At 76.2% G+C, this 55,300-nt stretch carries 58 protein-coding genes (2 of these 58 running past the window's edge); 36 read left to right on the top strand and 22 right to left on the bottom strand.

Features of this window, described 5'->3' with window-relative positions; genetic code table 11:
* Positions 1 to 542, top strand: the 3' portion of a protein-coding gene (locus KG103_RS17755; RefSeq protein ID WP_249670656.1) for an HdeD family acid-resistance protein. The gene continues 100 nt to the left of window position 1, outside the view; 542 of the gene's 642 nt are visible here — the last part of the coding sequence; its start codon lies off the left edge, out of view; it ends in the stop codon at positions 540 to 542.
* A gap of 52 nt (positions 543 to 594) precedes the next feature.
* On the opposite strand, the gene KG103_RS17750 is transcribed toward KG103_RS17755, so the two are convergent.
* On the bottom strand, positions 595 to 1,461 hold the full coding sequence (locus KG103_RS17750) for a CPBP family intramembrane glutamic endopeptidase (RefSeq protein ID WP_207339793.1): 867 nt from the start codon (positions 1,459 to 1,461) through the stop codon (positions 595 to 597).
* 135 nt (positions 1,462 to 1,596) lie between these two features.
* Between KG103_RS17750 and KG103_RS17745 the strand changes: the two genes are divergently transcribed.
* The 4 genes from KG103_RS17745 to KG103_RS17730 are packed head-to-tail and all read left to right on the top strand — an operon-like array spanning position 1,597 to position 4,332.
* Positions 1,597 to 2,262 carry a hypothetical protein gene (locus tag KG103_RS17745; protein WP_207339792.1) on the top strand — a complete coding sequence of 222 codons (666 nt, stop codon included), beginning with the start codon at positions 1,597 to 1,599 and terminating at the stop codon, positions 2,260 to 2,262.
* A complete protein-coding gene (locus tag KG103_RS17740; protein ID WP_207339791.1) occupies positions 2,259 to 2,564 on the top strand; it encodes a transcriptional regulator in 306 nt (101 codons plus the stop codon). The genes KG103_RS17745 and KG103_RS17740 overlap by 4 nt, the downstream gene beginning before the upstream one ends.
* Complete coding sequence (locus KG103_RS17735) at positions 2,561 to 3,541, top strand: ABC transporter ATP-binding protein (protein ID WP_207339790.1); 981 nt, start codon at positions 2,561 to 2,563, stop codon at positions 3,539 to 3,541. The genes KG103_RS17740 and KG103_RS17735 overlap by 4 nt, the downstream gene beginning before the upstream one ends.
* Complete coding sequence (locus KG103_RS17730) at positions 3,538 to 4,332, top strand: ABC transporter permease (protein WP_207339789.1); 795 nt, start codon at positions 3,538 to 3,540, stop codon at positions 4,330 to 4,332. The genes KG103_RS17735 and KG103_RS17730 overlap by 4 nt, the downstream gene beginning before the upstream one ends.
* Before the next feature lie 44 nt (positions 4,333 to 4,376).
* Here the strand turns inward: KG103_RS17730 and KG103_RS17725 are convergent, their stop codons facing one another.
* The 5 genes from KG103_RS17725 to KG103_RS17705 form a co-directional block, all read right to left on the bottom strand.
* The gene (locus KG103_RS17725; RefSeq protein WP_207800104.1) at positions 4,377 to 4,706 is read right to left on the bottom strand and encodes a hypothetical protein; all 330 of its coding nucleotides are present in this window, start codon (positions 4,704 to 4,706) and stop codon (positions 4,377 to 4,379) included.
* The gene (locus KG103_RS17720) at positions 4,703 to 5,662 is read right to left on the bottom strand and encodes an SPFH domain-containing protein (protein ID WP_207339788.1); all 960 of its coding nucleotides are present in this window, start codon (positions 5,660 to 5,662) and stop codon (positions 4,703 to 4,705) included. Before KG103_RS17720 ends, KG103_RS17725 begins: the two co-directional genes overlap by 4 nt.
* A 95-nt stretch (positions 5,663 to 5,757) precedes the next feature.
* Positions 5,758 to 8,289, bottom strand: a complete 2,532-nt coding sequence (locus KG103_RS17715) for a heavy metal translocating P-type ATPase (protein ID WP_256439595.1) — start codon at positions 8,287 to 8,289, stop codon at positions 5,758 to 5,760.
* Positions 8,286 to 8,516, bottom strand: coding sequence for a heavy-metal-associated domain-containing protein (locus KG103_RS17710; protein ID WP_207339787.1), 231 nt, complete (start codon positions 8,514 to 8,516; stop codon positions 8,286 to 8,288). Before KG103_RS17710 ends, KG103_RS17715 begins: the two co-directional genes overlap by 4 nt.
* 124 nt (positions 8,517 to 8,640) lie before the next feature.
* A complete protein-coding gene (locus tag KG103_RS17705; RefSeq protein ID WP_372434861.1) occupies positions 8,641 to 9,021 on the bottom strand; it encodes a metal-sensitive transcriptional regulator in 381 nt (126 codons plus the stop codon).
* Positions 9,022 to 9,158: 137 nt separating this feature from the next.
* Here KG103_RS17705 and KG103_RS17700 point away from each other — a divergent pair, with 137 nt between their 5' ends.
* The gene (locus KG103_RS17700) at positions 9,159 to 9,617 is read left to right on the top strand and encodes an RrF2 family transcriptional regulator (RefSeq protein ID WP_207339786.1); all 459 of its coding nucleotides are present in this window, start codon (positions 9,159 to 9,161) and stop codon (positions 9,615 to 9,617) included.
* 179 nt (positions 9,618 to 9,796) lie between these two features.
* The gene (locus tag KG103_RS17695; RefSeq protein ID WP_207339785.1) at positions 9,797 to 10,786 is read left to right on the top strand and encodes a sulfite exporter TauE/SafE family protein; all 990 of its coding nucleotides are present in this window, start codon (positions 9,797 to 9,799) and stop codon (positions 10,784 to 10,786) included.
* 144 nt (positions 10,787 to 10,930) lie between these two features.
* On the opposite strand, the gene hemL is transcribed toward KG103_RS17695, so the two are convergent.
* From hemL to hemE, 6 genes are all read right to left on the bottom strand, one after another.
* On the bottom strand, positions 10,931 to 12,310 hold the full coding sequence (gene hemL / locus KG103_RS17690; RefSeq protein WP_207339784.1) for a glutamate-1-semialdehyde 2,1-aminomutase: 1,380 nt from the start codon (positions 12,308 to 12,310) through the stop codon (positions 10,931 to 10,933).
* A complete protein-coding gene (gene hemB / locus KG103_RS17685) occupies positions 12,310 to 13,302 on the bottom strand; it encodes a porphobilinogen synthase (protein WP_207339783.1) in 993 nt (330 codons plus the stop codon). The genes hemL and hemB overlap by 1 nt, the downstream gene beginning before the upstream one ends.
* Positions 13,299 to 14,303, bottom strand: a complete 1,005-nt coding sequence (locus KG103_RS17680) for a uroporphyrinogen-III synthase (RefSeq protein WP_207339782.1) — start codon at positions 14,301 to 14,303, stop codon at positions 13,299 to 13,301. Before KG103_RS17680 ends, hemB begins: the two co-directional genes overlap by 4 nt.
* Complete coding sequence (hemC, locus tag KG103_RS17675; protein WP_207339781.1) at positions 14,300 to 15,328, bottom strand: hydroxymethylbilane synthase; 1,029 nt, start codon at positions 15,326 to 15,328, stop codon at positions 14,300 to 14,302. Before hemC ends, KG103_RS17680 begins: the two co-directional genes overlap by 4 nt.
* A gap of 179 nt (positions 15,329 to 15,507) precedes the next feature.
* Positions 15,508 to 17,139: a protoporphyrinogen/coproporphyrinogen oxidase gene (locus KG103_RS17670; protein WP_207339780.1), complete on the bottom strand. Its 1,632-nt coding sequence runs from the start codon at positions 17,137 to 17,139 to the stop codon at positions 15,508 to 15,510.
* Positions 17,136 to 18,221: a uroporphyrinogen decarboxylase gene (gene hemE / locus KG103_RS17665; protein WP_207339779.1), complete on the bottom strand. Its 1,086-nt coding sequence runs from the start codon at positions 18,219 to 18,221 to the stop codon at positions 17,136 to 17,138. The genes KG103_RS17670 and hemE overlap by 4 nt, the downstream gene beginning before the upstream one ends.
* An 8-nt stretch (positions 18,222 to 18,229) precedes the next feature.
* Between hemE and KG103_RS17660 the strand changes: the two genes are divergently transcribed.
* On the top strand, positions 18,230 to 19,519 hold the full coding sequence (locus KG103_RS17660; RefSeq protein ID WP_207799999.1) for a glutamyl-tRNA reductase: 1,290 nt from the start codon (positions 18,230 to 18,232) through the stop codon (positions 19,517 to 19,519).
* Positions 19,520 to 19,636: 117 nt separating this feature from the next.
* The gene (locus KG103_RS17655; RefSeq protein WP_207339778.1) at positions 19,637 to 20,176 is read left to right on the top strand and encodes an SRPBCC family protein; all 540 of its coding nucleotides are present in this window, start codon (positions 19,637 to 19,639) and stop codon (positions 20,174 to 20,176) included.
* Between the two features lie 111 nt (positions 20,177 to 20,287).
* On the opposite strand, the gene KG103_RS17650 is transcribed toward KG103_RS17655, so the two are convergent.
* From KG103_RS17650 to purB, 5 genes are all read right to left on the bottom strand, one after another.
* Entirely contained in the window at positions 20,288 to 20,629 is a 342-nt protein-coding gene (locus tag KG103_RS17650; protein WP_207339777.1) for a transcriptional regulator, read from the bottom strand.
* On the bottom strand, positions 20,619 to 21,074 hold the full coding sequence (locus KG103_RS17645; protein ID WP_207339776.1) for a hypothetical protein: 456 nt from the start codon (positions 21,072 to 21,074) through the stop codon (positions 20,619 to 20,621). The genes KG103_RS17650 and KG103_RS17645 overlap by 11 nt, the downstream gene beginning before the upstream one ends.
* Positions 21,075 to 21,152: 78 nt before the next feature.
* Positions 21,153 to 23,201 (bottom strand): thioredoxin domain-containing protein, encoded by a 2,049-nt coding sequence (locus KG103_RS17640; protein WP_207339775.1) that lies wholly within the window; start codon positions 23,199 to 23,201, stop codon positions 21,153 to 21,155.
* Positions 23,202 to 23,428: 227 nt separating this feature from the next.
* Positions 23,429 to 24,283 carry a hypothetical protein gene (locus KG103_RS17635; protein ID WP_207800081.1) on the bottom strand — a complete coding sequence of 285 codons (855 nt, stop codon included), beginning with the start codon at positions 24,281 to 24,283 and terminating at the stop codon, positions 23,429 to 23,431.
* Between the two features lie 207 nt (positions 24,284 to 24,490).
* Positions 24,491 to 25,939 (bottom strand): adenylosuccinate lyase, encoded by a 1,449-nt coding sequence (gene purB, locus KG103_RS17630; protein ID WP_207339773.1) that lies wholly within the window; start codon positions 25,937 to 25,939, stop codon positions 24,491 to 24,493.
* A gap of 295 nt (positions 25,940 to 26,234) precedes the next feature.
* On the opposite strand from purB, the gene KG103_RS17625 reads away from it, so the two are divergent.
* Positions 26,235 to 27,014 carry a hypothetical protein gene (locus KG103_RS17625; RefSeq protein ID WP_207339772.1) on the top strand — a complete coding sequence of 260 codons (780 nt, stop codon included), beginning with the start codon at positions 26,235 to 26,237 and terminating at the stop codon, positions 27,012 to 27,014.
* 166 nt (positions 27,015 to 27,180) lie between these two features.
* On the opposite strand, the gene KG103_RS17620 is transcribed toward KG103_RS17625, so the two are convergent.
* On the bottom strand, positions 27,181 to 28,317 hold the full coding sequence (locus KG103_RS17620; RefSeq protein WP_207339927.1) for a class I SAM-dependent methyltransferase: 1,137 nt from the start codon (positions 28,315 to 28,317) through the stop codon (positions 27,181 to 27,183).
* A gap of 186 nt (positions 28,318 to 28,503) precedes the next feature.
* On the opposite strand from KG103_RS17620, the gene KG103_RS17615 reads away from it, so the two are divergent.
* From KG103_RS17615 to KG103_RS17580, 8 genes are all read left to right on the top strand, one after another.
* Positions 28,504 to 29,535 carry a DUF2804 domain-containing protein gene (locus tag KG103_RS17615; protein ID WP_207339771.1) on the top strand — a complete coding sequence of 344 codons (1,032 nt, stop codon included), beginning with the start codon at positions 28,504 to 28,506 and terminating at the stop codon, positions 29,533 to 29,535.
* A gap of 107 nt (positions 29,536 to 29,642) precedes the next feature.
* Positions 29,643 to 30,413, top strand: coding sequence for a DUF4129 domain-containing protein (locus tag KG103_RS17610; RefSeq protein WP_207339770.1), 771 nt, complete (start codon positions 29,643 to 29,645; stop codon positions 30,411 to 30,413).
* Complete coding sequence (locus KG103_RS17605; RefSeq protein WP_207339769.1) at positions 30,410 to 30,976, top strand: hypothetical protein; 567 nt, start codon at positions 30,410 to 30,412, stop codon at positions 30,974 to 30,976. Before KG103_RS17610 ends, KG103_RS17605 begins: the two co-directional genes overlap by 4 nt.
* Positions 30,973 to 31,953, top strand: a complete 981-nt coding sequence (locus KG103_RS17600; protein ID WP_207339768.1) for an AAA family ATPase — start codon at positions 30,973 to 30,975, stop codon at positions 31,951 to 31,953. The genes KG103_RS17605 and KG103_RS17600 overlap by 4 nt, the downstream gene beginning before the upstream one ends.
* Before the next feature lie 92 nt (positions 31,954 to 32,045).
* On the top strand, positions 32,046 to 33,329 hold the full coding sequence (locus KG103_RS17595) for a DUF58 domain-containing protein (RefSeq protein ID WP_249670655.1): 1,284 nt from the start codon (positions 32,046 to 32,048) through the stop codon (positions 33,327 to 33,329).
* Positions 33,326 to 33,964 carry a hypothetical protein gene (locus tag KG103_RS17590; protein ID WP_207339766.1) on the top strand — a complete coding sequence of 213 codons (639 nt, stop codon included), beginning with the start codon at positions 33,326 to 33,328 and terminating at the stop codon, positions 33,962 to 33,964. The genes KG103_RS17595 and KG103_RS17590 overlap by 4 nt, the downstream gene beginning before the upstream one ends.
* 139 nt (positions 33,965 to 34,103) lie before the next feature.
* Entirely contained in the window at positions 34,104 to 34,391 is a 288-nt protein-coding gene (locus KG103_RS17585; protein WP_207339765.1) for a hypothetical protein, read from the top strand.
* Positions 34,382 to 36,031 (top strand): serine/threonine-protein kinase, encoded by a 1,650-nt coding sequence (locus tag KG103_RS17580; RefSeq protein ID WP_207339764.1) that lies wholly within the window; start codon positions 34,382 to 34,384, stop codon positions 36,029 to 36,031. The genes KG103_RS17585 and KG103_RS17580 overlap by 10 nt, the downstream gene beginning before the upstream one ends.
* Here the strand turns inward: KG103_RS17580 and KG103_RS17575 are convergent.
* Positions 35,988 to 36,368 (bottom strand): phage holin family protein, encoded by a 381-nt coding sequence (locus KG103_RS17575; protein ID WP_207339763.1) that lies wholly within the window; start codon positions 36,366 to 36,368, stop codon positions 35,988 to 35,990. The genes KG103_RS17580 and KG103_RS17575 overlap by 44 nt on opposite strands.
* Positions 36,369 to 36,535: 167 nt before the next feature.
* Here KG103_RS17575 and hisC point away from each other — a divergent pair, with 167 nt between their 5' ends.
* Positions 36,536 to 37,615: a histidinol-phosphate transaminase gene (gene hisC / locus KG103_RS17570; protein ID WP_207339762.1), complete on the top strand. Its 1,080-nt coding sequence runs from the start codon at positions 36,536 to 36,538 to the stop codon at positions 37,613 to 37,615.
* A 55-nt stretch (positions 37,616 to 37,670) separates the two neighbouring features.
* Positions 37,671 to 37,985 (top strand): DUF805 domain-containing protein, encoded by a 315-nt coding sequence (locus tag KG103_RS17565; protein WP_207339761.1) that lies wholly within the window; start codon positions 37,671 to 37,673, stop codon positions 37,983 to 37,985.
* Here the strand turns inward: KG103_RS17565 and KG103_RS17560 are convergent.
* Together KG103_RS17560 and KG103_RS17555 are read right to left on the bottom strand one after the other, a co-directional pair.
* A complete protein-coding gene (locus tag KG103_RS17560; protein WP_207339760.1) occupies positions 37,921 to 38,868 on the bottom strand; it encodes a cytochrome c oxidase assembly protein in 948 nt (315 codons plus the stop codon). The genes KG103_RS17565 and KG103_RS17560 overlap by 65 nt on opposite strands.
* On the bottom strand, positions 38,865 to 39,389 hold the full coding sequence (locus KG103_RS17555; protein ID WP_249670654.1) for a DUF2243 domain-containing protein: 525 nt from the start codon (positions 39,387 to 39,389) through the stop codon (positions 38,865 to 38,867). Before KG103_RS17555 ends, KG103_RS17560 begins: the two co-directional genes overlap by 4 nt.
* 243 nt (positions 39,390 to 39,632) lie before the next feature.
* On the opposite strand from KG103_RS17555, the gene pdhA reads away from it, so the two are divergent.
* The 6 genes from pdhA (at position 39,633) to KG103_RS17525 (ending at position 47,203) form a co-directional block, all read left to right on the top strand.
* A complete protein-coding gene (pdhA, locus tag KG103_RS17550) occupies positions 39,633 to 40,796 on the top strand; it encodes a pyruvate dehydrogenase (acetyl-transferring) E1 component subunit alpha (RefSeq protein WP_207339759.1) in 1,164 nt (387 codons plus the stop codon).
* On the top strand, positions 40,793 to 41,866 hold the full coding sequence (locus KG103_RS17545; protein ID WP_372434860.1) for an alpha-ketoacid dehydrogenase subunit beta: 1,074 nt from the start codon (positions 40,793 to 40,795) through the stop codon (positions 41,864 to 41,866). Before pdhA ends, KG103_RS17545 begins: the two co-directional genes overlap by 4 nt.
* A gap of 17 nt (positions 41,867 to 41,883) precedes the next feature.
* A complete protein-coding gene (locus KG103_RS17540) occupies positions 41,884 to 43,386 on the top strand; it encodes a dihydrolipoamide acetyltransferase family protein (RefSeq protein ID WP_207339758.1) in 1,503 nt (500 codons plus the stop codon).
* A 136-nt stretch (positions 43,387 to 43,522) separates the two neighbouring features.
* Complete coding sequence (locus tag KG103_RS17535; RefSeq protein ID WP_207339757.1) at positions 43,523 to 44,326, top strand: hypothetical protein; 804 nt, start codon at positions 43,523 to 43,525, stop codon at positions 44,324 to 44,326.
* Positions 44,327 to 44,403: 77 nt separating this feature from the next.
* Positions 44,404 to 45,102 carry a copper resistance CopC family protein gene (locus tag KG103_RS17530; protein WP_207339756.1) on the top strand — a complete coding sequence of 233 codons (699 nt, stop codon included), beginning with the start codon at positions 44,404 to 44,406 and terminating at the stop codon, positions 45,100 to 45,102.
* A gap of 67 nt (positions 45,103 to 45,169) precedes the next feature.
* The gene (locus KG103_RS17525) at positions 45,170 to 47,203 is read left to right on the top strand and encodes a cytochrome c oxidase assembly protein (protein ID WP_207339755.1); all 2,034 of its coding nucleotides are present in this window, start codon (positions 45,170 to 45,172) and stop codon (positions 47,201 to 47,203) included.
* A gap of 58 nt (positions 47,204 to 47,261) precedes the next feature.
* On the opposite strand, the gene KG103_RS17520 is transcribed toward KG103_RS17525, so the two are convergent.
* Positions 47,262 to 48,098: an FHA domain-containing protein gene (locus KG103_RS17520; RefSeq protein WP_207339754.1), complete on the bottom strand. Its 837-nt coding sequence runs from the start codon at positions 48,096 to 48,098 to the stop codon at positions 47,262 to 47,264.
* A 280-nt stretch (positions 48,099 to 48,378) separates the two neighbouring features.
* On the opposite strand from KG103_RS17520, the gene KG103_RS17515 reads away from it, so the two are divergent.
* The 10 genes from KG103_RS17515 to KG103_RS17470 all read left to right on the top strand — a co-directional run.
* Positions 48,379 to 49,083 carry an SAF domain-containing protein gene (locus KG103_RS17515; protein WP_207339753.1) on the top strand — a complete coding sequence of 235 codons (705 nt, stop codon included), beginning with the start codon at positions 48,379 to 48,381 and terminating at the stop codon, positions 49,081 to 49,083.
* Entirely contained in the window at positions 49,083 to 49,868 is a 786-nt protein-coding gene (locus tag KG103_RS17510) for a P-loop NTPase family protein (protein ID WP_207339752.1), read from the top strand. Before KG103_RS17515 ends, KG103_RS17510 begins: the two co-directional genes overlap by 1 nt.
* Positions 49,869 to 49,887: 19 nt before the next feature.
* Positions 49,888 to 51,204, top strand: coding sequence for a CpaF family protein (locus KG103_RS17505; RefSeq protein WP_207339751.1), 1,317 nt, complete (start codon positions 49,888 to 49,890; stop codon positions 51,202 to 51,204).
* Positions 51,201 to 52,118 carry a type II secretion system F family protein gene (locus tag KG103_RS17500; RefSeq protein WP_207339750.1) on the top strand — a complete coding sequence of 306 codons (918 nt, stop codon included), beginning with the start codon at positions 51,201 to 51,203 and terminating at the stop codon, positions 52,116 to 52,118. The genes KG103_RS17505 and KG103_RS17500 overlap by 4 nt, the downstream gene beginning before the upstream one ends.
* The gene (locus KG103_RS17495) at positions 52,115 to 53,035 is read left to right on the top strand and encodes a type II secretion system F family protein (protein ID WP_207339749.1); all 921 of its coding nucleotides are present in this window, start codon (positions 52,115 to 52,117) and stop codon (positions 53,033 to 53,035) included. Before KG103_RS17500 ends, KG103_RS17495 begins: the two co-directional genes overlap by 4 nt.
* A 94-nt stretch (positions 53,036 to 53,129) precedes the next feature.
* On the top strand, positions 53,130 to 53,384 hold the full coding sequence (locus tag KG103_RS17490) for a hypothetical protein (RefSeq protein ID WP_242635188.1): 255 nt from the start codon (positions 53,130 to 53,132) through the stop codon (positions 53,382 to 53,384).
* Positions 53,381 to 53,785, top strand: coding sequence for a TadE/TadG family type IV pilus assembly protein (locus KG103_RS17485; protein ID WP_249670653.1), 405 nt, complete (start codon positions 53,381 to 53,383; stop codon positions 53,783 to 53,785). Before KG103_RS17490 ends, KG103_RS17485 begins: the two co-directional genes overlap by 4 nt.
* Positions 53,786 to 53,861: 76 nt before the next feature.
* Complete coding sequence (locus KG103_RS17480) at positions 53,862 to 54,302, top strand: TadE/TadG family type IV pilus assembly protein (protein ID WP_207339748.1); 441 nt, start codon at positions 53,862 to 53,864, stop codon at positions 54,300 to 54,302.
* A 2-nt stretch (positions 54,303 to 54,304) separates the two neighbouring features.
* Positions 54,305 to 54,790, top strand: coding sequence for a pilus assembly protein TadG-related protein (locus KG103_RS17475; protein ID WP_207339747.1), 486 nt, complete (start codon positions 54,305 to 54,307; stop codon positions 54,788 to 54,790).
* Positions 54,787 to 55,300 carry the beginning of a bacterial transcriptional activator domain-containing protein gene (locus KG103_RS17470; protein ID WP_207339746.1) on the top strand. Its footprint extends 2,318 nt past the window's final position, so the window shows 514 of its 2,832 coding nt (coding positions 1-514); the start codon lies at positions 54,787 to 54,789; its stop codon lies off the right edge, out of view. Before KG103_RS17475 ends, KG103_RS17470 begins: the two co-directional genes overlap by 4 nt.

The raw sequence follows: 55,300 nt of genomic DNA, 5'->3' as shown, positions 1-55,300 counted from the left end.
AGGTGTGGTGGCTGCCGGTCGTGCGCGGCGTGCTGCTGCTGGTGCTCGGGCTGCTGCTCATGGCCCAGCCCGCCGCGTCGCTCGAGGCGATCGTCTGGCTCTTCGGGATCTTCGCCATCGTCGACGGCGTGCTGCTGGTCGTGCAGGGACTGCTCGACCGCGGCGTCCCGGGCTGGACGTGGTGGGTGGTCGAGGGTCTCGCCGGCGTCGCCGTCGGCGCGGTCGTGGTGCTGTGGCCCGGCCCCACCGTGCGCGTGCTGTTCTTCCTGCTCGCCGCCTGGCTGCTCGTGCTCGGCATCGTCTCGATCATCGGAGCGGTGGCGCTGTCCCGCTACCGCGACCCCGGCTGGCACTGGCCGCTTGCGTTCGGGCTGGTCAGCACGCTGTTTGCGGTGCTGCTCATCGCCCGGCCGCAGGGCTCGCTCGCGGTGTTCGGCGTCCTGCTGGGCCTGTTCGCGTTCGTCGGCGGCGCCATGAACCTGGTCAGCGGGTTCGCGGTGCGGCAGATGGTCAAGGACCTCGGCCGTCCCGCGGTGCCGTGAGCCCCGCAGTGCCGTGACCCCCGCTGTGCCGTGAGCCCCGCGGTGCGGGGCGTCAGGTGACGCCGATGGCCTCGAGCCACTCCTCGGGCAGCAGCGCGTAGCCCACGAACGCGACGACGTCGAGCGCCGTGTGCGCGACGACCAGGGGCATGACGCGTCGTCGGCGCCGGTAGTACTCGGCGAAGACGACGCCCATGACCACGTTGCCGACGAACGGCCCCCACCCCTGGTACAGGTGGTACGAGCCGCGCAGCAGCGCGCTGGCGGCGATGATCGCCGGCGTCCGCCACCGCAGGTCGCGCAGGCGCTCCATGAGGTAGCCGACCGCGACGACCTCCTCGAGCAGGGCGTTCTGCAGCGCCGAGAGGATGAGCACGGGCACGGTCCACCAGGCCGCGTTGAGCGCCGCGGCCTGCACCTCGACCGTGATGCCGAGCGCGCGACCGGCCACGTAGAGGCCGAGGCCGGGGATGCCGATGAGCGCCGCGAGCCCCACGCCGATGCCCAGGTCCCGCCACGGTCGCGTGCGGTCGAGCCCGATGCGCCGCACCGCGGAGCGACCGTTGGCCGACAGCAGGTACAGCGCGAGCGCGACGGGCAGCAGCGCGAACCCGATGGACAGCAGCTGGTAGGTCAGGTCGAGGTAGGGGCGCGGCGACCGGCTGGCGTTGAGCGTGGTGGTCTGGCTCGCCAGGGGAGGGCCCGCGGTGAGCTTGGCGATGAGCGAGACGACGGCGTAGACCGCCGACTTCCCGAGCGACAGGCCCAGCACGATCCAGATCTCGGCCGTGAACCGCCGGGCGACGGCGCGCTCTCCGGGGGGTGGCGCGGCGTCGGGCAGCCCGTCGACGGCTCCGGCGGCGCTGCCGCGCCCGTCGTCCTCGCGCGCGCCCCCGCGCCCCCCGACCGCACGTCCCATGCCCGCAGGCTACGTGCCGTGCGCCCGGCCGGCCCGGCCGGCCCCGGGGTGTGTCCCGGCCCGGCCGTCCCGGCCACGCACCCGCACGAGAGCGGGTCTTGACCGCAGAGCGCCCGCAGGTGCAAAGTGGTTTGCATGACAAACTCGAACGACGACGCGCGGAGGTCCGCCGCGCCGGACGCACCCGACGACGACACCCCGCCCGACCCCCGCGAGGGGCTCGCGATCGTCGCCGCCCAGCAGCGCCGCGTGCGCGACTCCGACGTCGACGACCGCGTGCTCTTCGGCGTCTGGGGCGTCGCCTGGCTCCTGGGCTACGGCGCGCAGTGGTGGACCGCCACCACGTCGCCCACCCGCACGGCCACCGGAGTCGGCGGCCTCGTGTTCGGCGTGCTGGCGATCGCCGGGCTCGTGGTCACGCTCGTCCACGTCACGCGGGCCACCCACGGGCTCGCCGGCACCAGCCGCCAGGTCGGTGCGATGTACGGCTGGGCCTGGATGCTGGGGTTCGTCGGCCAGGGCCTGCTCGTCGCGGGCGTCGTGCGCGCCGACGCGAGCCCGGTGGTCGTCACCGTCGTCGCCAACGGGGTCGCCTGCCTGGTCGTCGGCCTGCTCTACATGGCCGGGGGCGCATTGTGGCGCGAGGTGTCGATGTACGTCCTCGGCGGCTGGATGATCGTCACCGCGGCGGCCGCCGGCCTGGTCGCCATGCCCGCCGGCTACCTCGTCATGTCGGTGGCCGGCGGCGGCGGGATGCTCGTCGGCGCGGGCCTGGCCGCGGTGCGACGGCGGCGCGCATGAGCGAGGTCGATCTCGACCCCGTCATCCACTCGGCGTCCCGGCTGCGGGTCGTCGCCACCCTCGCCGCCCTCGACCGCGGCGACCGGGTCTCCTTCCCCCGGCTGCAGAAGCTGCTCGACATGACCGCCGGGAACCTGTCCACGCACCTGCGGCGCCTCGAGGACGCCGGGTACGTCACCCAGACCAAGACGCACGTCGGCCGGACCCCGGCGACGTACGTGGAGCTGACCCCCGCCGGACGGCTCGCGTTCGAGCGGTACACGCAGACCCTCACGGAGCTGCTCAAAGGAGCGCAGGAATGAGCACCGACACCCCACCCCCCGTGCTCGTCGAGCACGTCACGCGGCGCTTCGGCGCCGTCACCGCGCTCGACGACGTCAGCCTGCGTGTCGACGCGGGCGAGATCGTCGGCCTGCTGGGCCCCAACGGCGCCGGCAAGACGACCCTGCTGTCGCTGGTCGCCGGGCTGCGCACCCCGGACGAGGGCACCGTCCGCCTCTTCGGCGCCGACCCCCGCGACCCCGCCGCGCGCACCTCGCTCGGCACCACGCCGCAGGAGACGGGCCTGCCGGAGACGCTGAAGGTCCGTGAGGTCATCGACTTCGTCGCCGGGCACTTCGCCGACCCCATGCCCCGCGACGAGGTCATGGCACGGTTCGGCCTCACCGAGCTGGCCGACCGGCAGACCGGTGCGCTGTCCGGCGGGCAGAAGCGCCGGCTCGCCGTCGGGCTGTCCCTCGTCGGCCGCCCGCGCCTCGTGCTCCTCGACGAGCCGACCACCGGCCTCGACGTCGAGGCGCGGCACGTGCTGTGGCAGGCGCTGCGCGACTACCACGCCGACGGCGCCACGGTCATCGTCACCAGCCACTACCTCGAGGAGATCGAGGCGCTGGCCCAGCGCGTCGTGGTCGTCGGGAGCGGGCGGGTGCTGGCCGACGACACCCTGCCGCACGTCCTCGACCTGGTCGCCGTCCGGCGGGTGACGCTCACCGTCGCCGGCCCGGTCGCCGGCCTCGCCGCGCTGCCGGGCGTGCACGAGGTGACCGGGACCAGCGAGGTCCCGGGAGGCACGCGGGTCACCCTCGTCGCGTCCGACGCCGACGCCGCCGTGCGCGCGCTCGTCACCGCGGGCGTGCCGTTCGCCGACCTCGAGGTGCGCGGCGCGTCCCTCGAGGAGGCCTTCCTGTCCCTCACGACGCGCGACGCCGCCGTCCCGCCCGACGCACCCGCGCCGGCCGCCGCGGCCGCCGCACCCGCCCTCCCGGAGGTGGCCCGATGAGCACGACGACCCGCGCGGCCGTGCCGGCCCCGGCGCTGCGCCCCTGGGCGTCGCTCGCGTGGCTGCACACCCGCTACCAGTTCCTCGAGACCGTGCGCGTGCCGCTCGCGGTCATCGGCAACATGCTCTTCCCCGGCCTGGCGCTGCTGTTCTTCGTCGTGCCGCAGGGCGCGATCATGGCCGACCCCCTGGCGTCGACCGCGGCGATCGCGCAGCTCGGGACCTTCGCCATCATGTCGGCCTGCATGTTCACGCACGGCGCGGGCGTCGCGGAGGACCGGGCGCAGCCGTTCGACACGTTCGTCCGCACGCTGCCCGCGCGGCCCGGCCCGCGGCTCGCCGGGCGCGTCCTCAACGGGCTGCTGTGGGCGTACCTCGCGCTCGTGCCGCTGGTGCTCATCGGGGTGCTGCTCACGTCGGCGACGCTGACGCCCGCGCGCGCGCTCGGTGCCGTGGCCATGGTCGCGGGCGTCGCGGTGCCGTTCACGCTGCTCGGCATGGCGATCGGGTTCTCCATGTCGACCAAGGCGGCGCTGGCCGTCACGCAGTGCGTGCTGTTCCCGCTCGCGTTCGCCGGCGGGGTCTTCATGCCGCCCGAGGTCTTCCCCGGCTGGCTCGACGCGATCTCGCAGGCCCTGCCGTCGCGGGCCGCGCGCGACCTCATCGTGCAGGTCACCACGGGTGTCGAGGGCAGCCCGGCGGCGCTGCCGGTGCTGCTCGCCTGGACGGCCGTCCTCGCGGCGCTCGCCGTCGCCGCCGTCCGCTCGGACGAGGGGCGTCGTTTCCGCTGACGGCTGCCGCGCCGACGCCCCTCGCCCGGGGCGTCGGCGCCGCGTCACGGCGTCGAGCGCGGCCGCCCGCGGCGCGGCGGGGCGCCGGCCGCGTCCGGCATGCGTCCGGCGTCCTGCAGCGCGCGGCGCAGCAGCAGGTCGATCTGCGCGTTGACGCTGCGCAGGTCGTCCGCTGCCCACTTGGCCAGCGCGTCGTGCACCGCGGGGTCGAGCCGCAGCAGCACCTGGCGCCGCTCGCGACGGGCCGGACGCGCGCCGTCGTCGCCCCCCACCCCGGGTGGGCCAGGGGCCGGTCCGGCCCCGGTCGGCGCAGCCCTCTGCTCGCCGTCCGGGGCCTCGCGCCCCTGCGCCCCCGCGGGCTCGTCGACCGTCACGCGTAGAGCGACCCGGTGTTGATGACGGGTGTCGCGCGGGACTCGCCGCACAGCACGACCAGCAGGTTGGACACCATCGCGGCCCGGCGGTCGTCGTCCAGCGTGACCAGACCGTCCGCCTCGAGCCGACCCAGTGCGCCCTCGACCATCGACACCGCACCCTCGACGATGCGCTCGCGGGCGGCGATGATCGCGCCTGCCTGCTGGCGCTGCAGCATGGCCTGGGCGATCTCCGGGGCGTACGCGAGGTTGGAGATGCGCGCCTCGATGACCTCGAGGCCGGCGATGACGACGCGGGCCGCGACCTCGGCCGCGATCTCCGCGGAGACGACGTCGGTGGCACCGCGCAGCGAGTTCTCGCCGTCGTCCGCGTGGTCGTACGGGTGCGACATCGCGACGTGGCGCAGCGCGGACTCGGACTGCACGCGCACGAAGTCGGCGTAGTCCTCGACCGCGAACGTGGCCTTGGCGGTGTCGGCGACCTGCCAGACGACGATGGCCGCGATGTTGATCGGGTTGCCGTCCGCGTCGTTGACCTTGAGCTCGTTGGTCTCGAAGTTGCGCACGCGCACCGACACGTTCTTGCGGAACGTCAGCGGCACGGTGAGGACGAGGCCGGTGCGCCGGATGGTGCCGATGTAGCGGCCGAAGAACTGCACCACGCGGGTCTGCCCGGGGCTGATGACGGCGATGGAGGTGAGCAGCACCACCCCGAGGACGAGGGTGGCGATGCCCAGGACGCCGTACCAGTTCTGCCCGGTGATGTCGGCGACGATGAACAGCGGGATCGAGGCGGCGAGCCCGGTCAGTGCCAGCAGGGCCACGAACGCCGCCGGGCCGGGGCCGAGCGCCCAGGCGTCGCGCTCGACGACGTCCACCCGGGCGCCGTCGTGCCCGACCGGGCGACCGCTCGGGTCCCCCCCGACGGAGTCCTGCGGCGGTGCGGTGTCGGGCATGGTGACCTCCAGGGGACGACGAAGCGCTGGTGCGCTATCAAAGTGATAGCACTTTACCACCCGACCGCCCGTCGTGGGGTCCCTCGGGCGCCCGGTCAGGCGAACCGGCGCAGCCGCAGCGAGTTGGTCACCACCAGGACCGACGAGAACGCCATGGCGGCGCCCGCGATCATGGGGTTGAGCAGGCCGAGGGCAGCGAGCGGGATCGCCGCGACGTTGTACGCGAACGCCCAGAACAGGTTCTGCCGGATGATCCGCAGCGTGCGCCGCGACAGCCGGATCGCCTGCGGCGCCGACGCGAGGTCCCCGCGCACCAGCGTGAGGTCCGCCGCCTCGATGGCGACGTCCGTGCCGGTGCCCATGGCCAGCCCCAGGTCGGCCGTGGCGAGGGCCGCGGCGTCGTTGACGCCGTCACCGACCATCGCGACGCGCGCGCCGCCGGCCTGCAGCCGCTCGACCGCCGCGACCTTCTCGTCCGGGAGCACCTGCGCGACGACGTCCTCCTCGGCGATGCCGACCGCACGGGCCGTCGCCAGGGCAGCGCCCCGGTTGTCGCCCGTCAGCAGCACCGGGCGCAGGCCGAGCGCACGCAGGTCGCGCACGGCCTGCACCGACGTCGGCTTCACCGGGTCCCGCAGCACCAGGACACCGCGGGCGCGGCCGTCCCACGCGGCGACGACCGCCGTCGCACCGTCCGCCTCCGCCGCGGCGACCGCGTCGGCCACGTCGGCGGTGCGCACGCCCTGCTCGTCGAGCCAGCCGAGCCGGCCCACCAGCACGCGGCGCGCGAGCCCTACCCCGCTGTGCGCGGTGCGGACCACGCCGCTGACGCCGCGGCCGGCGTCGGCGCGGAACTCCCGCACCTCGTCGGCCCCGACGGCCACGCCGTCGGCACCCACGGTGTCGGCACCCACGATGTCGGCACCCACCGTGTCCCCGGCCACCTCCCCGGCAACCCCAGTGGGGGCGTCCGCGATCGCCCGGGCGATCGGGTGCTCCGCGAGCCGCTCGACGGCGGCGGCGAGCCGACGGACCTCGGCCGCCTCCTCACCCGCCGCGGGCACGACGTCGACCAGGGCCATGCGGCCGGCCGTGACCGTGCCCGTCTTGTCGAGCACGACGGTGTCGACGCGCCGCGTCTGCTCGAGGATCTCCGGACCCTTGATGAGGATGCCGAGCTGCGCGCCGCGCCCCGTGCCGACCAGCAGGGCGGTCGGCGTGGCCAGCCCCAGGGCGCAGGGGCACGCGATGATCAGCACGGCGACCGCCGCGGTGAACGCCGCCTGCACGCCGCCGCCGGTCGCGAGCCACACGAGCAGCGTGCCCACGGCGATGACCAGCACGACGGGCACGAAGACGGCCGAGATCCGGTCGGCCAGCCGCTGCACGGGCGCCTTGCCGGTCTGCGCGTGCGCGACCAGCCGCCCGATCTGCGCCAGCCGGGTCTCCTCGCCCACGCGCGTGGCCCGGACCACCAGGTGGCCGGACGTGTTGACGGTCGCGCCGGTGACCTCGTCGCCCGGCCCGACGTCGACGGGCACGGGCTCACCGGTCAGCAGCGACGTGTCGACCGCGCTGCTGCCGGACACCACGACGCCGTCCGTGGCGACCTTCTCGCCCGGGCGCACGGCGAACTCGTCGCCGACGCCCAGGGTGCCGACCGGCACGCGGCGCTCGACGCGCCGCCCGTCCGGGCCGGTGACCAGCAGCGCGACGTCCTTCGCGCCCAGGTCGAGCAGCGCGCGCAACGCGTCGCCCGCCCGGCGCCGCGACCGGTGCTCGGCGTACCGGCCGGCCAGCAGGAACGTGGTGACGACGGCCGCGACCTCGAAGTAGAGCTCCGGCATGCCCCCGCCGTGGCCCGCGTCGGCGGCGGGGAACAGCGTCGGGGTCATGCGCATCCCGAGCTCGCCCGCGCCGCCCAGCAGCAGCGCCCACAGCGACCAGGCGGTCGCCGCGACGACACCGATGGACACGAGCGTGTCCATGGTCGACGCCCCATGGCGTGCGGCGCGGTAGGCCGCCCGGTGGAACGGCCAGGCCGCCCACGTGGCCACCGGCAGCGCGAGGGCCGCGACCAGCCACTGCCAGCCGCGGAACTGCGTCGCGGGGACCATGCTCAGCACGAGGACGGGCACGGTCAGCACCGCGGCCACGCGCAGCCGGCGGCGCAGGTCCGCGCCGCGGGTGTCGTCCGGCGCGGAGGTGTCGTCGTCGGGGTCGTGCTCCATGCCGGCGTGCTGCATGCCGGACAGGGCGTGCGCGACCTCGTCGTGGCCTGCGTGGTCGCCGTGCTCGGGGTGGTCCGCGTGGTCGCCGGACGGGTGGCCGGTGCCGCCGTGCGTCGTGCCCGGCCGCACCACGGGGTGGGCGTCGTACCCGGCCGCGCGCACGGCGGCGACCAGGTCGTCGACGGTCGGCGCCGGGGCGTCGTCCGTCGGTGCGACGTCGACGTGCGCGGTCTCCAGGGCGAGGTTCACCGTCGCGCTGGCACCCGGCACGCGGTTGAGCCGCTTCTCCACGCGCGCGACGCACGACGCGCACGTCATTCCCTCGATCGCCAGGTCGATGGCGGCGGCCGCGACGCCGTCGGGCGCAGCGGGCCCCCGGGCCGCGGGGGCACTCACAGCAGCGACCGGGTGGGTGTGACGGCGTACCCGGCCTCGGCCACGGCGGCGTCCACCGCCGCGGGGTCGAGCGGTGCGTCGGACGTGACGGTCACGGGGGACGAGCCGCCGGTGACGAGCTCGACGTCGACGCCGGTGACGCCGGGCAGCGCGGACAGCTCCTCGGTCACGGCGTTCACGCAGTGCCCGCACGTCATGCCGTCGACCCGGAAGGTGGTGGTGCTCATGGTGGTGCTCCTTCGACCTCGGTGGTCCGGTGCGGCGGGGGCCCGCGCGGGTGTGCGGCGAGCGGCCGGGCGGCCGGTGGGGTGGGGCCGTCCGTCCTGGTGGGGTGACGGGCGGCCGGGGGCTTCAGCTGCGGACGAGCCGTGCGATGGCGGCGGACGCCTCGCGGACCTTGGCGGCGCCCTCCTCGGGGGACTGGCGGGCCGCGTCGACGACGCAGTGGCTCAGGTGGTCCTCGACCAGGCCGATGCCCACGGCCTGCAGGGCCTTGGTCACCGCCGCGATCTGCGTGAGGACGTCGATGCAGTACACGTCCTCGTCGACCATGCGGGCGATCCCGCGCACCTGGCCCTCGACGCGGCGCAGCCGGCGCAGGTACTCGTCCTTGGCGGGCGTGTACCCGTGCACCGGTGACCCGGTCTCCCCGGGGGTCGCGGGTGCGTCGACGTCCGCGGGGTGCGGGGCCGTGGGGGCCGTCGCCTGCGTGTCGGTCGGTGTCGTCGTCACGTGCACCCCAACACGGTACCCCTGGGGGGTATTCCCGTCGGGTCCGTCCCGCCGACGGCACGCCCGTCGACCGCTCTCACCCGACCGCGCGACCGGTGCTGCCCCGCCCGGCCGCCGTCCCGGGGCAGAATCGCGCCATGCGGGTCTCGGCGAAGGCGGACTATGCGGTGCGGGCGTGCGCCGAGCTGGCGAGCAGGCCGGGCGGTGAGTCCGTCACGAGCGACGCGCTCGCCGCGGGCCAGGACATCCCCACCAGCTTCCTCGAGCGGATCATGGGCGACCTGCGCCGCGGCGGCATCGTGACGAGCGTGCGCGGGCGGGCCGGTGGCTACCTGCTGGCGCGGCCGGCCGAGGAGATCACGCTCGCGGACGTCATCCGGGCCGTCGACGGCCCGTTGGTCACGGTGCGTGACGTGCGTCCCCCGGGGCTGACGTACGAGGGCTCGGCGACCGCGCTGCTCGAGGTCTGGGTCGCGCTGCGGACCTCGGTGCGCGACGTGCTCGACGTCGTGACGCTGGCCGACGTGGTGCGCCGCGACCTGCCCGAGTCGGTCCACCGGCTCGCCGCCCGTGAGGACGCCTGGCAGAACCCCTGACGGGGCCCTGGGCAGAATGCGGCCCGACGCGACGTCCGCGCTACGAGACGTCGTCTCGCGATGCGGATGGGTCTTGTAACCCGAGCACTCGGGTCGGAATTATCGGGCTGGTACGCAGCACGTCCGATACGTCCGATCCCACCCCGGCGCTCCGCCGGGCCGCTCCCGAGGTGGTCCCCGTGCCCGCGATCGTCCTGCTCGCCCTCGTCGGGCTCGCCGCCCAGCTCGTCGACGGAAGCCTGGGCATGGCCTACGGCGTGACGTCCACGACGCTGCTGCTGGCCATCGGCACCAACCCGGCCGCCGCGTCCGCGACGGTCCACCTCGCCGAGATCGGCACGACGCTCGCGTCGGGCGTCTCGCACTGGAAGTTCGGCAACGTCGACTGGAAGGTCGTCCTGCGGGTCGGCGTACCCGGTGCGATCGGGGCGTTCGCCGGGGCGACGGTCCTGTCGAACCTGTCCACCGACGCCGCCAAGCCGGTGATGTCCCTGATCCTGCTCGGCCTCGGCGTCTACCTGCTCGTCCGGTTCACGCTCAAGGGCCTGCGCACCGACCGCCTGCACCTGCCCCTGCGCTCGCGGTTCCTCGCACCGCTCGGGCTGGTCGCCGGCTTCGTCGACGCGACCGGCGGCGGCGGCTGGGGGCCGGTCGGCACGCCCGCGCTGCTCGCCAGCGGCCGGCTCGAGCCGCGCAAGGTGGTCGGGTCGATCGACACCTCGGAGTTCCTTGTCGCGATCGCCGCGAGCCTCGGCTTCCTGCTCGCCATCGGCTCGCAGGGCATCGACTTCACGTGGGTCGCCGCGCTGCTCGTCGGTGGGCTCATCGCCGCACCCCTCGCCGCGTGGCTGGTCCGCAAGGTCCCGGGCCGCGTGCTCGGGTCCGCGGTCGGCGGCGTCATCGTCCTGACCAACACCCGCACGCTGCTGCGCTCCGACTGGGTCGGCGTGGGCGACACCCCGACCGAGCGCCTCGTGCTCGGCGCGATCGCGCTCGTGTGGATCGCCGCGATCACGTGGTCGGTCCGGGCGTACCGCCACGACCTGGCCGCCGGGCGCGGTGACATCGTCGCGGTGGACCACGGCGCGGCCGGGCCGGGCGCCGAGCCGGCGAGTGTCGAGCCCGCCCTCGCCGCGGCCGACGCCGACCCGGCACCGCCGACCCGCTGACCTCGTCCCACCGTCGCCGGCGCACACGCCGGACGGACCCGCCACGAGACCGGGCTCAGGTCGCTCATCGACTGCGGTGAGCGACCTGAGCCCGGTCTCGTGCGTCCCGGGGCCTGAGGACGTGGACGCCTCAGCGCGGGTGGGTCACTCCGGACGGTCGGCGGTGGCCGCGGCCTGTGCCGCCGCCGGCAGCGCCTCCAGCACGCGGTCCAGCACCGACTCGTCGTGCGCGGCCGAGACGAACCACGCCTCGAACGCCGACGGGGGAGCCAGCACGCCCGCGTCGAGCAGCGCGTGGAAGAACGGTGCGTACCGCCAGTGCTCCGACGCCTGGACCGCGGCGTAGTCGCGCGCGCCCTCGGTCGCGGCCCGCTCGCCGAACACGATGCTGAACAGGCTGCCCGCCCACTGCAGGGCGTGCGGCACACCGGCCTCGGCCAGTGCGCCCGTCACGGCCCGGCGCAGGTGCGCGGACGCGGCGTCGACCCGCGCGTACACCTCGGCGTCGGCCAGCCGCAGCGTCGCCAGGCCGGCCGTGGTGGCCACCGGGTTCCCCGAGAGGGTCCCGGCCTGGTAGACGGGCCCGAGCGGCGCGAGCTGCTCCATGATGTCCGCGCGTCCGGCGACCGCGGCCACGGGCAGCCCGCCGCCGATGACCTTGCCGAACGTCAGCAGGTCCGGCGCCCACTGCTCGGAGGCACCCTCCAGGCCCCACCAGCCAGCACGGCCGACACGGAACCCGGTGAGCACCTCGTCCTGGATCATCACGGCGTCGTGGTGCTGGGTGATGCGGCGCAGCTCACGGTTGAAGCCGGGCAGCGGCGGGACGACGCCCATGTTGGCCGGCGCGGCCTCGGTGATGACGGCGGCGATGGACGACCCGTGCTCGTCGAAGGCGGCCTGCAGCGCCTCGAGGTCGTTGTAGGGCACGACGATCGTCTCGGCCGCGACCGCGGCGGTGACGCCCGCGGACCCGGGCAGCGCGAGCGTCGCGACGCCCGAGCCGGCCTGCGCGAGCAGCGCGTCCACGTGCCCGTGGTAGCAGCCGGCGAACTTCACGACCTTGTCGCGGCCCGTCCACGCGCGCGCCAGGCGCAGCGCCGTCATCGTCGCCTCGGTGCCGGTCGAGACCAGCCGCACCCGCTCCGCCACCGGCACGCGGTCACGGATCTCGTCGACCAGCTCGACCTCGGTCGTCGTCGGGGCGCCGAAGCCCAGACCGCGCGCGGCCGCCTGCTGCACCGCCTCGACCACCTGCGGGTGCGCGTGGCCGACGAGCGCCGGCCCCCACGACCCGACGAGGTCCACGTAGTCGCGGCCCTCCACGTCCGTCACGTACGCACCGCGCGCCGAGGCCAGGAACCGCGGCGTGCCGCCGACGGACCCGAACGCGCGCACGGGCGAGTTCACCCCGCCGGGGATCACCGCCGTGGCGTGCGCGAACGCCTCCGTGCTGCTGGCGGTCCAGGTCGGGCCGTCCGCGGGGGCGGGACCACCTGCGACGTCGTCCTCCACCTGCGTCATCACCGCTCCTCTGCCAGCCAGCCGGCCAGCTCCGTCGCCCAGTACGTCAGGACGGCATCGGCACCGGCCCGGCGGATGCTGAGCACGGACTCCGTGACAGCACCCCGACGGCCGATCCACCCCTGCGCGGACGCCGCCTCGATCATCGCGTACTCGCCGGACACCTGGTACGCCCATACGGGCACCGTCGCCGTCGCCGCGACGTCCGCGAGCACGTCGAGGTAGGACATCGCGGGCTTCACCATGACGACGTCCGCGCCCTCGGCGATGTCGGTGGCGACCTCGCGCGCCGCCTCGCGGCGGTTGGCGGGGTCCATCTGGTACGTGCGGCGGTCACCGTCGAGCTGCGACTCGACGGCCTCGCGGAACGGCCCGTAGAACGCGGACGCGTACTTCGCCGCGTAGGCCAGCACGGCCACCTCGTGGTGCCCGGCGGTGTCCAGCGCGTCACGCACGGCCGCGGTCTGGCCGTCCATCATGCCGCTGAGCCCGAGCAGGTGGGCGCCCGCCTCGGCCTGCGCGAGCGCCATCGCGGCGTACCGCTCGAGCGTCGCGTCGTTGTCGACGACCCCCTGCGGGGTCAGCACGCCGCAGTGCCCGTGGTCGGTGAACTCGTCCAGGCACAGGTCCGCCTGCACGACCAGGGCGTCACCGACCTCCGCCACGACGTCGGCGATCGCGACGTTGAGCACGCCGTCCGGGTCCGTGGCGCCCGTGCCGAGCGCATCGCGGTGCGCGGGGACGCCGAAGAGCATGACGCCGCCCAGGCCCGCCTCGGCCGCGCGGGTCGCCTCGCGGCGCAGCGAGTCGCGCGTGTGCTGCTGCACGCCCGGCATCGAGGTGATCGGCCGCGGGGCGTCGAGACCCTCGCGGACGAACAGCGGCAGCACGAGGTCGGCCGGGTGCAGGCGGGTCTGCGCGGTCAGCCGACGCATCGCCGGCGTGCGGCGGGTCCGGCGGGGACGCAGCCGGCCGGGGGTGGGGGTCGTCACGGGGTGTCCTCCGTGGGGGTGACGGGTGCGGACGGGGGGACGGCGCCGGGCGTCGCGCCGGTGCCCACCACGTGGCGGGTGAGCGCGTCGACGAGGCCGGCGAGGGTCTGCTGGTCCGCGACCGCGTCGACGCGCAGCCCGCGGCGGCGGGCCTCGTCGGCGGTGCTGGGGCCGATGACGACGACGCGGGTGGCGGGCGGCGGCGTGCCGAGGTGGTCGAGCAGGGCCCGCACGCTGCTGGCGGACGTGAGCAGGGCCGCGTGGACGTCGCCGTCGGCCCAGGCGCGCGCGACGGCCGCGTCGGGCGGACCGGCGGGGGTGGTCCGGTACACGACGAGGTCGTCGACGGCCCACCCTGCGGCCCGCAGCCCGTCCGCCAGCGTGCCGGCGGCCAGGTCCCCGCGGGGGAACAGGACGCGGGGGCCGGTCGGGGCGTCACCGGGGCGCAGCGGCGGTGCGCCGGCGGCCGCGGCCAGCAGCGCGACGACCAGGTCCGCCGCGGTGGAGCGCACCGGGGGGACGACGTCGACGCGCACGCCCAGGGCCCGCAGCGCGCGCGCCGTGCCCGGGCCCACCGCGGCGACCCGGGCGCCGCCGCGCGCGACCAGGGCCGCGAGACCGTCGTCGTGGGCGGCGGCGCGGTCGGCCAGCACGGCGACGGCGGCCTGGCTGGTCACCGCGAGCCACGGGTACCAGCCGGCGCCGAGGGCGAGCAGGGCGTCGTCGAGGGGGCCCTGGTCGTCGACGGGTTGCGTGCGGACGAGGGGGACGACCACGGGCTCGGCGCCCGCGGCGCGCAGCGCGATCGCCGCCGGGCTGACGGCGGGGGCGAGCGCGTCGGGGGTGTCCGGGTGGCCCGCGGCGGACGCACCGGCCGCAGGGGCGGGGTCGAGCGGGGGCCGGGGGACCAGCACGCGCCACCCGTCGAGGGCACCGGCGGCGGCCGCACCCCTCGGCGCGTCGGCCGCGGGGCGGGCCGGGGTCGGGCCGTCGGCCGTCATCGCACCGGGCCGAGGGGTGCGAGGTCGGTGGCGCCGGCGTCCAGGAGGTCCTCGGCCAGCCGCCGACCGAGGGCGTCGGCCGCCGCGTCGTCGTCGGCCGGGCCGCGGGCGGCGAGGCGCAGGACGCGCGAGCCGTCGGGTGCGGCCACGACGGCGTCGAGCACGAGGGTGCCCGTCGTCTCGTCGAGCCGTCCCCAGGCGCCGATGGGTGCGGCGCACCCGGCCTCCAGGCGCGCCAGCACGGCGCGCTCGGCGACGACCGCCCGGCGGGTGGGGGTGTGGTCCAGCGCACGCAGCGCGGCGGCCAGCGCGGTGTCGCCGCCGGCGTCCGCGGCCCGGACCTCCACGGCCAGCGCGCCCTGCCCCGGCGCGGGCGCCAGGACGTCGGGATCGAGGGTCTCGCTCACGGCGTCGAGGCGTCCGAGCCGCGCCAGCCCGGCCGCGGCCAGGACCACCGCGTCGAGGTCGCCGCGGGGTGCGTCGGTGGCGACGCCGGGGTGCGGCGCCTCGGCGCCGATGTGCGCGCCGGTGGCGTGGGTGGTCGGGTCGAGCCCGCGGACGCGCCCCAGCCGGGTGCCGACGTTGCCGCGGATGTCGACCACGTCGAGGTCGGGGCGCAGCGCACGCAGCTGCGCGGCGCGCCGCGGGGACCCGGTGCCCACGCGCGCACCCGCCGGCAGCGTCGCCAGCGTGAGGCCGTCGCGGGCGCACAGGGCGTCGCGCGGGTCTTGCCGCGGGGGGACCGCGGCGATGACCAGCCCGTCCGCGGGGACCGTGGGCAGGTCCTTGAGCGAGTGCACGGCCACGTCGCAGCGGCCGTCGAGCAGCGCGTCGCGCAGGGCGGTGACGAAGACGCCGGTGCCGCCGATGGTGGCCAGGGACGCGCGGACGCGGTCGCCCTGGGTGCGCACGCGCACCGTCTCGACGGCGAGGCCGCCGAGGGCGGCGAGCGCGTCGGCGACGTGACCCGTCTGCGTGAGGGCCAGGGCGCTCGCGCGCGTGCCGACACGGACCTGCTGAGGCATGCGCCCAGTGTCGTCGTCGCGCGTGCGGATGTCGAAATGGCGAGCTCGTCGGTGCCCCTCCGCAGGTCCCCGTGGAATTCCGTCCGGGCGCCGTTCTGACAATTCGTCAGAACGTTTCCGAGGTGCTGCTCAGAATGTGACGCACGCCATTTCTCCGCGCTATTTCTGACAGGTCGTCATCACGCCGCGTCCGGTGGGGTGGGGGCCGACGGCGAGGGGTCGGTGCCGTCCACGACGGCGTCGTCCTCGACGCCCGTCGGCGCCTCGGTCGGCGGCTCGGTCGGCGGCTCCGGCGACGGTTCGGTCGACGGCTCGACCGGCGCCTCCGCCAGCAGCGCCGCCGCCGCGGCGCGCGCGTCCGGGACCACCGACGCCAGCCCGTTGCCCGCCGCCCACGCACCGCACACGGCGACGCCCGGCATGCCCGCCGCGGCCGCCCGCACCGCGGCGACCGCCGCCCGGTGCGCGGCGCTCGGCCGGGGCAGCGACTGCGTCCACCGCACCACCGCCGACCCGCGCAGCTGCGCGCGACCCAGGGGCACGCCGAGCAGGGTCGTGGCGTCGCGCAGCGCGAGGTCCACCAGGGCGGGGCCGTCCGGCAGCGCGTCCCGGTCCGGCGTCGTCGCCCCGTGGTCCCGGCCGTCCGCGCCGTCGGCCGGCGTGCCGCCCGCACGGCCGTAGGACAGGCGCACCACGTGCCGGCCCGGCCCGGCGGCGTCGGCCACCCAGGCCCACTTGGCCGTCGCGTGGGTCAGCGCCTTGGCCCGCACGTCGTCCACGCCCGGCCCCACCAGCACCCCGGTGCCGCGCGGTGCGGCGTCCAGCGCGGGCGCGTCGAGCACCAGCGTGACCAGGGTGACGGGGGCGCCGTCGTCGAGCCGCACGTCCCGCAGGTCGGCCCCGTCCAGCCCGTCCAGCACGCGCGCGGCACCGGGCGTCGCGACCGCCAGGCGCTGGGTGCGCAGGTCGCGTGACGGCCGGGGCGGGCGGTGCCGGTCCTGCGTCCCGACGACCAGCGTGCCGTCCGCCGCCCGCGTCACCGACTCCGCGCGCGTGCCGGTGAGCACCACGCCGCCGTGCGCGGTCACGTCGGCGACCAGCGCGTCGACCAGGCGGTGCACCCCGCCGGCGACGCCCTCGACCGCGCTGCCGGCCGGCGCGGACGCCCGCAGGCGACGCACCGCACGTGCCAGCGAGCCCCCGGCGGCGGCCCGGGCCTCGCGCAGACCCGGTGCGGCCGCATCGACGGCCAGGTCGTCCGGGTCGGCAGCGTGCACGCCGCCGACCACGGGGTGCACCAGCCGCGTCACCACGGCGCGACCCATGCGCGCGCGCACGAGCCCGCCCAGGGTCGTGGCCCGCGCCCCCACCCGTGCCGGCAGCACCAGGTCCAGCGCCGCCCGCAGCGCCCCGGCCGTCCCCAGCGTCCGCCGCACGTCGGGCGTCAGCGGGTACGCGGGGACGCCCAGCAGACCCGTGCGCGGCAGTGGCCCGTCACCGCTGGTCAGGTGCGTCCACGCGCCGCGCGGCTCGGGTGCGACGACGTCCTCGGCGAGCCCCAGGTCGGCGAGCAGCGCCGCCACGGAGCCGTTGCGGGTCGCGTAGGACTCGGCGCCCGCGTCGAGCCGCAGCCCGGCGACGTCGTGCCCGCGGACCGCGCCGCCGGGGGTGTCACGCTCGTCGAGGACGAGCGTGCGCAGCCCCGCGCGCGTCAGCTCACGCGCCGCCACCAGGCCCGCGACCCCGGCCCCGACGACGACGGCCTCCCACGCCGGCGCCCCCGTGAGCGGCCCCGACCCGCCGTCGGTCACAGCGAGTGGACCAGCTGCACGAGCCGCGTCAGCACGGTCGGGTCGGTGTCCGGCGGCACGCCGTGGCCCAGGTTCACCACGTGCGCGGGCGCGGCGGTCCCGCGGCGCACCACGTCCCGCACGTGCGCCTCGAGGACCTCCCAGGGCGCCGCCAGCAGGGCCGGGTCGACGTTGCCCTGCAGCGGTGTGCGACCGCCGAGCCGCGCCGAGGCCTCGTCGAGCGGCACCCGGTAGTCGACGCCCATGACGTCCGCACCGGCGTCCCGCATGGCGACGAGCAGCTCGCCGGTCCCGACGCCGAAGTGCACCGTGCGCACCCCCAGCGCACCGGCCTGCGCCAGCACCCGCGCCGACGCGGGAGCGCAGTGCGCCGTGTAGTCGGCCAGGGTGAGGGCGCCGGCCCAGGAGTCGAAGAGCTGCGCGGCGCTCGCCCCGGCGGTGACCTGGGCTGCGACGAACGCACCGGTGACCTCGGCCGTCCAGTCCATCAGCGCGGCCCACGCGGCGGGGTCGGCGTGCATGAGGCGCCGTGCCGCCAGGTGGTCGCGCGACGGGCCGCCCTCGACCAGGTACGCCGCCAGCGTGAACGGCGCCCCGGCGAACCCGACCAGCGGGGTGCTGCCCAGCTGGGACACCGTCCGCGCCACGCCCTCGGCGACCGGTGCCACGCGCTCGGCGTCCAGCGGGCCCAGGTCGCGCAGGCGGGCGACGTCGTCCACGGTGCGCACGGGCGAGGCGATGACCGGGCCCGTGCCGGGCACGATCTCGACGTCCACGCCGACCAGGCGCAGGGGCACCACGATGTCGGAGAAGAACACGGCGGCGTCGACGCCGTGGCGGCGCACGGGCTGCAGGGTGATCTCGGCGGCCAGGTCCGGGTCCAGGCACGCGTCGAGCATCGCGACGCCCGCGCGGGACTCGCGGTACTCCGGCAGGGACCGTCCCGCCTGGCGCATGAACCACACGGGCGGGCGCTCCGGGCGGTCCCCGGAATAGGCGCGCACGAGTGCGGAACCGGAGGTGCGGCCGTCGACGAGAGGATGGTGTGGGGGAAGACTCACGTGATCGATTGTGCCGGACATTTCTGAGGATGATTCAATCGGTTCCCGTGGTGCTCCTGTCGCTCGTCGCGAGCCACCACGACCTCGACCTGACCGTCCTGGAGCGTCTGCAGTCCGACGTCCACGCGGTCGGGCGTGAGCTCGTCGCCGCGACCAACGCCGTGTCCGGTGCCGTCGTGCTCGCGACGTGCAACCGGTTCGAGCTGTACCTGGACGTCGACGACACCGCCCACACCTCCCGTGCCCGTCGCGCCGTCGCGCAGGCGGTGGCCGCGCGGTCCGGGTACGACGTCGACGAGGTCGTCGAGCACCTGCGCCCGCTGGTCGGGGCCGACGCCGGGGAGCACCTGTTCGCGGTCGCGTCCGGCCTGGAGTCGATGGTGGTGGGGGAGCGGGAGATCGCCGGGCAGGTGCGGCGCGCGCTGACCACGGCCCGCAGCGACGGCACGACGACGTCGACGCTCGAGGCGCTGTTCCAGGCGGCGTCCCGGGCCTCACGGGCCGTCGAGGCCACCACCGGCCTCGGGTCGACCGGACGCTCGGTGGTCGGGGTCGCGCTCGACCTGGCCGCCGCCACCCTGCCGCAGGGCGACGACGGTGCGGACTGGGCGGCCGTGCGCTGCGTGCTCGTGGGCACCGGCTCCTACGCCGGGGCGAGCCTGGCTGCCCTGAAGGCCCGCGGCGTGCACGACGTGCGCGTGTACTCCCCGAGCGGCCGCGCGGGGCCGTTCGCGTCGGCGCGCGGTGTCGCGGCGCTGCCCGCCGGTGCCGACCTGCGCGACGAGCTGGCGCGCACCGACCTCGTCGTGGCGTGCTCGGGTGCCGCCGGCCCGGTGCTGGGTGTCGAGGCGCTGGCCGAGGCGCGCCGGGGCGTGACGCACCCGCTCACCGTGGTCGACCTGGCGCTGCGGCACGACGTGGACCCGGACGTCCGGTCGCTGCCGGGTGTCGCGCTGGTCTCGCTGCAGTCGGTGGCCGAGCACGCACCCGCCGAGCACGCGGCGCTCGGCCGTGCGCGCGAGGTGGTGCTGCAGGCGGCCCGGGACTTCGAGGCGGACCGCCGTGTGCGCGAGTGGGACCCGGCCGTGGTGGCCCAGCGCACCCGGGTGCTCGGGGGCCTGGAGGCCGCGCTCGACGCCCTGCCGCCGCAGGACCGCGACGAGGCCCGCGCGCGGTCGCTGCGCCGGCGCACCCGCGCCGCGCTGCACGGGCCCACGGTCGCGGCGCGCACCGCCGCGCGCGAGGGTGACGCCGCGGGGTACGCCCGCGCGCTGGCCGACCTCGCGGCCGTGCCGGTCCCGCAGGTGCCGTCCGCCTGACCGCGCGGGCACCGTCGCGTCGGTCCCGGCTCCTCACGTCCCGGCCCCGCGCGCGCTGCCACCGAACCCGCCGTAGCGTCGTCGGCGCACCATCCCCGACCCGCAGGAGGAGACGGCATGGCCACGATCGACGAGACGATCGACGTCGACGTCCCGGTCCGCACGGCGTACGACCAGTGGACGCAGTTCGAGGAGTTCCCGCACTTCATGGACGGCGTCAAGGAGGTCAAGCAGATCAGCGACACGCTGACGCGCTGGGTCACCGACATCCAGGGGGTCGAGCGTGAGTTCGACGCGGCGATCCGTGAGCAGCAGCCGGACGTGGTCGTCGCGTGGAGCAGCATCGACGGCACGACGCACTCCGGCCGTGTGACCTTCGAGCCCCTCGGGCCCGGGTCCACGCGGATCACGACGCACATCGAGTGGGAGCCGGGCTCGTTCAAGGAGAAGATCGGCGCCGCGGTGGGTGCCGACGACCGGCAGGTGAAGAAGGACCTGCACCGGTTCAAGGAGTTCATCGAGTCGCGCCGCACCGAGACCGGTGCCTGGCGCGGCGAGGTCGAGGGCGGGACCCCGGTCGACCGCGGCACCGCTGCGACCGGTGGCACCGCGTTCCCGGCCGGTACCCCGGTCGAGGGCGGCACGACGACTCCCTGACCTGCGCCGACGGCCCGGTCGCCCGCGTGGGCGGCCGGGCCGTCGTGCTGTCGGCGCGGCGCGATCCGTCCCGGTCGGGCCGCGACCGGGCCGCGATCGGGCCGCGCCGTGTCAGTGCACCGTGCCCTCGGTGATCGCCCGCAGGGCCGCCACGTGCGCGGAGAACGCGCGCCGGCCGGCCGGCGTGAGGCGCAGCCACGCCAGCCTGCGGGCGTCGTCGCGGCTGGCGGACGCCGCCTTGCGCACCTCCGCGTAGCCGGCCTCGGTGAGCACCTTGAGGTGCTTGGACAAGGTCGCGTCCGAGACCCCCACGGCGTCGCGGACGACGGAGAACTCGACCTGCTCGGTGGCCGCGAGCAGCCCGCACACCCGCAGCCGCACGGGCGCGTGCACGATCTCGTCGAACCGTGCGGCGGCGGTCCCGGGACCGGCGGGCTCGCGCTCAGCGGACACGGGCGAGCCGCTCCTGCGCGATCCTGTCGAGACGACGCCCGAGCAGGTACGTCAGGGCGCCGGCGGCCAGCGCGGGCAGCGCGACCCAGGGGTGCAGGTCGGCCGCCACGAGCCCGAACGACGTGCTGAGCAGCACGAGCAGGGCACCGATCAGCACGGCGAGCGTCCCACCGGCCGCCACCCCGCTCCCGGCCGGGCGCACGAGCCGGCGCTGCCGCAGGGCGGTGACCAGCACGAGGGCGCCGGCGAGGAGCGGGGTGAGCAGCCCGCTGCGGCGGTCGCCCAGCAGCGGCGCCACGACGAACACGGCGGCCAGCCCGGCCATGCCGGTGAGGTACCACGTCGGGGTCGTCACGTGCGGCGCGAGCGCGGTCCGGTCGGCGTCGAGGTGGGCGAGCAGCTCCTCGGCGCCGCGGGCGTCCGGGACCGGCGAGTGAGTTTCCATGTCGGAAACCCTACTCGGACTTTCCATGATGGCAAGACACTCGCCCATGCGGCGGCGCGGGCCGGGCACCGCCCGCGCTCAGGCGCGCAGCTGCTGCGTGAGGGCCTCGGCGTCGGTGGTCGGCCGCTCGCACACGAACCCTCGGCAGACGTACGCCGCCGGGCGCCCGTCGACGAGCGGCCGGTCGCGCAGCAGCGCGGGCGCGTCGGGGTCGAGGTGCGCGGGGTCGCCGAGCGTGACCACCAGCCCGGGTGCGGGTGCCGTGAGCGCCACCCGGTGCAGCGTGCGGGCGGCCGGGTCGTCGGGCGGGCCGACGACGGCGACCTCGCGGGGGCCGTCGAGCAGCGCCTCGGCCGTCGCCAGCGCCCAGCCCGCCGCCTGCGGGTAGCGCCCGGCCAGCCCCAGCGGTGCGCGCAGCGCGGCGAGCGCGGCCTCCCGCAGGGTCAGGTCGCCGGTGAGCGCGCCGAGAGTGACGAGCACCGCGGCGGCCGCCGCGGCACCGGAGGGGGTCGGGCCGTCGGTCGGGTCCTGGGGGCGCATCAGCGCGCCGAGCACGGAGTCGGTCTCGTCGTCGGCGGTGTCGAACAGCGCGCCGTCGTCGTCCCGGAAGTGGGCGAGCACCGTGGTCGTCAGGCGGTGCGCGCGGGCCGTCCACCCGTGCTCGCCGGTCACGGCGGCGAGCACGAGGTACCCGTCGGCCACGTCGGCGTAGTCCTCCAGGACGCCCGGCGCGTGGCCGGCGGTCCCGCCGCGCGAGGTCCGCACGAGCCGGTCCCCACCGGCGGGGTCGGTCCGCGTGTGGACGTCCGCGAGCAGCTGCGCGCAGTCCCGCGCCGCCGCCACCAGGTCGGGGCGGTCGAGCAGCGCGCCGGCCTCGGCCAGCGCGGCGACGGCCAGTCCGTTCCACGCGGTGACCACCTTGTCGTCGCGCGCGGGCCACGGTCGCGCGGCACGTGCGCGGCGGAGCCGGTCGCGCACGGCCGCGTACCGTGCGGCGTCGTCAGGGGCGCGCCGCAGCTGCAGCACCGACGCCCCGTGCTCGAAGGTCCCGTCGCGCGTCACGCCCAGCACGTCCGCCGCCCACGCGCCGTCGTCGTCACCCAGCGCGTCGCGCAGCTGCTGCGGCGTCCACGCGTAGAAGGCGCCCTCGCGGCCCTCGCTGTCGGCGTCGAGCGCGGACGCGAAGCCGCCCTCGGGAGTGCGCAGGTCCGCCAGCAGCCAGTCCGCGGTCTGCGTGGCGACGCGGCGGTACGTCGGCTCGCCGGTCAGGCGCCACGCGTGCAGGTACGCCCGCAGCAGCAGCGCGTTGTCGTACAGCATCTTCTCGAAGTGCGGGACGGTCCACGTCGCGTCCACCGAGTACCGCGCGAACCCGCCGGCCAGCTGGTCGTACATCCCGCCGCCGGCCATCGCGTCGAGCGTGCCGCGGGCCATGGCCAGCGCGTCGGCGTCCCCCGTGCGGGCGTGGTGCCGCAGCAGCCACTCGAGCGTCGTGGACGGCGGGAACTTCGGTGCCCCCCCGAACCCGCCGTGGTGCTCGTCGAAGGACGCGCCCAGCGCACCCAGCGCCCGGGCGGTGACGCGCTCGTCGACGTCATCTGCCGTCGGGGTGATCCCGTCGGTCGGAGGACGGCGTGCCAGCACACCGGCGATCGACGACGCGCTGCCGACGACCTCGTCGCGGCGGGTGGTCCACGCGGCGGCCAGCGCGGCCAGCACCTCCGGGAACGACGGCACCTGCCCCACCCGACGCGGCGGGAAGTAGGTGCCGCAGTAGAAGGGCTTGCCGTCGGGCGTGGTGAACACGGTCATGGGCCACCCGCCGGAGCCGGTCATGGCCTGGGTGGCGGTCATGTAGACCGCGTCGACGTCGGGCCGCTCCTCGCGGTCCACCTTCACGCACACGAAGTGCTCGTTCATGAAGGCTGCGGTCGCCGGGTCCTCGAACGACTCGTGCGCCATGACGTGGCACCAGTGGCACGCGGCGTACCCGACGGAGACCAGCAGCGGGACGTCCCGCCGGCGGGCCTCAGCGAACGCGTCGTCGCCCCACTCCCACCAGTCGACGGGGTTGTCGGCGTGCTGCAGCAGGTACGGGCTGCTGGCGGTGGCGAGGCGGTTGGGCACGGCTCCAGCCTGGGGCAGGCGGTGGGGGCGTGCGACCGGGGGGCACGAAAAAGCGCACCGGGCCTGGTCGGGGGGGAGGACCAGGCCCGGTGCGGTCTGTGGGCCGGACCCGTGAGGTCTGACCTGACCGGGGCGCTCCGTGGAGTGCCGCTCGGGTTCGTGCCGGTATGTCCAGTGATGCTACGCGATGACTGGGCTCCGTGGGTGAAAATTCATCGACCAGATTCTCACGAGTGGGCCCAGTCCCGCTGCTGGGCCGCCGGACCGGGCGCCCACGTGTGCGGGACCACCTGGTTCGTCTCGATGTCGGTGAGCTCGGCGGCGTAGACGATCGCCTCGTACACCCCGGCCTCGACCCGGTCGAGGTGCAGCCGCTCGGCCCGCTCGATGTCGTCGCCCAGGTGCGAGATGCGCGCGACGACGTACCGCTGCGCGTCCTGCCACTGGTCCACCACCCGCACGGACAGGCCGTTCCACCGCGCGGTCAGGTCGAGCTCGAACAGCTCGGTGACGTCCTCACGGGCCACGCGCCGGTACCAGCGGCCCGACGGCGACTGGTGGAAGCCCGTCTCCGCGAGCGGCGGGTTGGCCAGGGCGAGCACGACCGTGTGCCCGCCGTCGACGACGTCCGCCTCGAGGTACGCGCCGTGCCACTTGGCGACGGGCCCGACGCACCGGGACAGCGACGCGAGCGCCGGCCGGGGCGCCCCCAGCTGCGTGACCGTCCAGCCCGTGCCGACGTCGCCGTAGCGCGCGAGCAGGGTGGACGTCCCGTCGTCATGGACGCGGATGAGCTCGGCGCCCGGGGGGATGCGGGAGTGCCGCAGCCACCACAGCGGGACGATGTAGCCCGGCACGTCCCGGTACTGCAGCTGCGGGGACGACTCGAACCGCAGGATGTCGATGTACCGGTCGTACGGGCTGAACGGGGACCCGGGGTAGCCCAGGCCGTGCACCTCGAAGAGCTGGGCCGGGGTGGTCGCGAAGGCGACGTCCTCTGCGCGGACCACGTAACCGGCGATGCGGTCGTGACCCTGCGTGAGATGGGCGTGCGCCAGCGACGGTGTGATCGCCTTCTGCATCAGTGTCACGAGGGGGCTTCCTTGCCGGATCGGACGGAGGGGGAGGATTCCGACGACGCCGACGATTCTGACCCGCTTCAGGTCACATGTCCAGGCATCGAAACGTCTCGACAGGGATCGCTCCCACTCCGGAGGCCCTCGTTCGGCCGAACGGGTGACGCATCCGGGGGACGTACCGCCCTCGAACCGGACGAACCGGGCGCGATGCTACTCCAGGTGGGCGACGAGCGACGTCGCGAGTCCGGTGTACGTCGCGGGCGAGAGGTTTCGCAGCCGCTCGGTGACGTCGGCCGGAAGCCCGAGGCCGTCGACGAAGTCCCGCATGTCCTGCGCGGTGAGCCGGTGGCCGCGCGTCAGCTCCTTGAGCCGCTCGTACGGGTTGTCCATGCCCGGGACGCCCGCGACGGACGCCGCGCGCATCGCCGACTGCACGGCCTCGCCCAGCACCTCCCAGTTGGCGTCGAGCTCGCGGGCGAGCAGCGCCTCGTCCACCGACAGGGCCCGCAGCCCGCGCCGGACGTTGTCGATCGCGAGCAGCGAGTGCCCGAACGCCGGGCCGATGTTGCGCTGCGTGGTGGAGTCGGTGAGGTCGCGCTGCAGCCGGCTGGTGACGAGCGTCGAGGCGAGCGTGTCGAGCAGCGCGCACGAGATCTCGAGGTTCGCCTCGGCGTTCTCGAAGCGGATCGGGTTGACCTTGTGCGGCATCGTCGACGAGCCCGTCGCCCCCGCGACCGGGATCTGCGTGAACACGCCCCGGCTGATGTACGTCCACACGTCGGTGGCCAGGTTGTGCAGCACCCGGTTGAAGCGCGCGACGTCGGCGTAGAGCTCGGCCTGCCAGTCGTGCGACTCGATCTGCGTGGTCAGCGGGTTCCACGTCAGGCCCAGGTGCTCGACGAACGTGCGCGAGACCATCTGCCAGTCCGCGTCCGGCACCGCGGCCAGGTGCGCGCCGTACGTGCCCGTCGCGCCGTTGAGCTTGCCGAGGTACTCGTCGGACGCGATGCGGCGCAGCTGCCGACGCAGGCGGTGCGCGAGGACCGCGATCTCCTTGCCGAGCGTCGTCGGGGTGGCGGGCTGGCCGTGGGTCAGCGCGAGCATCGGGACGGCGGCGTGCTCGGCCGCCAGGGCCGCGACCTCGTCGCTCAGCGCGAGCGCCGCGGGGAACCAGACCTCCCGGACGGCGCCGCGCACCATGAGGGCGTAGGACAGGTTGTTGACGTCCTCGCTGGTCAGCGCGAAGTGGACGAGCTCGTTGACCTGCGGCAGCACGGTGTCGGGGCGCAGCGCCTCCGGGGCCGCGGCGATGCGGCGCTTGAGGAAGTACTCGACGGCCTTCACGTCGTGCACCGTCGTGCGCTCGATCTCCGCCAGCTCCGCGATCTCGGCCGCACCGAACGTCGCGACGACGTCGCGCAGGTACTGCTCCTCGTCGGGTGCGAGCTCCGGGGCGCCCGGGACCACGGCGTGCGACGTCAGGTGGATGACCCATTCGACCTCGACCTCGACGCGGGCCCGGTTGAGCGCCGCCTCCGAGAGGTGGTCGACGAGCGGCGCCACCGCGGGCCGGTACCGGCCGTCGAGCGGGCCGAGCGCGATCGGCGGGGTGACGTCGGCGAGGGGGACGCGGGTGGCGGGGGCGTCGTCGAGCGGCATGCGCTCAGTGTTTCAGAGGCGACGGTGCCGACGTGCGGGCGTCCGCGGGGCGTACGGACGCGCCGGACGGGTGACCGGGTCGGCTCGTCGCGCTCTTCCGGCCACGCCCCGCCCGCGCGGGGACCCGCCGGTGACGAGCGGTGGCTCGCGCTCGACGCGGCTACGGTCGAGGCGCGCGACGAGTCGGGACGCGTGCGCAGCAGATGCGCAACGAGGACAAGCCGATCCGCGCGAGGAGTGCTCGCATCGGGCCACGACTGCTGAACCGGAGGGTCGAGATCAGAAGGTCCGCACGATGAGATACGAGACGCGCAAGGTGGTGTTCGCGGCTGGTGCCGAGAAGATCAGGTGCGCGCGCCCCGGCCGAGTCCCGACCGACGACGACCTGGCACGTCTTGTCAGCAGCGGCGTGCGAGGCATCGACCTCGACGAGAGGACGACGGGTGACAGCCTCGAGTGGCTCGACGGGCTGTCCCTCGACGTGCTGACGATCGACTCGCGGCGCCCTGTGCCCAGGCTGCCGGCCAGGACGCTGGGACGTCTGCGGAGTCTCGACGTCACCAGCGGGGCGTCTCTGCGTGAGCCGGTCCGGTCCGGTGACCTGCTGCGACTCGAGCACCTGGCCGCCGACGAGGGTCACGTCACGGGGCCCTTGCGGGATGCTGCGCACCTGACCACGGTGCACCTGTCCCGCGTACGCACGCTGTCGATCGCGTTGCTGTGCCACCTCCCTCGTCTCCGGGTCGCGCGGGTGGAGGCCGACCGGTCGGTTCGGGACCAGGCGTTCGATCTGCGGCCCGCGTGCGGGCTGGATGCGCTCCGTGAGCTGTGGGTCGATGACGCGTGCCTCGTCTCGCTCGAGGGCGTTCAGGCGCTTCCGGCGCTCGAGGAGCTGGCGGTCCTGCCGCACGGGACGGTCGCCGGGCGGTCGCCGCTCGACCTGGGGCCGCTGGCCGCGGCCCGCGCGCTGCGGGTGATCCGGCTCCCGGGGCACGGTCAGCCGCTGCGTGGCGACGCGGCCGATGCACTGGCAGGACTGGAGAAGGTGGTCATGGACGGGGTCAGCCGGGGCTGACCGGGAGTCGTGGCTCTGTCCGTGACGTGGTCGGGCCGTGGTCGTCGGACGGCTCCGTCGACGATGGATGCGATCGTCCACGGCGAGGGGCTTCGCCGCACGGTGGATCTGTGGACGGCACCGCATACCGAGGTGGACGGCGTGATACGCCCGTCCGCCGGGTGGGTCAGCGTCGCGTCGACACCGTCACCGTGAACTTCGGGTCCCGGCCCACCTGCCGCGTCGGCCCGACGACCTGCTCGAGGGTCGGCCGGTAGCGCAGGTGCGAGTTCCACACCGCCCACAGCTGCCCGCCGGGGCGCAGCACGCGCGCGGCGTCGGCGAACAGGGTGCGGGCGATCGCCGGGGCGATGGTGGCGCCGACGTGGAACGGCGGGTTGAGCAGCACGAGGTCGACGCTCGCGTCGGGGATGCCCTCGGTACCGAGCGCCCTGGTGACCCGCACCCGGTCGGCGACACCGTTCGCGTCGACCGTGGCGAGGGCCGACGCGACCGCGGTCGCGGACTCGTCCGTCGCGATCACGTCGATGCCGGGCCGCAGCCGCGCGAGCGCGACGGCGAGCACGCCCGTGCCGCAGCCGAGGTCGACCGCCGTGCCCGTCGTCTGCGGGACCTCGTCGAGGTGGGTGAGCAGTGCCCGCGTCCCGATGTCGATGCTCGTGCCGGCGAACGCGCCGCCGTGCGCGCACACCACGAGGTCGTCGTGCCCGGCCCACGCGTGCGTCGCGCGCTCGGGCCAGCGCCGCGTCGGGCGCTCGGCCGCGGGGCGCGGGGACGACGCGACCAGGGCCCGTGACTTCTGCCGCGCGAGCCGCGCCTCGACGACGGCCAGGTGCCGGTCGAGGACGTCGTTCATCGCGGTCGTCATGTGCTTGACCCGCCCGCCAGCGACGACGACGACCGCCGGGTCCGCGTGCTCCGCGACCAGCGCGGCGACCTCGTCGAGCTCGTCGAGGGACCGCGGCAGCTGCAGGAGCACGACGCGGGCGCCCGCCACCAGGTCGGCGGTGAGCCCGTGCGACGTGAACCCGTCGACGCCCAGGCGCTCGGCGTTCTCCTGCAGCGCGCGCTCGCCCGTCAGGCGGTCCTGGTGCGTGCGGACCCCGGTGACGCGGTGGCGGGCGATCGCGCCGAGCGTCAGCGCGCCGTACCGGTCCCCGACGACGACGACCGTGCCGGCGGGCGCGTCCGCGAGCAACGGCGCGGCCTCGTCGAGGACCAGCCGGTCCGTCGCGTCGACCGCGTAGAGGTTCGGCGCCTCGAGGTCGGGGTGGCGGCGCAGGTCGTCGAGGACGTCGTTCAGCTCGGGCACCGGGCCGAGGCTAGCAACGGTGGCTGTGCCGGCCCGGACGCGGGCCCCAGGGCTGGGAGGCGGCGGCGGGAGGGGCCCGACGCCGAGGCAGCCGGACGGGCGAGCCGGTGCGATCGCCACGGCGCGGCGCCCACCGCGCTCCTCGGGCAGCCCGCCCGGCGTGGCTACAGTCCAGCCGTGCAACGACGCCCCGGCCCGCTCGCGGTCCCCGAGCGCGAGATCACCGCGCCCGTCAGCCTCACGCTGCCCGACGGCCGGCTCAACCCCGACGCCGTCGGCTGGACGCGCACGCCCCTCGTCACCACCGACGGCATCGGACGTGGGCTGCGCGGGTTCGGACGCAACAAGCGGTGGGAGTACTGGGCGGTCACCACCCCGACGCACGTCGTCGCGCTCGTGACCTCCGCGATCGACTACGCCGCCGTCCACGGCATCTGGGTGCTGGACCGCCGGACGGGCACCGCGGTCTCGCACGACGCGATCGGCGCGCTCACCGGCTCCGTGCGGCTGCCCGGCACGCTCGGAGGCGGGACGGTCCGCACCAGCACCCGCCAGGTCAGGATCGCGATCGACGAGGTGGTCGGCGGCACCCGGCTGCGCGCGGTCGGCCCGCGGGTGCGCGTCGACGTCGTCGCCCACCGGCCCGCGGGGCACGAGTCCCTGGGAGTCGTCGTGCCCTGGTCCGACACCCTGTTCCAGTACACGGTCAAGGACGTCGCCCGCCCCGCCACGGGCACGGTGCGGGTGGACGGGGTCGTGTCCGACGTGCCCGCGGGCGAGTCCTGGGCGACCCTCGACCACGGTCGCGGCCGCTGGCCGTACGACGTGCGGTGGAACTGGGGCGCCGGGTCGGGGGTCACCGACGGGCGCGTCGTCGGGGTGCAGGTCGGCGGACGCTGGACCGACGGGACGGGGTCGGTCGAGAACGCGTTCCTCGTCGACGGGCGGCTGACGAAGATCAGCGAGGAGCTCGTGTGGGACTACGACCCCGAGGACTGGCTCGCGCCCTGGCGCGTGACCGGCACGGACGTCGAGCTCACGCTCACCCCGTTCCACCTCAAGGAGTCCGTCACCGACCTGGCGGTCTTCGCGTCCCGCACCCACCAGTGCTTCGGCCACTGGTCCGGGCGGGTGCGCGACGGGACGGGCGCGTGGGTGCCGGTGCGCGACGTCGTCGGGTGGGCCGAGGACGTGCACAACCGCTGGTGACGTGCGCGCCGACGCGGCCGCCGGGGTCCTGCTCCGGGGGACGGCCACCGGCTAGCCTGACCGGGCCGTCCACCGTCGGACGGCACCCCCACCCCCGGAGGTCCTCGGTGCCGACCCGCTCCACCGCTGCGGTGACGGCGCTGTCCGCCCTGCTGGTGGTGCTGGCGGTGCTCGCGGCCGCGGTCAGCGGGCCGCTGTCGTTGGAGGGTCGCGGCGGCGAGGCGCCGGTGCCCACCGACACGCCGTCCATCGAGATGGTGACCTCCTCGCCCCCGCCGAGGCCCCTGGACCTCGACGACCTGGCCCCGGCGTTCGAGTGGGCCGACTGGATCGTCCGCGCGGTGCAGGTCCTCGCCGCGCTCGCCGGCGCCGTCGTGGTGCTGCTGGTGCTGCGGTACCTGGTGCGCGGCTGGCGCCTGGACCGACCGGCCGACGACGAGGACGACGTGCCCGCCGGCGACGAGACGGACGACGAGCTCAGCGACACCGCCGTGGCCGCCCTGCGCGAGGGGGTGCGCGTGGCGAGCCGCGCCCTGGAGGACGACGTGCCGCCCGGGGACGCCGTGATCGGCGCGTGGGTGGCGGTGGAGACCGCCGCGGCCCGCACCGGCGTGGTCCGCGACCCGGCGGAGACGGCCGGTGAGCTGACCGTGCGCGTGCTCGGCGCCACCCGCGCCGACCCCACGGCCACGCGCGCGCTGCTGCGGCTGTACCTGTCCGCGCGGTACGGCACGCACGGCGTCGACGCGGACGACGTGCGGCGCGCCCGCGACCTGCTGACGGTCGTGGGGCAGGGGCTGGTCCCGCGTGAGGACGGTGCCGGTCGTGAGGACGGTGCCGGTCGCGAGGACACGGTGGACCGGGGGTCGGCCCCGTGACCGCCCTGCGCCGGCTGGTCCGGGCGGTGTGGGACGCGGGCTGGCGACCGCTCGCCGTCGGCGCCGCCGTCGCCGCGCTGGCGTGGGCGCTGGGCATGAGGACGTCGTCCGCGCTGGTGCTCGGCCTGGCGGCCGCGACCCTGACGGCAGTGCTGCAACGGGTCGACTCGCTGCCCGAGCCGCGTCCGGCCCGCCGCGTGCAGGCCGCGCGCGACGGCGGGCGCGGCGAGGTCCTCGACGTGGCCTGGTCGATGGTCGGGCGGGACGGCCGCGTGACCGAGCGCGCCCTGCGCCCGCTGCGCGCCGCCGGCGCGCGCCGCGTCGCACGCCACGGGCTGGACCTGACGGACGACCGGCAGGCCGACGCGCTGACCGGGCTGCTGGGCCGACGCGCCTACGGGACCCTCGCCCGGCGGGGCCACCCGACCCCGACCGTCGGGGACCTGACGCACACGCTCGGTGTGCTCGAGCGGCTCGGTGCCAGCCGGTCGCGCACGGCCGCCCCCCACGACCCCCCGGCCGCCGACGCGCGGCACGACCCCGACCCGAGGAGCCCCCGATGACGCCGACCCCCGCGCCGCTGCCCGTCGCCGACGTCGCCCGCAGCGGCCGTGCCGTGCTCGACGAGGTCGCCACCGCCGTCGTCGGGATGGGCGGGCCGCTGCGCGTGGCGCTCGCCGCGGTGCTCGCCGGCGGGCACGTGCTGTTCGAGGACGTGCCCGGCCTGGGCAAGACCCTGGCGGCGCGCAGCCTGGCGACCGCGCTCGGCCTGGACTTCCGCCGCATCCAGTGCACGCCGGACCTGCTGCCGTCGGACGTCACGGGCTCGTCGGTGTACGACCCCGCGACGTCCGAGTTCACGTTCCGTCCCGGTCCCGTCTTCGCCGGGCTGCTGCTGGCCGACGAGATCAACCGCACCGCCCCCAAGACGCAGTCCGCGCTGCTGGAGGCCATGGCGGAGCGGCAGGTGAGCGTCGACGGGACCACGCACGTGCTGCCCGCGCCGTTCCACGTGGTCGCCACCTCCAACCCCGTCGAGTACGAGGGCACGTACCCGCTGCCGGAGGCGCAGCTCGACCGGTTCATGGTGCGCCTGGCCGTCGGGTACCCCGACCGGGACGCCGAGGTCGACGTGCTGGCCCGGCGCCTGGCACGGCGGCAGGAGGGCGCGTCGGTGCGGCAGGTCGTCGACGTCGCGACGCTGCTGGCCATGCAGGCAGGCGTCGAGGCCGTCGCCGTGGACCCCGACGTGCTCGCGTACTGCGTGGACCTGGCCGCCGCGACGCGCACGCACCGCGCGGTCGAGGTCGGGGCGTCGCCGCGCGGGTCGCAGGCGCTGGTGCTGGTGGCACGCGCGCTCGCGGTGCTCGACGGCCGCGACCACGTCACGCCCGAGGACGTCAAGGAGGTCGCCGCGGCGGCGCTGGCCCACCGGCTGTCCCTCACGCCGCAGGCGTGGGCCGCGGGCCTGGCCCCCGACACGGTGGTGCAGGAGGTGCTCGCGCAGGTCGCGGTGCCGACGACCGCCCGCCGCGCGTGAGCCTGCCCGAGCCGCCCCCCGCGCGCCCACCCACGTGGGGGCAGGACCCGGAGCCGCCCCCGGCCCCCGCCGCGACGGGGCGGTGGACGCCCGTGCGCGCCGCGACGTGGGCGTCGGCCGCGTGCCTCGTCGTGCTGCTGCTGGGGGTCCTCGCGGGGCGCCCGGACGCCGCGGTGCTGGGCGTCGCGCCGCTGGTGCTGGCCGCGCGGGCGCTGCACGGACGGCCCGCCGGCCCCCTGCGGGCGCGGCTCGAGGCGGGCGACGTCGACGACGACCCCGACGCGCGCGGCGGTGGGGGCGGGCTGCACGCCACCCTGTGCCTCGAGGGCCCGGCGCGGTGGGCCGCCGTCACCACGACGCGTCAGGGCCGGCCCGGCACCGAGGTGCTGGTGCGCCTGGCGGACGAGCGCCGGCTGCCCGTGGTGGCCCGCACCGTGCGCACCGGGCCGCAGGAGGTCGCCACCGCGGTCGTGCAGGGCGTCGGGCCCGACGGGGCGTCGGTCGCCGAGCCGACCCCGCCGGTCACGCGCAGCACCGTGGTGCTCCCCGCGACGACCCCGCTGCTGGACCTGCCGCTGCCGAGCCGGCTGCGCGGGCTCACCGGCCCGCACGAGTCGCGCCGCCCCGGGGAGGGCGGCGGTCTGCGCGACGTCCACCCGTGGGCGCCCGGCGACCGGCTGCGCCGCATCGACTGGCGTGTGACCGCCCGCCGCTCGCCCGACCTGCGCGAGCTGTACGTGCGCCGCGAGCACGCGCAGGCCGAGGCCGTCGTGGTGCTGGTCGTCGACTCCCGCGACGACGTCGGCCCCGACCCGCGCACGTGGCGCGGGTCGGTCGCCCCCCGCCCGCAGGACGCGACGTCGCTGGACCGCGCACGGCAGGCCGCCGCGTCGCTGGCCCGCGCGTACCTGGCCGCAGGCGACCGTGTCGGCCTCGACGACCTGGGCGTGCGCCGCCGCCCCGTGCCCCCCGGCGGTGGGCGCCGACAGCTCGACCGCATCCGGCACTCGCTGGCGCTGACGGCACCCGAGGGGGAGCCGTCTGCACGGCTGCGGCCGCCGCGGCTGCCGTCGGGTGCCCTCGTCGTGGTGTTCTCCACCTTCCTGGACGACGAGTCGGCAGCCGTCGCGGCCCGCTGGCGGACCGCCGGGCACCGCGTGGTCGCCGTCGACGTGCTGCCGCGCCTGCGGGCGTCGGGCCTGTACGACCGCGAGCGCCTCGCGTTGCGGATGATGACGCTGACCCGCGAGGACCGGATGGCCGAGCTGGCCGACCAGGACGTCGAGCTGGTGACGTGGCGCGACGAGCCCGCGGTCGCGCTGCGGGTGCTGGCCCGCCGTGCGCAGCGGCGCGCCGGGGCGGGGGTGGCGCGGTGAGCGCGCGGTTCGGCTCCGAGGGGTTCGGGGCGTGGGTGCTGGACCGCATCGGCCCGACGGCGCGCGCGCCGCGCGGGCGGGGCGAACCGCCCGAGGTCACCGTGCGGACGGGGCCCAGCGTGCCGGCCGTCGCCGTCCGGGCCGTGCTCGCGCTGGCCGCGGTGGTCGCCGCGCTCGTCGCGGGCACGATGCCCGGCGGGATGGTGCCCTCCTGGGTGCTCACGCTGCTGGTGGTGGTGGCGCTCGCGCCCGCGGTGGTGCCGCGCGTGCCGGTGACGGCGCTCCTCGTGCTGGCCGTGGGGGTGCGGGTGCTGCTGGCCGACCCGGCGTCGCCGCTGGTGCTGGCGGTGCTCGTGCTGGCGCTGCACGTGGTGCTGCGGCTCGCCGCCGTCGTCGCCCGGGTCGGGTGGCGGGGGCGGATCGAGGTGGCTGTCCTCACGGACGACCTGCGGGCGGCGGTGGCCGTGCAGGTCGGTGCGCAGGCGCTGGCGCTGCTCGCCGGCGCGGCGGCGGGGGCCGGGGGTGCCGCGGGTGGGGGCTGGCGCGTGGTCGGGATGCTCGCGGTCGCCGGGCTGGCCGCGGCCGTGATGATCCGGCCGGTACGGCCGTGGTGGCGGGGCCAGCCGGACGCGTAGGGGCGCGGCGCGTCGTCGGACGGCCCCGCCGGACCACGGGCGGGCAGCGACCCGACCCCAGCTCCCGCACACGGCGCGTCCGTCCCCGGACCTGTCGCCCGTCCCGGGTGCCGCCTGCGTCGCGCCCTAGCGTCGCGGCATGTCGACGACGGTCATCGAGTCCGCACTCGCGGACGTGCGGGCGCACCTGACGTCCGCCCAGGTCGTGGTGGCGCTGACCGGTGCCGTCACGTGGACGGGCACGGCGGCGGACGCCGCGGAGGCGCGGCGGACCGCCGTGCTCACGGGTGTGCGCGCCTGCCTGGCAGCGCTCGACGACGTCGACCGGCTGCTGGCGGCTGTGCGGCGCGCGGAGCAGCAGTGCGCCCCGTTGCCCCCGCTGGTGACGGGCGGCGTCGGCCGCGGGGTGGTGCCGTCGTGGGGGTGAGGGACGGGCTGTCGCTCACGCTCGACGGGCGCGGGCACGTCCTGGTCGACCCGGGCGAGCTGCAGGAGGCCGCCGCCCGGCTGCGCGGCGCGGCGGAACGGCTGGACACGGCCGACATCCGTCTCGGGTCCGCCGCGTGGCGGGCGGGGGACCTGGCCGCGCTGCTCCCGCAGGCGCACGCGCTCGGTGACGCGCTGGCGACGCTGCGACGCGCGGTGCACGGGCCGGCCGGCCTGGCGGACGACGTGCGGGACCTGGCGACGCGGACCGCCGACGCGGCGGCCGTGTACGACCTGGCCGAGACGGCCGCGCAGGCGCGGTGGGCCGGGGTCGTCGGTGCCCTGGGGCTCGCGGTCGGCATCGGACCGTTCGGGCCGGCGGCGCTGCTGACGGCCGCCGCGGGGGTCGCGGTCGGTGACCTGCTGCTCGCCGAGGCGCGCGACCTCGCCCTCGCCCCGGGCGGCCGGACGTCCCCGGGCGACGCGCTCGCGGAGCTCACCGACCTCGTGGACGTCCCCCGGCGGATCGTCACGGACGGCCGCGCCGCGCTCGTCCTGCAGCTCCTGGCCGCCGCGCTCGGGTCCGTCGCCGGGGCGTCGGCACCGCAGCTCGACCCGGTGCGGCGGTTCTCGGCCCTGGTGGCGGGGCTCCTGCCGGCGCGGGACGTGCGGCTGGTGTCCCGGACGGACCCGCCGCGGCTGCCGGCCCCGCGCGGCGTCGAGGGGCTCGTGGCCCTCGCGGCACGCACGTACGACGAGGGGACCGCGACCGGGGAGCCCGGCACACCCCTGGCGACGGTCACCCTGCAGCGCCTCGACCACGCGGACGGCAGCCGGTCCTGGGTCGTCGCCGTGCCCGGCACGCGGGCCGCGGGGCTCACGGGTGACGTGCCGACCGACAACGGCACCAACCTGGCCCTCGAGGGCGGGGTGCCGGACGTCATGACGCGCGCGGTGCTCGCGGCGATGGCAGGTGCGGGCATCGGCCCCGACGAGCCCGTCGCCCTGGTGGGTCACAGCCAGGGCGGCATGGTCGCCACCAACGTCGCCGCCGCCACGGCCGGCGCGTACGCGGTGCGGCTGGTCGTGACCGCCGGGTCGCCCGACGTGCCCGCCGTCCCGCCGCCGGGTGTGGCCACCGTGACGCTGCGGCACCGCGAGGACGCGGTCTCGCTGCTGGACGGGCGCGTGGGGGAGCGCGGCGGGCCCGGGACGCTGTCCGTGGTGCGGGACCTGGCGGCCACGGGCGGGCCGGTGCGGCCGTCGTTCAGCGAGGCGCACGCCGTGGCCGGCTACGTGCGCACGGGCGCCCTGGTCGACCAGGCACTGGCGGACGCCCCGGTGGGCGACCCGGTGCGTCGGGCGCTCGCGGAGGTGCTGGGGGACACCCCGGCAGGCGCGACGACGTCCCAGGTCACCGTCACGACGGGGTCGCCCGTGGTCCCGGCGACCCCCGGCGGGCTGCCGGTCCCGCCGGTGATGCGCGCGGCGCCGCCCACCCCGCCCGACGGCACGTTCGGGGAGCCGGCCGCCTGGCCGCCGCCCGCCCCTGGCCTGCTCACGCGGGACGCGCTCGGGGCGGGCGCCGGCGGTGCCGTCAGTCCCGGTCCGACGACGTCATCGACGACAGGACGAAGCTGACGATGGAGATGATCAGCGCACCGAGCACGGCGGTGCCGAAGTCGTTGATCCGCAGCCCCCACGACGTCTGCTCGGTGATCCACTCGGTGAGCAGCAGCATGAGGGCGTTCACGACGAGGGTGAACAGGCCCAGCGTGAGGATGTACAGCGGCAACGACAGGAGTGCGACGACCGGCTTGACGATCGCGTTGACGATCCCGAAGACGAGCGCCACGGCCAGGATGATCCCGACGGTCTGGGTCGTCGTCTCGCCACCGACGATCACCAGGCCGGGCAGGATCAGGGTGGCCAACCAGATGGCCACCCCGTTGATGAGCACGCGGACGACGAATCCCATGCTCCGATGGTGCACCTTGTCGTGTGTTTCCACAGGTCGGCGCGGCCGTGCGGCGCGTCGCGCCGGCAGGCACGTCCTTCGAGGGCGGCCGGCAGGTCGCCCTCCGCGCTCGGAGACCGGTCGGGTCACTCCGCGGAGCACGGCGCGGCCCGCCCGGCGGCGGTGGCATGCTGACCGACGTGAGCCGCGTCCCCCTCCGCCGTGCCCTCGCCGACCTGCCCGCGTACGTGCCGGGTGCCCGTGCCGCGGTCGGCGCCGCCGCGTACAAGCTGTCGTCCAACGAGAACCCGTACCCGCCGCTGCCGTCCGTGGTCGCCGCCATCGCGGACGCCGCCGTCGACGTCAACCGGTACCCGGACATGTACGCCACGGAGCTGACCGAGGGGATCGCCCACCGCCTCGCGGTGGTGCCGGAGTCCGTCGTCGCCGGGACGGGGTCGGTGGCCGTGCTGGGTCACGTCCTCACCGCGGTGTGCGAGGCGGGCGACCAGGTCGTGCTGCCGTGGCGGTCGTTCGAGGCGTACCCGATCGCGGTGACGCTCGCGCACGCGGAGCAGGTGCGCGTCCCCGTGCTCGCCGACGGGCGTCTCGACCTGCCGGCGATGGCGGCCGCGGTCACCGACCGCACCCGCGTCGTGCTGGTCTGCACGCCCAACAACCCCACCGGCCCCGCCGTGCGCGACGCCGAGCTGCGGGACTTCCTCGCCGCCGTCCCGCGCGACGTCCTCGTCGTGCTCGACGAGGCGTACGTCGAGTTCGTGCGGGACCCGCAGGCACCCGACGCGCTCGCCCTGTTCGCCGAGCACCCCAACGTCGTGCTGCTGCGCACGTTCTCCAAGGCGTACGGGCTGGCGGGGCTGCGCGTCGGGTACGCCGTGGCGCGCCCCCGGCTGGCCGCGGCGATCCGGACGGCGTCGACGCCCTTCGGGGTCTCGCACGTCGCCCAGCTCGCCGCGATCGCGTCGCTGCGTGCGGAGCAGGAGCTCCTCGTGCGGGTCGAGGCGGTCGTCGCCGAGCGCACCCGGATGCTCGAGGGTCTGCGTGCGCAGGGCTGGGCGGTGCCCGACAGCCAGGCCAACTTCGTCTGGCTCGCGCTGGGCGACCGGGCCGTCACCTTCGCGGAGCGCTGTGCGCGCGCCGGCGTGCTGGTCCGGCCGTTCGCCGGTGACGGGGTCCGGGTGAGCGTGGGGGAGCGCGAGGCGACCGACATCTTCCTCGAGGTGGCGCAGGCGCACGCACCGCGCTGACGGGCGCACGGCGTTCCCCTCGCCGTCCCCCGGTGCCGGGAGCACCATGGGAGGCATGGACATGGTGCTGACCGGGGTACCGACGGCCATCGACACATCGGACGTCACCGAGACCGCGACCGAGACCGCGACCGAGTGGACCGACTGGCTCGCGGGCGGTGTCGGGCTGGCCGTCCTCATCGCCGTGTACGTGGTGATGCTGGTCGCCTACGTGCGGATCATCCAGAAGGCCGGGTACTCCGGCTGGTGGGTGCTGGTGGGTCTGGTCCCCGTGCTCAACGTCGTGATGTTCCTGGTGTTCGCCTTCAGCCGGTGGCCGGTGCTCCGGGAGAACGAGCGGTTGCGGTCGCTGGCGCGCTACGAGCCGTGACCCGCTCACCCGTGACCCGCTCACCCGTGACCCGCTGACCCGTGCCCGACCCCCGTCGCGCACCGGCGCGGTACCAGGCGGCCAGCACGGCCACCGCCAGCAGCACCTCGGCGACGTCCCCGCCGTAGTACATCCACTGCGCCGCGGCCTCGACGTCGCCCGGCGCGTGCACGGCCCCGGGCGGCAGCCGGTCCGCGTGCGCGTACAGCAGCTTGGCGAGCGCGGCGTGCGCGCCCCCGGCGAGCACCAGGACCACGAGCCGCGTCGCGGTCCCGGGGCGGCGCGGTGCCGGGTCCGGCCCCGCGAGCGCCCACGCGAACAGGTACCCCGCGGCGAGGAAGTGCACGTGCACGGCGACGTGGGCCGCGGCGGACCGGGTGGTCAGGGCGTACAGGGGCGTCAGGTACAGCGCGGCGACGCCGCCGACGTGCAGCACGGCCGCCGTCACCGGGTGCGACAGGACGTGCACCGGCCGCGCCGCGAGCACGCCCCCCACGACGCGTCGCACCCCGGGCGTCGTCACGCGCAGCAGCAGCGTCAGGGGCGCCGCCAGCACGAGCGCCAGGGGAGCGAGCATGCCGAGCAGCAGGTGCTGCACCATGTGCCGGCTCGCGTCCCCGGGCACGACCGCGAGCACGGGGGACAGCGCCACCGCCACCAGCGCGCACCCGGTCACCCAGGCGACCGTGCGGTGCACCGGCCACGGTCGCAGCACGCGGCGGCCGTGCCGCCGGGCGGCCAGCACGTACCCGGCGACGAGGGCGGCGGCGAGCAGGGCGGCGGCCACGGCGTCCGGTCCCCAGGCGGCCGCGGCGGTGCCGTGCCCCGCGTGCGCGAGCACGGCGGTCCCCGGCGGCGACGCGCCGAGCGCGCCCGGTGTCATGCGTCCGGCCCCGGTGTCCTGCCTCCCGTCGTGCCGTCGGAGGACCCGGTCCGGGACGCGCCGTCCGGTGCCGCGCGCCGGGCGGACACCCACACCGCGGCGCCTGCCAGCAGCAGGACGACGGCGCTCGCGGTCCACGCCACGTCGTACGGGAGCAGGTCGACGCCGTACCGGATCTGGTGCACCCGCAGCAGCTTGTGGTCGACGAGCGCGTCGAACAGCTGGAACCCGCCGGCGCCGAGCAGGAAGCCGGCCCACGCCGCCTGCACGACCAGCGCACCGCGTCGTCGCAGGTCACCGAGCAGGAAGAACCCGGCGACCAGCGCGAGGAGCTCGGCGGCGTGCAGCAGCCCGTCGGACAGCAGCGCCAGGTCCGGGGTGCCGCGGTCGTAGAAGTGGTGCCAGGCGAGCACCTGGTGGAACACGATCTCGTCGACCGCCGCCATGACGCCGGCGCCGACGAGCGCCGCGGCGGCGGCCGAGCGGCGGCGCGCCGCAGGGGCGGCGAGGTCTGGGGCCACGGCACCTCCCGGGGTGGTCGACAGCCCCGAGGGTGGCCGATCGCACGCGAGCCCGCCACCGGTGCGGGGTCGGGCGTGCTCGGGGTGTCGCCGTGCACGCCCGGCCGCGGCTCGGGCAGGCTGCGAGGGGTGTGGGGATCCGACAAACACGTCGCACCAGTGTTGTCGGGACCTCCCCGGCGGAACCTACGCATCCGTAGCCTACGCTGACGTAGGTTCGCACCCCAGGCGAAGGAGAACCGCGTGAGCACGACCGTTCCCGCGGCCGAGGGCCCTCTCACCGACGAGGGCCTCGTCCAGCTGCTCACCCCGACCGGCGAGCGCGTGCACCACCCCGAGTACGACGGGTGGGCCGCCGACCTCGACGCCGACCGCCTGCGTGCGATGTACCGCGACATGGTGCTCACCCGGCGGTTCGACACCGAGGCGACGTCCCTGCAGCGGCAGGGGGAGCTGGGCCTGTGGGCGCAGTCGCTCGGCCAGGAGGCGGCCCAGGTCGGCTCGGGCCACGCGCTCGCGCCGCAGGACCACGTGTTCCCGTCGTACCGCGAGCACGGCGTCGCGCACGTCCGCGGCCTGGAGATGACCGACCTGCTGCGGCTGTTCCGCGGCGTCGACCACGGCGGGTGGGACCCGGCAGCGCACGGATTCCACCTGTTCACCCTGGTCATCGGCTCGCACACGCTGCACGCGACCGGGTACGCGATGGGCGTGCAGCGCGACGGCCTCGTCGGCACGGGCGACCCGACGCGCGACACCGCCGTCGTCACCTACTTCGGCGACGGTGCCACCGCGCAGGGCGACGTCAGCGAGGCCCTCGTCTTCGCGTCGGTCAACCAGGCGCCGGTCGTCCTGTTCTGCCAGAACAACCAGTTCGCGATCTCGGAGCCGACGACGCGCCAGGCGCGCGTACCTCTCGCCGACCGCGCACCGGGCTTCGGCATCCCGTCCGTGCGCGTCGACGGCAACGACGTGCTCGCGTCGTACGCCGTGACCCGCCAGGCGCTCGAGCGCGCCCGCAGCGGCGGCGGGCCGACGTTCGTCGAGGCCTTCACGTACCGCATGGGCGCCCACACCACGTCGGACGACCCGACCCGCTACCGCACGTCGGAGCAGGAGGAGCACTGGCGCCGCCGCGACCCGATCGAGCGGCTGCGGGTGCACCTGGACCGCACCGGCGAGCTGCCGGAGGTCTTCCAGGCGCAGCTCGCGGCGGAGTCCGACGCGTTCGGCGAGCACATCCGCACCACCGTCCGCGCGATGGGCCACCCGTCGTCGCACAGCATGTTCGAGCACGTCTACGCCACGCCGCACGCCGTCGTCGACGCCGAGCGGGCGTGGTTCACGCAGTACGAGCAGTCGTTCGTGGACCACGACGGCCGCGAGACGGCAGGGGGACACCGATGACCGTGACGGGCGAGCGCACCGCACCGACGACCGACCTGCCGCCGGCACCCGCCGCGGCGCCGTTCCCGACCGGCACGCAGCGCCTGCCGATGGCCAAGGCGCTCAACCTCGGCCTGCGGCGCGCGCTGGCGAACGACCCGCGCGCGCTGCTCATGGGGGAGGACATCGGCCGGCTCGGCGGGGTCTTCCGCGTCACCGACGGGCTGTTCGCGGAGTTCGGCGAGGACCGCGTCGTGGACACGCCGCTGGCGGAGTCCGGCATCGTCGGCACCGCGATCGGCCTGGCGCTGCGCGGGTACCGGCCGGTGTGCGAGATCCAGTTCGACGGGTTCGTCTTCCCGGCGTTCGACCAGATCACGACGCAGCTGGCCAAGATGCACTACCGCTCGCAGGGACGTCTGAGGCTGCCCGTCGTCATCCGCATCCCCTACGGCGGCGGCATCGGCGCCATCGAGCACCACAGCGAGTCGCCCGAGGCGCTGTTCGCGCACACGCCCGGCCTGCGCGTCGTGTCGCCGGCGACGGCCGCCGACGCGTTCACGATGATCCAGCAGGCCGTCGCGTCGCCCGACCCCGTGATCTTCTTCGAGCCCAAGGGCCGGTACTGGGAGAAGGGCGACGTCGACCTCGACGCGCCGCTGCCGGCACCGCACGGCAGCCCGGCCGACCTCGACCACGCGCGCGTGGTGCGCCCGGGCACGGACGTCACGGTCGTCGCCTACGGGCCGACCGTGGCCACCGCGCTGAAGGCCGCCGAGGCCGCCGCGGCCGACGGCACGAGCGTCGAGGTCGTCGACCTGCGGACCATCTCCCCGCTGGACACCGCCACGATCGCCGCGTCGGTGCGCCGCACGGGCCGCTGCGTCGTCGTGCACGAGGCGCCCGTGCTCTACGGGTCCGGCGCCGAGGTCGCGGCCCGCATCACCGAGGAGTGCTTCTACCACCTGCAGGCCCCCGTGCTGCGCGTCGGCGGGTTCCACACCCCGTACCCGGTCTCCAAGATCGAGCACGACTACCTGCCCGGGCTCGACCGGCTGCTCGACGCCGTCGACCGCACCCTCGCGTTCTGACCCCCCGGAGACCCCGCGTGCCCACGTACCAGCAGTTCCCCCTGCCCGACGCCGGTGAGGGCCTCACCGAGGCCGAGATCGTCACGTGGCACGTCGCCGTCGGCGACCGTGTCGAGGTCAACCAGACGATCGTCGAGATCGAGACGGCCAAGTCGCTGGTCGACCTGCCGTGCCCGTGGACGGGCGTCGTGACGCGGCTGCTGGTCGACACGGGGACGACGGTCGAGGTCGGCACGCCGATCATCGAGGTGGACGTGGACCCGGACGGCGCGGCGCCGGAGCCGGTGGGGACGGGCGACGCCCGTGCGGACGGCGCGCGCGCCCACCACCCGCACCCGAGCCGGTCGTCGGCAGAGCCCGGCGGTGCGGACGAGGTCGGGGCGGCACGCGACGAGCTGCAGGCGCCCGTCGGCGCCGACGGACCGGCGAGCGGCGCGCCCGCGGCCGGTGGCGGGTCCGGGGCGGTGCTCGTCGGGTACGGCGTGGCGGACGGCGGGTCGGCGCGACGCCCTCGCCGGCCGGCCGCCCCGCGGGCGACGTCGTCCGCCGCGGCGCCCGCGCGCCCCGCGGCGTCGCCCGCGCGCCCCGCGGCGCCCGCGCGACCCGACGGCACGCAGCACGCGCTGGCCAAGCCACCGGTGCGCAAGCTGGCCCGTGACCTGGGCGTCGACCTGGACGCCGTCACCCCGACGGGCCCGGGCAGCATCGTCACGCGTGAGGACGTGCTGGCGCACGCGGTGCGCGCCGAGGGCCGCGCCCTGGCGACGTACCCCGGCGACGACCGCCCCTGGGCGGCGGGCGGCACCGTGAGCCCCGACGGGCGTCAGACGCGGGTGCCGGTGAAGTCCGTGCGCAAGCGGACGGCCGAGGCGATGGTGTCCAGCGCGTTCAGCGCCCCGCACGTGACCGTGTTCCACACCGTCGACGTCACGCGGACCATGAAGCTGGTCGAGCGCCTGCGCTCCGACCGGGAGTTCGCCGACGTGCGCGTGACCCCGCTGCTCATCGCGGCGAAGGCGCTGCTGCTGGCGGTCGACCGGCACCCGGAGATCAACGCGTCGTGGGACGAGGCGCAGCAGGAGATCGTCTACAAGCACTACGTGAACCTCGGCATCGCGGCCACGACACCGCGGGGCCTGGTGGTGCCCAACATCAAGGACGCGCACCGGCTGGACCTGCTGAGCCTGGCCCGCGGGCTGGGCGAGCTGACCGCGACGGCGCGCGCGGGCCGCGCGTCCCCGGCCGACATGTCCGACGGCACCATCACGATCACCAACGTCGGGGTCTTCGGCATCGACACCGGCACACCCATCCTCAACCCGGGGGAGTCGGCGATCCTCGCCTTCGGGGCGATCCGGCAGCAGCCGTGGGTGCACAAGGGCAAGGTCAAGCCCCGGAACGTGACGCAGCTGGCCCTGAGCTTCGACCACCGGCTCGTCGACGGTGAGCTGGGCAGCCGCGTGCTGGCCGACGTCGCCGCGGTGCTGGCCGACCCCGCGCAGGCGCTGGTCTGGGGCTGACGGCCGGGCTGACGGGCAGCGGCAGGGCCGGCGGCCGGCGGTGAGTGGTCCCGTCGTGGTCGTCCCGTCACCGTCGGTGGGTGACGAAACGATTCGGTGACTGGATCGTGCCGCGGTCGCGCGTGATGTTCTGCGGGTGCCGGCCGACGAGACGACGCTCGCCGCGGGCCGCAGCCCGCAGGCGCTCGTCCGCGGGGCCGGCCTGACCGCCGCCGTGCTCGCCGGGGGCGTGGCCGGCCACTGCCTGGCCGGTGGGCACGTGCCCGGGCCCGCCGTGCTGGCCGCGGTGGGCTCGCTCGTGCTGGTCACCGGGGTGCTCGCCGCGCGCAGCCTGCTCGTGCGGGCCGGTGCGCCCGCCGCGACGCCGGACGCCGCGAGCCGGGGCACCGCGCCGCCGCCGGTCGCCCGCGCGGCCGCCGCCCTCGCCGCCGCGGGCCTGGCGGTCGCGCTGCACCCCGTCCTCGCGCTGCTCGCCGAGCCCGTCGCGGACGCCGGGACCGTCCGGGCCCCGGGTCACGCGGCCCACGGTGACGCGCCCGGTGCGGCCGTCGACCTGACCCCCCTGCTGGCGGCCGGCATCGACCTCGACGCCGTGCGCGCGGCCGGCACGGACCTCGAGGCCCTCGTCGCGGCAGGGCTCGACGGTCCCACGCTCGCCGCGGCGGGCATGGACCCGGACGACCCGCACGCACCCCACGTCGTGGCGGGCCTCGTCGCGGCCGCCGACCGTGCCCGGGCGGCCGGTGGTCCACCCGCCGCACCCGAGCCCGCCCCTCCCGCTGTGCGGTCGCCCGCACCGGCCCCCCGTGCGGTCGCGGTCGCGGCGGGCGCGGCGCTGACGGCGGCGCTCGCCGGGTCGGTGCTGCTGGTGCCCGGCCGTCGACGACGGCCGCCGGGGGCGCTCCCGTCGGGGTCGGGCCGGCCGCCGCTCGCCGCGTGAGACGGGCGGGTTCGTCGTGGGCCGGGCGTCCGTGATGGGATCGGGGCGCTGTCGTCCCTGCAGGAGAGGTGGTCCCCGTGCCGTCCGTCGTCCCGGCCCCCGCCGCGCGTGCAGGGTGGCGGCCCGCCGTCCTCGCCCTCGTCCTCGCGCTCGTCCTCGCCGTGCTGGCGGCGTCGCCCGCCGAGGCGCACAACACCCTGCGGTCCACGGACCCGGCGGACGGCTCGACGGTCCCGGCCGCGCCTGCGCAGGTCACGCTGACCTTCGACCAGCCGGCGATGGAGCTGGGCACGCAGGTCGTGGTGACCGCCCCGGACGGGGTCGTCGTCAGCGACGGCCCGGTGCGGCTGGTCGACTCCTCGGTGGTCCAGCCGCTCGTCGAGACGCTGCCCGCCGGTGCGTACACCGTGGACTGGCGCGTGACGTCCGCCGACGGGCACCCGCTGTCGGGGACCTTCGGGTTCACGGCGACGGCCGCGTCGCCGGTCCTCGAGCCGGCGCCCGCCGACCCGGCGCCGACCGAGGGTGCCGCGGACGCGACGCCCACGCCGGAGGAGCCCGCCGCGGACGAGCCGACCGACGTGTTCACCGCCACGGCCACTCCGCCCGTGGCGCTCGCCGACGACGATGGCGTCCCGGCCTGGGTGTGGGTCGTGCTCGCGGTCGGGGTGCTGGCCGCGCTGGCCGGTGGTGGTGCCGCCCTCGCCGCCCGCCGCCGTGCGGCGACGTCCGACGGCCCGGGGTCGACGGACGCGGACGGCCCGTCCGAGCGCTGACGCGCCCGCGTCGCGGGGGCGACGACCGCCGCCCGGGATGCCCCGGGAACCGGCCTAGGCTGTCGGCGTGGAGGAGCGCGTGAACCCGGTGCCGCGTGGTGCCCTCGGCGTGCTCGCGGCGACCGGCGTCGTCGCGGTGCTCGCGGGGGTGGCCCTCACCGGGAGCGCGGCGGCGGTCCTCGTCGGGGACCCCGGCGCCGTGGTGCGCTGGGGCCTGCCCGTCGTCGAGACGCTCACCGAGCTGGCCGCGTCCCTGACGGTCGGCGCGCTGCTCCTGGCCGTGTGCGTGCTGCCGCGCCGCACGTCCGCGGCCGCCCGCACCCCCGGGTCCGACCGGGCCGCCGCCGACGGCTCGGCCTACCCCCGCAGCCTCGTGCTCGCCGGCGTCGCCGCCGGCGCGTGGACCGTGCTGTCGGTCGTGCACCTGGTGCTCGCGTACGCGTCCGTCGCGGGGGTGCCGCCCACGGCCCCGTCGTTCGGTGACGAGCTCGCGCTGTTCGTCACGCAGATCGACCTGGGCCGCACGCTGCTGTCGGTGACGACCGTCGCCGCGGTGGTGACCGCGCTGTCCCTGGTCGTCGCCACGCCCACGGGCGCCGCCTGGACCGCCGCCCTGTCGCTGGTCGCGCTGTGGCAGCTGGGCCAGACCGGCCACGCCGCCGGCGCCGCGAGCCACGACCTGGCGACGTCCGCGATGGTGCTGCACCTGGTCAGCGCGGCGGTCTGGATCGGCGCGCTCGCCGCCCTGGCGGTGCTGGTCCGACGCCTGGGCGCCGACGTGGTGCCCGCCGTCTCGCGCTTCTCGGTGGTGGCCGGGTGGTGCGTCGCGGGTGTCGCCGTCTCGGGCGTCGTCAACAGCGTGCTGCGCCTCGGCGGCTGGGAGGGCCTGCAGACCCGCTACGGCGTGCTGCTGCTGGTGAAGATCGCACTGTTCGCGGCCCTGGCGCTGCTGGGCCTGGCGCACCGCCGTGCGACCGTCCCGCGCCTGGCCGGCCCCCGTGGCGGGCTGCTGTTCTGGCGCGTGGTGCTGGTCGAGCTCGCGGTCATGGGGGCGGTCTCGGGCGTCGCGGTGGCGCTGGGCTCGTCCCCGCCGCCGGTGCCCGACGCACCGGTGACGGACACGTCCCCCGCCTACGTCCTCACGGGTCACGCCCTGCCGCCGGAGCCCACGGCCCTGCGCTGGCTCACCGAGTGGCGCTGGGACGTGCTCATGGCGTGCGCGGCGGCCGCCGGGATCGTCGTGTACCTGCGCTGGGTGCGCCGCCTGCGGCGGCGCGGCGACTCCTGGTCCTGGGTGCGCACGGCGTCGTGGGTCACCGGCATGCTGCTCTTCGCCTGGACGACGTCCGGCGGGCCGTCCGTCTACGGGCACGTGCTGTTCAGTGCGCACATGATCCAGCACATGGTGCTCGTCATGGTGGTGCCGCTGTTCGTGGCGCTGTCGGCACCCGTGACCCTGCTGCTGCGCGCCGTGCCTGCCCGGGCGGCCGTGCTGCGGGACGACGCCTCGCGCGGCCCGCGCGAGTGGGTGCTCACCCTCGTCCACAGCCACGTCGGCCGGTTCTTCGCCCACCCCGTGGTGGCCGCCGTGAACTTCGCCGGCTCGATGGTCCTCTTCTACTACTCGGGCCTGTTCGAGTGGTCGCTGCGCTCCCCGGTGGGGCACCTGGCGATGATCGTGCACTTCACGCTCGCCGGGTACCTGTTCGTCAACGCGCTCGCCGGCGTGGACCCCGGCCCCACCCGCCCGCCGTACCCCATGCGCCTGCTGCTGCTGTTCGCGACCATGGCGTTCCACGCGTTCTTCGGCGTCGCGCTGGTCGGCGGCGAAGGGCTGCTGGTGGCGGACTGGTTCGGCCTGACGGGTCGCCCGTGGGGGGTCTCGGCCATCCGCGACCAGCAGATCGGCGGGTCCGTCGCGTGGGGCATCGGGGAGATCCCGACGCTGGCGCTCGCGGTGGTCGTGGCCGTGCAGTGGACGCGTGACGACGAGCGCACGGCCCGGCGCCGCGACCGGCGGGTGGACAGGGACGGCGACGACGAGATGGACCGGTACAACGCGATGCTCGCGCGCATGGCCGAGGACGACGCCCGCCGCTAGGCCGTGCCCCGCGGCTCGTCGCCGTCAGCCCGTCAGGGCCGTCAGGACCGTCAGGCCGTCAGACCAGGACGATCCGGCAGGACACGTCACCGAGCCGGACCGTGGTCCCCGACGGCACCACGTGCGCCTGGCCCGGGCTCAGCGGCAGCGGCGGGTCGCCCAGCACGGTCGTGCCGTTGGTGGACCCGCAGTCCGTGACCCGCAGCACCCCCTGGGGGTCGACGGACACCAGCGCGTGCGTCTTGGAGACGAGCATGCCGGGGCTGCGCACGACGACGGGGGTGCGGCCCGGCGCCGCAGAGGGGTTGCGCCCGAGCGCCGCCTCGCCGTGGAACGTCACCGGCGGGCGGCCGTCCACCTCGAGCACGGCCTGCGACACGTCCGGGTGGGCCGCCTCGTCGCGCGTCCCGTGCAGGCGCTCGGCCAGCGCCGCGTCCGGGAGCGTCAGCGCGGCGACGTCGAGCACGGGGACGGGGCGGTCCTCGACGCGGTGGGGCTCGAGCGCACCGCACCGGGCGCACGTCGTCGCGACGACGGGCTGGGGGGTGCCGCACCGGCGGCACCCGGTGTCCTGGGGTGCGGGCAGCGGCGCGGCGGACGTGCGCCCCTGGTCGTCGAGCGCGTGCACGGCGCCGTCCGGGTGCACGGCCAGCAGCTGGCCACCGCCGGCTGACGCGAGTCGCAGCCGCACCGGGCGGTCGACCGTCGCCGCCACGGCCGTGGCGCGCGCGAGCAGGCCGGTCCGCAGCCGGGCGGCGGAGGGCGCCGAGCACGCGTGCTCGGTGTCGTTGACGATCAGGGTCGCGGTCGTCGGCGAGTGCAGGACGGCCGTCACCCGCGGCCAGGGCGAGATCCGGGTGACGGTGGGACCGCCCGCGGGGGCGCCCCGGGTCATGACGCGTCCCGGGCGCCGCGGTCGCGCCGTCCACCCGTGGCGTGCGGAGCCGCAGGTCCGTGCATGGCGAGCCCTCTTCTCGTCCCGTCGGGTCCGGTCCCCGGACCCGCTCGTGGGGCCTCGCCGCCGGTCCGGGGACCCGCGGCGCGTGCGCAGATGCTACCGACGTCGCGGGCGGGGCCGGAGAGCCGTCCGGGTGACCGGTCTGTCCGGATCGCCCCTACTCGCCCCTATAGTCTTCCCGTCCAGCACACGACGAGCGTGAGGTACGGCGTCGCCCATGACGGTGAGCACCAGCACGACCGGGCCCGAGGCCGCACCGGACCGCCGCGCCCGCGCGAGCCGACCGTCCGGTGCGCGGGCCGACCGCCTGCCGCCGCCGCCGCGCGAGAGGCGACCGCTGCTCGCGGCGTTCGCGGTGCTGCTGATCGTCGGCGGCGCCGCGGTCGCCGGCCTGCTCGCGCTGCGGGCGGACTCGCGTGTCCCGGTCCTGGTCGCCACCGCGGACATCGTCGCCGGTCAGCGCATCACGGCCGAGCACCTCGGGACCACGCCCGTGGCGTCCGAGGGCACCCTGCTGCTCCCCGCGGGGCAGCACGACCTGGTGGTCGGCCAGTACGCGCGGCGCTCCATCAGCGCCGGTCAGCTGCTCGACACGTCGATGCTCACCACGTCGGGGATGCTCACCGAGGGCAAGGTGGCCGTGGGTGCGGCCCTGGCCGCGGGCCGCGTGCCGGCCTCGGGGCTCCAGCCGGGCGACGTCGTGCAGCTGGTGCGTGTCCTGGACGGCGAGGGCACCGTGCTGGTCCGCGAGGCGCTGGTGAGCTCCGCGTCGCGATCGAGCGACAGCCCCGGCGGCGCGACGGTCACCGCCACCTTCATCGTGGAGGACTCCGAGGGCCCGGTCGTGGCCGGTGTGGGTGCCGAGGGGCAGCTCGCCGCGGTCCTGATGACGCGCGGCGCCGCGGTGGACGGGGACGGCTGATGCTGGTCACCGTCGCCTCCGCCAAGGGGGCGCCGGGCGTCACGACGACGGCCCGGGTGCTGGCGAGCGTCTGGCCGCAGGACGTCGTGCTGGTGGACGCCGACCCCGGCGGCGGCGACCTGTCGCTGCTGGCGCGCCGCCCCGACGAGGGTGCCCTGGACCCCGAGCTGGGTCTGCTCTCCCTGGCGGCGGACGCCCGCCGAGGGCTGGCGGACCGCCCGCTCGAGGCGCACCTGCAGCAGTCGGAGGGCGGCCTGGACGTGCTGTGCGGCGTCGGCACGCCCGACCAGATGGTCGGCATCGCCCCCGTGCTCCCGCAGCTCGGCGCCGCGTTCTCCCGGTGGCCCGGCCGCGACGTCGTCGTCGACGTGGGCCGCGTGACCCCGTCGAGCCCGGTGCTGCCGATCGTGCAGGCGTCGGACGTCGTGCTGGTCGTCACGCGCGCGCGCCTCGAGGCCTTCGCGCACCTGCGTGAGCGCGTGCGCTGGCTGGCGCAGCTGCGGGACGCGAGCCTGCGGTCGCCCGCGATCGGCATCGTGCTCGTGGCCGACAGCCGGGACCGCCGCTCGGCCGGTGACCTGGCCCAGCTGCTCGCGCACGAGGGGCTGTCCGCGACGGTGCTCGGCCAGGTCGCGGACGACCCGCGCGCCGCCGACGTCGTGGGCGGGCGCCTGCAGCGCCCCGTCGCGCGCTCCCTGCTCGTCCGGTCCGTCCGCCAGCTCGTCGACCCGGTGCGGGCGCTCGCCGCCGCGCGCGCGGGCCGCGGCGTCGGCACCCCCGTCTGAGCGTCCCGGAGGAGCACACATGGCCGTCGACCAGGGGCTCGTCCGCCGGTTGCGCGAGGAGGTCGCCGACACCCTCGCCCGGCAGCGGCGCGACGACGCCGCCGCGGGCAGCCCTGCCATGTCCGCCCAGGACGAGCGGCAGTTCGCCCGCGCCGTCATCAACCGTGTCCTGGACGCGCACGCCCGTGCCGAGATCGCGGCCGGCCGCACACCGCTCGCGCCGCTGGAGGAGGAGGAGGTCGCCGGGGGTATCCACGCGGCCCTCTTCGGCGTCGGGCGCCTGCAGCCGCTGCTGGACGACCGGGACGTCGAGAACATCGACATCAACGGCTGCGACCGGGTCTTCGTGCAGTACTCCGACGGCCGCGAGGCCGTCGCCCCGCCCGTGGCGGAGACGGACGACGAGCTCGTCGAGCTCATCCAGGTGCTGGGCGCCTACTCGGGCCTGACGAGCCGGCCGTTCGACTCCGCCAACCCGCAGCTCGACATCCGGCTCCCCGACGGCTCGCGCATGTCCGCGGTCATGGACGTGTGCGCGCGGCCCTCGGTGTCGATCCGCCGCTCGCGCCTGTCGCGCGTGCACCTGGACGACCTGGTGCGGTTCGGGTCGGTGACGCCGGACATCGCGGCGTTCCTGTCCGCCGCCGTGGCGGCCCGCAAGAACATCATGATCGCCGGCGCCACCAACGCCGGGAAGACGACGATGCTGCGCGCCCTGGCCAACGAGATCGGCCCCCACGAGCGCCTCATCACCGTCGAGCGCGCCCTGGAGCTGGGGCTCGGGGAGTTCGCGGACCTGCACCCCAACGTCGTGGCGTTCGAGGAGCGGCTGCCCAACTCCGAGGGCAACGGTGCGATCACCATGGCCGAGCTGGTGCGCCGCAGCCTGCGCATGAACCCGAGCCGCGTGATCGTCGGCGAGGTGCTGGGCGACGAGATCGTCACGATGCTCAACGCGATGAGCCAGGGCAACGACGGCTCGCTGTCGACGATCCACGCCAACAGCTCCATCGAGGTGTTCAACCGCATCTCCACCTACGCCATCCAGTCGGCGGAGCGCCTGCCGGTCGACGCCACGATGATGCTCATCGCGGGTGCGATCGACTTCGTCGTGTTCGTGCAGAAGCAGAACGACTACGCGTCGGGCGGGCGGCTGCGCCGCTACGTCGCCAGCATCCGTGAGGTCAACGGCATCGACGGGCGCGTGCTGTCCAGCGAGGTGTTCGCGCCCGGACCCGGGGGGATCGCGGTCCCGGCCGCACCCGTCGCGTGCATCGACGAGCTCGCGGCCGTCGGGTACAGCCCCGGCTACGCGTTCGCGCAGGGGGTCCGATGACCCCCACGCTGCTGCTCGTCGTCTGCCTCGGCGCCCTCGTCGGCGGCGGCGTCGTCCTGCTCGTCGACAGCCTGCTGCCGCGCGACCGCCGCCGGGCGACGGTCCGCAGCGAGGGGCCCTCGCTGGTCGAGCGGATCGGCCGGCAGGGCGCCCTGGCCCTGGGCGCCGGCCTGCTGGTGCTCCTGCTGACGCGCTGGCCCGTGGCGGCCGTGGCCGCGGTGCTGCTGGTGCTGGTGTGGCCCGTGCTGTTCGGGGGTGCGCGCGCGGAGCGTCAGGCCATGGCCCGCATCGAGGCGCTCGCGGCGTGGACCGAGTCGCTGCGCGACACGATCGCCGGTGCCGTGGGTCTGGAGCAGGCGATCCCCGCGACGGTCACGGCCGCGTCGCCCGTGATCCAGCCGCAGCTGCGGCTGCTGGTGGACCGGCTGCGGGTGCGGGTGCCGCTGGCCACGGCGCTGCAGCGGCTCGCGGACGACCTGGACGACCCCAGCGCCGACCTCATCGTCGCCGCGCTGATCCTCAACGCGCGGCTGCGCGGTCCCGGTCTGCGCCAGGTGCTCTCGTCGCTGTCCGACGCGGGCCGCGCCGAGCTCGACATGCGGCAGCGGGTCGGTGCCGGGCGTGCGTCCACCCGACGGTCGGCCCTCATCGTCACGGTGTTCTCGATCGTGGCCATCCTCGGCCTGACCGTCCTCAACCCCACGTACGTCGAGCCGTACGGCACCGCCACCGGGCAGCTGGTCCTCACGCTCGTGTGCACGCTCTTCGCCGCCGGGTTCCTGTGGATGCGGCGGCTGTCCGGCGTCGAGCTGCCCGAGCGCTTCCTCGTCGCGACCCCCGACCGCGCCGCACCGGCCGACCGCGGCGGCGCGCCCGACGGCCGTGCCCTGACCGGTCCGGAGGTGCGCGGATGACCGGCGTGCTCGTGGCCGGTGCATTGGCCGGGCTGGGCGTCCTCGTCCTCGTCCTGGTGCTCGTGCCGCCCGCCACCCGTCCCGCGGGCGCCCTGGCGCGGCTCGACCGGGAGCGCCGCGAGGGCCGCGCGCGCGCACGCGTGCTGCAGACCGACCGGCAGGCCGCGCTGCTGCCGTCCTGGGAGCAGGTCCTGGGCCGTCGCACCGCGGGTGGCCTGGACGCCCTCGGCATCGGGCTGGGCTCCCTGCGCTCGGACCTGTCGATGGTCGGGCTCACGCGGGACGCGTTCCTCGCCCGCACCGTGCTGGCCGGTCTCGCCGGTCTCGTGGTCCCGCTGCTGGTCACGGCGGCGCTCGCGGCGCTGGGGACCGGGGTGCCGCTCGGGGTGCCGGTGGTCGTCGCGGTCGTCGTCGCCCTGGTCGCCGGTGCCCTGCCCGCGCTGTCGGTGCGCTCGCAGGCGGCCCGCCGGCGTCGTGACTTCCGGCACGTGGTCGGCTCGTTCCTCGACCTGGTCGCCATGAGCCTGGCCGGCGGGCGCGGTGTGCCCGAGGCGTTGTCCGGCGCCTCGGAGATCAGCGACGGCTGGGCGATGGTCCGCATCCGGGACGCCCTGATCGCGGCCCGGCTGCGCGGTGAGACGCCGTGGGCGGCGCTCGGTGCCCTCGGCGAGGACCTGCGCGTCGACGAGCTGCGCGACCTGGCCGCGGCCCTGGCGCTCGTCGCCGAGGACGGGGCCAAGGTGCGGGACTCGCTCGCGGCCCGGGCCGGCTCGATGCGCCGGCGCGAGCTCGCCGACGCCGAGGGCAAGGCCGGTGAGAGCTCCGAGACCATGCTCGTCGCCCAGCTGCTGCTGGCGATCGGGTTCCTCGTCTTCCTCGTCTACCCGGCGGCGATGACGGTGTTCGGCAGCGGGTGAGGCTGCGCGGGCACGCGCGACCGGCAGCACGCACGGATGGACAGGCACGGACGCACGGCAGGACCACACAGGCACGGCACGACAGGAGAGTGACATGTTCTTCGCACCCTGGACCCCGTACGGGTACATGGAGCTGGAGATCCGGCGACGGATCGCCCGCGCACAGCAGTCCGGCGACCGCGGGGCCTCCGCGATCGAGTGGGTGATCATCACCGGCGTCCTGGTGGCCCTCGCGGCTGCCGTCGGTCTCACCCTGTACAACCGGATCACCGAGGAGGCCGACGCGATCGACATCCCCGGCGCACCCGGCAGTGGCGGTGGTAACCCCGGTGGCGGCGACGGCCCGTGAGCCGGTGGCGTCACCCGCGTGACGACCGCGGAGCGAGCAGCGTCGAGATGATCTTCTACACGCCGCTGCTCATGCTGGCGATCTTCGCGATCGTGCAGTTCTCGCTCACCTGGTACGGGAACGAGCTCGCCGGCGCCGTCGCGCGCGAGGCGGCGCGCGTCGTGCGCACCGGTGGCGGGACCGCCGGGTCGGTGCAGGAGGCGCGGCAGCGGGCCGTCACGTACGCCGAGCAGATCGGTGGTGCGTCGCTGCGCGACGTGGACGTGACGGTCACCCAGCCCGACGCCCTGACGGTGCGCGTCACCGTCACGGGCCGCGCGGTCGAGATCGTGCAGGGGCTGGCGCCCGAGGTGTCGGCCACGGTCCAGGGACCGGTCGAGCGCTTCCGCGCGGACACGTGACGCGGGTGCAGCACCGGGGGGGCCGGTGGCGCTGGACGCCGGCCGGCAGCCGTCGGATCGAGGAGAGGGGGGACGCATGAGGCACGGGGAGGACCGGCGACCCCGCTGCGCCGCGGCGCCGCCGCGCGACCGCGGGTCGATGGCCGTCGAGGTCGTCGTGCTCGTGCCGCTGCTCGTCCTCATGATGTTCCTCGTCGTCGCCTTCGGCCGGTTCGTGTCCGCCGAGGGGGCGGCGCAGGCGATGGCGCGCGACGCCGTGCGTGCCGCGACCCTCGAGCGCAGCGGCGACGCCGCGCTGGCGGCCGCGCGCGCCATGGCGGACGCCGCCGCGCCCGACTCGCTGCGGTGCGAGCCGGCCGAGCTGACCGGGGACTTCGTCGCCGGCGACCTGGTGACCGTGGAGGTGCGCTGCCGGGTCTCGTTCTCCGACCTGGGACTCGTCGGGCTGCCCGGGTCGGCGGACGTGACCGGGTCGAGCACCGCCCCGCTGGACACGTGGCGACGGACGGGAGGCTGAGCGTGCGCAGGATCGTGCACCGCGTCCGGCAGGGCGTGACGGACCCGGACGGCGGGCCGGAGCGGGGTGACCGCGGCACGGCGACCGCCTTCGTCATCGGCCTGGTCGTCGTGCTGTTCGCGCTCGCCGGCCTGGTCGCGGACGGCGGGCGCGCCGTGAACGCGCGGGTCGCCATCACCGACGACGCGGAGCAGGCGGCGCGCGTCGGCGCCGACCAGGTGGACGCCGGGTCCCTGCGCGGCGGCAGCGTCCCGAGGATCGACCCGGTGCGGGCGACCAGTGAGGCCCGTGACTTCCTCGTCGCACGTGGTTACGCGCCCGGCCGCATCTCCGTCGGCGCCGACGGGGACGCCGTGACGGTCCAGGTCAGCGACGTCGTCCCGACGGCGCTGCTGCAGCTCGTGTTCATCGACAGCTTCACCGTCGAGGGCGACGCCACCGCGCGCGCCGCCTTCGGCATCAACTCCGAGCTCGGGGGAGCACCGTGACCAGCCAGCACCAGGACGAGCGCCGCACCGGCCCCCAGCGGTTCCAGCAGGTGGGGGAGCCGGAGGCCCGACCTGTCGGCGCGGCCCTCGGTGCGGCGTTCCTGCTGCTCCTGCTCGTCGTCGGGGTCCCGGCGGGGCTGGTGGCGCTCGACGCCCTGCCCGTCATCCCCACGTCCCTGCCCGGCCGGGCGGACCTGCTGGCCACCATCGGGGTCGAGCAGCTGCTGGCAGTGCTGGTGTGGGTGGTGTGGATCGCCTGGTTGCAGTTCACGGTCTGCGTGCTCGTCGAGCTGCGGTCGGCGCTGTCGGGCGTCGGGCTGCCCGCCCGGGTGCCGCTGGCCGGTCCCAGCCAGCGGCTGGCCCGCACGCTGGTGGTGACGGTGCTGCTGCTCGTGACCGCGGCCGGTCAGGCCACCGCGGCGGTCGCGCCCGCCGTCGCGGGGTACGAGTCCGTCGCGTCCCCGGTGGCGGTCTCCGCCGTCGAGGTCCCCGGGCCCGCGGCGTCGACGC

The organism is Cellulomonas wangleii (genome assembly GCF_018388445.1).
GTDB classification, from domain to species: Bacteria; Actinomycetota; Actinomycetes; order Actinomycetales; family Cellulomonadaceae; genus Cellulomonas; species Cellulomonas wangleii.
Note: the sequence above shows the minus strand (reverse complement) of the source record. Positions and strands in the feature narration are given on the sequence as shown.

What these genes read in the sequence shown, in the direction of transcription:
- KG103_RS17730 (WP_207339789.1), top strand. Translation starts at nt 3,538, where the DNA reads ATGAGCACGACGACCCGCGCGGCCGTGCCGGCCCCGGCGCTGCGCCCC.
- KG103_RS17745 (WP_207339792.1), top strand. Translation starts at nt 1,597, where the DNA reads ATGACAAACTCGAACGACGACGCGCGGAGGTCCGCCGCGCCGGACGCA.
- KG103_RS17600 (WP_207339768.1), top strand. Translation starts at nt 30,973, where the DNA reads ATGACGCCGACCCCCGCGCCGCTGCCCGTCGCCGACGTCGCCCGCAGC.
- KG103_RS17655 (WP_207339778.1), top strand. Translation starts at nt 19,637, where the DNA reads ATGGCCACGATCGACGAGACGATCGACGTCGACGTCCCGGTCCGCACG.
- hemE (WP_207339779.1), bottom strand. Translation starts at nt 18,221, where the DNA reads ATGTCCGGCACAATCGATCACGTGAGTCTTCCCCCACACCATCCTCTC.
- KG103_RS17625 (WP_207339772.1), top strand. Translation starts at nt 26,235, where the DNA reads ATGAGATACGAGACGCGCAAGGTGGTGTTCGCGGCTGGTGCCGAGAAG.
- KG103_RS17510 (WP_207339752.1), top strand. Translation starts at nt 49,083, where the DNA reads ATGCTGGTCACCGTCGCCTCCGCCAAGGGGGCGCCGGGCGTCACGACG.
- KG103_RS17740 (WP_207339791.1), top strand. Translation starts at nt 2,259, where the DNA reads ATGAGCGAGGTCGATCTCGACCCCGTCATCCACTCGGCGTCCCGGCTG.
- KG103_RS17505 (WP_207339751.1), top strand. Translation starts at nt 49,888, where the DNA reads ATGGCCGTCGACCAGGGGCTCGTCCGCCGGTTGCGCGAGGAGGTCGCC.
- KG103_RS17480 (WP_207339748.1), top strand. Translation starts at nt 53,862, where the DNA reads ATGAGGCACGGGGAGGACCGGCGACCCCGCTGCGCCGCGGCGCCGCCG.
- KG103_RS17490 (WP_242635188.1), top strand. Translation starts at nt 53,130, where the DNA reads ATGTTCTTCGCACCCTGGACCCCGTACGGGTACATGGAGCTGGAGATC.
- KG103_RS17585 (WP_207339765.1), top strand. Translation starts at nt 34,104, where the DNA reads ATGTCGACGACGGTCATCGAGTCCGCACTCGCGGACGTGCGGGCGCAC.
- KG103_RS17750 (WP_207339793.1), bottom strand. Translation starts at nt 1,461, where the DNA reads ATGGGACGTGCGGTCGGGGGGCGCGGGGGCGCGCGCGAGGACGACGGG.
- KG103_RS17720 (WP_207339788.1), bottom strand. Translation starts at nt 5,662, where the DNA reads ATGCCCGACACCGCACCGCCGCAGGACTCCGTCGGGGGGGACCCGAGC.
- KG103_RS17560 (WP_207339760.1), bottom strand. Translation starts at nt 38,868, where the DNA reads ATGACACCGGGCGCGCTCGGCGCGTCGCCGCCGGGGACCGCCGTGCTC.
- KG103_RS17500 (WP_207339750.1), top strand. Translation starts at nt 51,201, where the DNA reads ATGACCCCCACGCTGCTGCTCGTCGTCTGCCTCGGCGCCCTCGTCGGC.
- hemL (WP_207339784.1), bottom strand. Translation starts at nt 12,310, where the DNA reads ATGACGCAGGTGGAGGACGACGTCGCAGGTGGTCCCGCCCCCGCGGAC.
- KG103_RS17495 (WP_207339749.1), top strand. Translation starts at nt 52,115, where the DNA reads ATGACCGGCGTGCTCGTGGCCGGTGCATTGGCCGGGCTGGGCGTCCTC.
- hisC (WP_207339762.1), top strand. Translation starts at nt 36,536, where the DNA reads ATGCTGACCGACGTGAGCCGCGTCCCCCTCCGCCGTGCCCTCGCCGAC.
- KG103_RS17545 (WP_372434860.1), top strand. Translation starts at nt 40,793, where the DNA reads ATGACCGTGACGGGCGAGCGCACCGCACCGACGACCGACCTGCCGCCG.
- purB (WP_207339773.1), bottom strand. Translation starts at nt 25,939, where the DNA reads ATGCCGCTCGACGACGCCCCCGCCACCCGCGTCCCCCTCGCCGACGTC.
- KG103_RS17645 (WP_207339776.1), bottom strand. Translation starts at nt 21,074, where the DNA reads ATGGAAACTCACTCGCCGGTCCCGGACGCCCGCGGCGCCGAGGAGCTG.
- KG103_RS17520 (WP_207339754.1), bottom strand. Translation starts at nt 48,098, where the DNA reads ATGACCCGGGGCGCCCCCGCGGGCGGTCCCACCGTCACCCGGATCTCG.
- KG103_RS17700 (WP_207339786.1), top strand. Translation starts at nt 9,159, where the DNA reads ATGCGGGTCTCGGCGAAGGCGGACTATGCGGTGCGGGCGTGCGCCGAG.
- KG103_RS17680 (WP_207339782.1), bottom strand. Translation starts at nt 14,303, where the DNA reads ATGACGGCCGACGGCCCGACCCCGGCCCGCCCCGCGGCCGACGCGCCG.
- KG103_RS17575 (WP_207339763.1), bottom strand. Translation starts at nt 36,368, where the DNA reads ATGGGATTCGTCGTCCGCGTGCTCATCAACGGGGTGGCCATCTGGTTG.
- KG103_RS17515 (WP_207339753.1), top strand. Translation starts at nt 48,379, where the DNA reads ATGACGGTGAGCACCAGCACGACCGGGCCCGAGGCCGCACCGGACCGC.
- hemC (WP_207339781.1), bottom strand. Translation starts at nt 15,328, where the DNA reads ATGCCTCAGCAGGTCCGTGTCGGCACGCGCGCGAGCGCCCTGGCCCTC.
- KG103_RS17660 (WP_207799999.1), top strand. Translation starts at nt 18,230, where the DNA reads ATGATTCAATCGGTTCCCGTGGTGCTCCTGTCGCTCGTCGCGAGCCAC.
- KG103_RS17565 (WP_207339761.1), top strand. Translation starts at nt 37,671, where the DNA reads ATGGACATGGTGCTGACCGGGGTACCGACGGCCATCGACACATCGGAC.
- KG103_RS17710 (WP_207339787.1), bottom strand. Translation starts at nt 8,516, where the DNA reads ATGAGCACCACCACCTTCCGGGTCGACGGCATGACGTGCGGGCACTGC.
- KG103_RS17735 (WP_207339790.1), top strand. Translation starts at nt 2,561, where the DNA reads ATGAGCACCGACACCCCACCCCCCGTGCTCGTCGAGCACGTCACGCGG.
- KG103_RS17635 (WP_207800081.1), bottom strand. Translation starts at nt 24,283, where the DNA reads ATGCAGAAGGCGATCACACCGTCGCTGGCGCACGCCCATCTCACGCAG.